A 57,671-nucleotide genomic window follows, 5' to 3' on the forward strand; every position below is an offset into this window, starting at 1 on the left:
ACGGGTTCGGTGGTGAACCCCACGTCATGGACGTCCAATCCCAGAGGATGGCCTAGTCCGTGCATGAAATAGCGTTTGAACGCCGGCTGTTCGGGCGATTGTTTACGGATGTCGGAGGCGGTGATGAGGCCGAGGTCGAGGAGTTCCTTTTCCATGTGTTGTTCAGCGTTTTTTTGCCATTCCTTGATTTTTCGGCCGGGGCGCAGGTCATCGATCGCGGTGCGCAGCACTCGGAGGACAGCGCGATAGACCTTTTTCTGGCGCGGGGTGAAACGGCCGGAGACTGGGATGGTGCGGGTCATGTCGGCGTTGTAATTCGCGTAGCACGCGCCGACGTCGAGCAGGAGCAATTCGCCTTTCCGGCAGGGGGCGGAATTGTCGTTGTAGTGCAGCGCGCAGGCGTTGGCGCCCGTGGCGATGATGGGGTTGTAGGCGAAGCCTGCCCGGTTTCGAATGAACTCGTGGGCGAATTCCGCTTCCACCTCAAATTCCATGACGCCAGGGCGGGTGAACTTGAGCACGCGAAGAACGGCGGCACGGGTGACATCGCACGCTCTTTGCAAGAGAGCCATTTCGGCCGCGGATTTTTCGATGCGCAAGGCATGCATCAAACGGGCGAGCCGCAGGTATTGATGGAGGGGGTGGCGTCGTCGGCACTCGTCGATGAAGCGGGCATCGCGGGATTGGACTTCGACGACGGCGCGGCGGTGCTCGTTGCTGTTGAGATAGACGCCTTCGGCCTCGCACATCAGGCGATGGAGGAGGGAGGGAAAGGCGGAAAGCCACTGGATGTTGCGGATGCCGGTCGCCTTGCGGGCATCCTCCCGGGTGAGTTTACGGCCTTCCCAGAGTTGCACCTGCGGGGTCGGTTCGCGCAAGAAGAGGATTTCACGCTGCGTGGGATCGTCGGCGTCGGGGAAGAGCAGGAGGATGGATTCCTCTTGATCGACTCCGGACAGGTAGAACAGGTCGGAACTCTGTTTCAGGGGCAGGGTGCCGTCGGCGTTGGTGGGGAGGATGTCGTTGGAGTGCACCACCGCGAGGCTTCGGGGGGACATGAGGGCGGCCAGCCGCCGCCGGTTTTGGACGAAAAGCTGGGGGTCGATTGGATCGTAGCGCATGGAAGGAGTGATCGTTGTCGGTTTGGAGAGGGAATTCAATCCCGGTGCATCAGCAAAAAATAGGCTCGCTTGCATCCGGGGCCGGGATAGCTTCCGGCATCCCTATGAAACCCATTTCATTCCAGTCCCGGTTCCGGCCTGGATCTGGTTTTACCCTCATCGAACTCCTGGTGGTGATCGCGATCATCGCCATTTTGGCGGGCATGCTGCTGCCTGCCCTGTCGAAGGCGAAGACCAAAGCCCATTCGATCAAGTGTGCCGGCAATCTGAAACAGATCGGGCTGGCGAACTACATGTATTTCTCGGACACCGGAAAGCCCGTGAATTATGACAATTGGCCGGACCTCTGGATGCTGCGTCTTCGCAGTCATTACGCCGCCATCGACCAAGTGAGGTATTGTCCCACCGCTCCCGAGCGAACCGACGCCCAGTTGCGTCGGGACCGTGGGGCGAGCGGGACGGCGGTCAGGGCATGGCTGGTGGATGGGGGACGCACCAATTACCAGGGCAGCTATGCCATCAACGGTTATCTTTATACGGACAGCCCCTATGGGGAGAAGAAAGACATGTTCCGGAATGAGAGCGACATCCAGCAGCCGTCGAAGACCCCTTATTTCGCGGACTCGATTTGGGTGGATGCCTGGCCGACGATGAGCGGACCTCCGGCGCGGAATTTGTTCACGGGCGATGATTTTGCCGAAGGGGGGATTTCCCGCATGGCGATTCCTCGTCACGCGTTTCCAGCGAGCCAGGCTCCGAAGAACTTTGACCGCAAGAACAAGCTTCCCGGCTCGATTAATCTGTCCTTCGCAGACAATCACGTTGAGACGGTGCCTTTGGAGAATCTGTGGAATCTCTACTGGCACAAGAATTGGGAACCGCCCGCGAAACGCCCCGGACGTTGAAATCCGATTCCTTTGATTTCGAGGATTCCACGATGAAGCGCCGTCAATTTCTTGGCGCTGCCGTCGGTGGAGCGGCCGCGCTTGGTTCCGACCTTTCGGGGCTTGCGCAAGGCGCTGTTGCGCCTGTTGCGAGACGCATTCCCATTGGGTTTCTCGGAGCCGTGCATAGTCACGGTTTGCCAAAACTCCGGCTGGCTTCAAAATCGCCTGACTGGGAGGTGGTGGGCGTGGCGGAGCAGGATGCGGCGACGCGGATGGCGTGCGAGAAGCTCGGCGTCCCGCTCCTGAACCAGGCGGAAGTGATCGAACGTTCGGAAGTCATCACGGTGGAGTCCGCGGTGCCCGATCATGCCCGGCACGCTTTGCTGGCCTTGAAGGCGGGCAGGCATGTGCATGTCGAGAAGCCTCCGGCGGAGACCTTGGAGGAGATGCGCGAGATGATTCGGCTCGCCCAGCAGGCCAGGCGGGTATTCCAGCCCGGCTATATGTGGCGGAACAATCCGGCCTTTCAAAAGATTTTTGAAGCGGCGCGCGCGGGCTGGCTGGGTTCCATTTATTCCATTCGAGCCCACATGAGCAACGCGGCCTCGCCGGGTCAGCGGCGGGAATGGGGCCAGTTCAAGGGCGGTTCGATGTTTGAGCTCGGTGTGCACATGCTGGATCCCATCGCGCGCCTCCTGGGGAAGCCCGTCAAGGTCACACCCTTCCTGCGGACGGATCACCCGGTTCAGGACGCGTTTCGCGACAACAATGTCGCGGTGCTTGAGTTTGAGCGAGGGGTGGCGGTCCTGTTGAACAACTCCTTGCAATCATCAAGATTACCCGTCCGATCTTTCGAGGTGCTGGGCACTGGGGGTTCGGCTTCGATCCGGCCCATCGAGCCGCCGGTGCTGGAAATCGACTTGGCGCAGGCTGCAGGCCCGTATCAGGCGGGGCCGCAATCGGTGCCCCTTCCGCGTTACGAGCGTTACGTCGATGACTTGGCGGAACTGGCCCGCGCCGTGCGGGGCGAGCGGCCTTTGGGCGTGACCCTTGAGGAGGAATCGCTCGTCCAGGAGGTCATCCTCATGGCGTGCGGGATGGCGACCTAGCCGCGCTGGCAAGCCGTTTTCAGGTGGAGGTTGCCCGAAGTTTCTGAGCTTCATGTCCGCACTCAAGCATATCGAACTGAGGCTGCGCACCGTGGATCAGTTGTTCAACACGATGGATCCCTCGCCGTTTCATGAGCGGGATTTAGACGATGACGCGGCGGATTTCATCCTGAGCTGGGCACAGGAGTTTCCGCGGCATGAGCCGGTGGATTTGATTGTGCATTTGGAGGAAGCGCCGAAAGAAGCCGGAACGAGGTCCACCTTGGGGGATGCGGTGCATCATTATTTCGCGTATCGCGCGAATCTGAACGATCTGGAGTTCAAACGATTGTTGAAACACGGCCGCATGAGTTTGATGGTGGGTTTGTTCTTCCTGGTCTCGTGCTTCGCCGGGATTGAGTTCGCCTCCGCTTGGGCGGAGTCCACCGTCGGGAGTTTTTTCAAGGAGGGGTTGACCATCGCGGGTTGGGTGGCGATGTGGCGTCCGCTGGAGATCTATCTTTATGAGTGGTGGCCGCTGCGCCGGAAGGGAATCATATTGCGAAAGCTGAGCCGGATGCCCGTGGAAGTTCGCGTGCCGGAGACTGCTCGTCCGCATGGCGAACGGGGTGGGACCCGTCAAACAGGCTAGGAACGCACCGCAATGGGGGCCCCGATTCCGGAGATCTTCGCGGGGATGAGCAGTGCCATCGCACTCTGGCAATGGGGCACGGCGGCCCGATTCCCGCTGCACGTCCGCACCCGTCCGGGACAAAGTCCTGGCGTTACCGTTTTCAAGCCCTTGCGAGGGGCGGACGAGCGAACGGCGGAATGCCTGCGTTCCTGGTTCGAGCAGCGGTATGGTGGAGTCGTGCAATTGCTTTTCGGAGCGAGGTCGGAGTCAGATCCGGTTCGCGAGGTGGTGATGGGGTTGATGAGGGAGTTTCCGGAGGTTCACGCCGAGTGGGTCACGTGCGGCGAGGACTGGGGGACGAACGGGAAGATTTCGAGTCTGGCGCAAATGGAGGCTCGCGCGCTTCACCCTTTTTGGGTGGTGAGCGACGCGGACGTATGGGCTCCGCCGGATCTGCTGGAGCAACTCGCGGCGAGGCTGAATCTCGCCGCGCCGGTGGTGTGGACCTGCTTGTATCGGTTGCAACCGGGAAGCAGCGGTGCTTCGCGCTGGGAAGCGTTCGTGGCCAATACCGATTTCTGGAGCCAAGTTTTGCAGGCCAGGGATCTGCGGCCGCTTGATTTTGCCTTGGGGGCGGTCATGGCGATGCCCCGGCACGTGGCGGGACGGTGCGGAGGCTTCCGGGCGTTCTCGGATTATTTGGCGGACGACTACCAGCTTGGTCAGCGATTGGTGCGGTCGGGTGGTGCGGTCGAGTTGTGTCCGGTGGTTGTGGAATGCCGGGGGGGCCGGTTGGGGTGGGCCTCGGCCTGGCGGCATCAGTTGAGGTGGGCGCGAACGATTCGCGTGTGCAAACCGGTTCAATACTTCTTGTGTTTGCTCGCCAACACGACGCTTTGGCTTCTGGTGTGGATGGCGAGTCATTCCGGGGGAGGCGTGGTTGCGACCGGCCTGGCGCTGTTGATGTTGCGGGGCCTGGGTGCATTGGATTTGGAGGCGAGGCTGGGGCTGGGAAAAGTTCGTTGGTTCGACTGCTGGAAGGTTTGGGCGAAAGATCTGGCTCAGGCTGGGGTCTGGCTGGCTGCCCATTGCGGGAGGACCGTGGAATGGGGCGGGGAACGATTCGTGGTGGCGGCGGACGGCTCGATGCGGAGGGAACATTCGGGCAGTGGGGGCGGGGGCATCACCTTGACGCGGTCCCGTGCCTCGCGCTAGGTTCGCGACCATGAATCGATGGTTGTTCCTGGCGTTCTTCGCCGTTCTGCTGGCTTTTCCGATGACGTGTCCGGCACCTTTGACTTACCGGCCCGGGGAGGGATGGGTTTACGAGTCCGTCGGCGGCGGTGGCAAATGGGTGCGCACGCGGGCGAAGGATCAGTTGGAGGTGGCGCAAGCGGCCTACGACAAGGGGGATTATGGAACGTCGCTGAAAGCGGCGCGCCGCACGGTCAAGGTGTGGCCGCTTTCGGACTACGCCCCCAAAGCGCAATTCCTCCTCGGCCAGACCTATGAGAAGAAGCACCAGGACGAACTGGCGTTCAAGGCGTATCAGACGCTCTTGGAGAAGTATCCGAAGCTGGACAATTTTGAGGAGGTGGTGGCGCGGCAGTATGAAATCGCGAATCGATTCCTGGGCGGGCAGTGGTTCAAGCTTTGGGGGTACGTTCCGTTTTTTCCGAACATGGACAAGACCGCCGACATGTATGAAAAGGTGATTCGCAACGGGCCTTTCACCGAAACGGCACCGCAGGCGCAGATGAAGATCGGGTCCGCTCGCGAAAAGCAGGCGGATTTTCCTCTGGCTGTGAAAGCCTATGAACGCGCTGCCGATCGCTATCACGATCAGCAAACGGTGGCCTCGGACGCGCTCTACAAGTCTGGACTGGCGTATCACAAACAAACTTTGAAGGCGGAGTACGACCAGGGCACCGCCGAGAAGGCCATGTCCGCTTTCGGCGATTTTACGGCCCTTTATCCTGAGGATCCCCGAGTGCCGGACGCGCGCAAGAAGATCTCCAACTTGAAGTCGGAACAAGCGCGCGGCAGTTACGAGATCGCCCGATTCTACGAAAAGAAGAAACGCTGGGATGGGGCGCTGGTTTATTACAGCGACGTGGTGGAGATTGATCCCGATTCGAAATTCGCCGAGGAAGCGCGGAAGAAAATCGAGCAACTGCGGCTCAAGGTCCAGAACCGGCCGGTTCCCGATCCGGTTCAGCCCGATCCGGCGGCCGCGGTCCAACCTGCCCCGAAGGCCAATCCGTGAGCAGAGCTGTCATCTGGATTTGGAGCCTGGCCTTGCTCGGCGGGTTCGGTTGGGGATGCGCCGGGTATCGCGTCGGGCCCACCAACGGCGTTCCCGCCGGCTCGCGTTCGGTCCAGGTTCATCCTTTCCTGAACAAGACACGCGAACCGCGACTGACGGATGCGGTCACCGGGGCCCTGCGCAAGCAATTGCAGAAGGATGGGACTTATCGACTCGAGACCCGGGGGCCCGGGGACATTGTGGTGACCGGCTTCATCTCGAAATTCGATCGCTCAGGGGTGACGTTTCAGCCTCGCGACGTGCAGACCGTCCGCGATTTCAGCATGGCCATCGTGGCGGTGGTCTCAGCCCAGGATCGCGGGACGGGCAAGTTTCTCTTTGAGAATCAGGAAGTCGAGGGGCGCACCACATTGAGAGTGGGGGCGGACCTGTCGAGCGCAGAACGCCAAGCGGTGCCCCTGATGGCTGAAGAATTGGCCCGGCGTGTGACGTCCCTCATCGCCGAGGGGACTTGGTAGCGTTCTTCCGAAGGAGGGGCCGAGATTCCATGGCGGGATGGAGGAGCCTTATTTGGAGGCGGCCATTTGCTCCACCTGGGCGAGGGCATCAAAGGACTCCAAGGCGAGGCATTGCATGGCGGTTTCGTTGAGACCCAAAGCTTCAGGGACTTCTTCGTGGGCGCGCACGGCAAAGGAAGACCAACCGGGGGTCGAGCCCGCACCATGTGCGAGAACATTCGCCACGTGAATGACGGAGGACAGTTTGGGGTGTGGATGGATGACGGGCGCGTGGTGGTTCGCCACCGCTTCGATGACGATCTCAGGCAGCTTCCATAGCTGCAGCAAGTGAGCGCCTACCTCTGCGTGGTCCGTTTTCAGCACGGCACGCTCAGCTTCGAGCAGGGAGAGGCCCTGGCCTTCGATGATCTTCTGGATCGCCTCCTTGGTTTTGTTGTCCAGCGCCTGGTTCATCAGGATTTTGCCGATGTCGTGGATCAGCCCAGCCGTGTAGGCGACAGAGGGTTCGAAGTTGGAGCGGGGCATGGCTTCGATCACCTTCGAGGTCAGTGTGCCGGCCAGCAGGGAATGTTTCCAAAGATCCTGTCCGTCGATCGCGTAGCCTCCAAGTTTTCGGGTCAATGAGGGTCCGAAGCTCAAGGCCAGGACGAGGCGATAGATCACCTGGGAACCAAGGTAGAGGACGGCTTGATCCAAAGATCCGACCTGGCTGGAGAGTCCGTAGGCGGGGCTGTTGCAAGTGGCGAGCAGTTTGCAGCACAACACGGGATCCTTGCGCACGACGGCGAGGATTTCGTCGTTGTCCACCTCGCTGCGATTGAGAAAGTCGAGCAGTTTGACCACTGCAGGGGAAGGAGCGGTCAGCTTCTCGGCCCTCTCGATAAGACTCCTTGGGTTCATATTTTCGAGGGGGGTTTGCCTGGGACATCGAGGAGGAGTTCGCCGGTGGCGAGGTCGAGTCGCAAGGTACGGCTGTCTCGCCCGCCGATGATTCTGGCAGAGGGGATGACACCGTCTCGGGAAAGCTGGGCAAGGGCCTGGTCGGTATTTCGTTGTTCGATATTGAAGACCTTCTTTTCGTCGAGGAATTGAGCTCCTCCGGCCAGTTTGACCGTGAGCCGGCTCTTGACGCCGCCGAGGGAATAGACGGCTTGGAAGAGGGCGGGCAGCCCGGTGTCCACGAACATGTGGGGTTTGATCAGGGCGCGGGCGGGATTGATGGTGGAATCGGGCAGCATGGCGTGGAGCATGCCTCCGACCTTCCTCACCGGATCGTAGATGACGATACCAACGCAGGAACCGAGGGAGTAGGTGACCAACTGGGCGGAGACGTCGTTGCTCGCGATCATGTCGGCCATGCCCACCACGAGGGCTTTGCGCGCGGGCTTGGCGACCCATTTCATCGGAGCCGTGGATGGAGTGCCCGGCATTCTAATACTTTCTATCCGCGAGATGAAGTTCGAATTGAGTGTAGGGTGCATCGGTAGGAACTTGCTGATCCTTTACGAATTTTCGCGCGATTTTTCATCAAACGCAGCCCAGGAACACCGATAAGACCATCGAGCCCTCGCGTGGTTGGCACCTTTGAGCCTGGAAACGGCCATGGATCAGCATCGATGGATCACCTGTGGATCCACCTCAAATTTCGGCAGGCCTCTGAAGCTCAAGCCTTTGCGCATCTTCGACACGCTCAACAGCTCCGTTTAGGTTGAAACGGATCCGGCGGGAAGTCAGACCTTGGGAGGGCACGAGTTGGCGGTGCATCCAGAGTTTGTCGTTGACCGGGTTGTCTTGGTAACGCAGACAGCCCTGTCTGCTGTGGCGCAGGCTGCCCAGCCTGCGGGGCGACGAAGGGAACCAGGCGCGTGGAGAGCATCGAAGGGCCTCGTCCCTCACCCGCCGGGCCGACTGGCAGTCGGCGATACGGCAGGCTGGGCAGCCTGCGCCACACTACACACAACTTCGGGATGCACGGACGAGTTGGAGCCTCGCGCTTTACTTGGAAAGACCAAGGACGTTCTGCATCGAGTAGAGGCCGGGTTTTTGCCGCACGACCCAGAGGGCGGCTCGGAGCGCGCCGTGGGCAAAGGTGTCGCGGCTCGAGGCTTTGTGGGTGAGTTCGAGCCGTTCGCCGTTGGCGGCAAAGATGACGGTGTGATCTCCCACCACGTCACCGCCGCGGAGGGAGTGCATGCCGATTTCCTCCGATGTGCGTTCACCGACGATGCCGTGCCGGCCGTGGCGGGCGACGTTTTTGAGCTGGGATTGTCGGACGGAGGCGAGGATCTCGCCCAAGGTTTCGGCGGTGCCGCTCGGCGCGTCCTTTTTGAGCCGATGATGCATTTCGACGACTTCAAGATCGAAATCGGGTCCCAGGATTTCGGCGGCCTGGCGGGTCAGCCAGAAGAGCGTGTTCACACCCGTCGAGTAATTCGAGGCCCAAACCATGGGGATGACAGAGGCAAGATCCTGGATCGATTTTTTGGCGGTTTCGTCATGCCCGGTCGTGCCGATGACCAGGGCTTTGCCGAGCGAGGCGCATTTGAGCGCGACTCCCAGGGTGGCGGAATGGAACGTAAAATCGATCACCACATCCGCGGCGGGAAGGGCCTCATCGAGTGAATCTCCGAGGTCCACCTTTCCCGTGATTTCGGCATCCGGGATTCTGGCGGCGCCTGTGATGAGGGCCTGGCCCATGCGGCCTTTGGAACCGTGGATCAGAATGCGAGTCATACGCCGGGGCTCTTGACAATGCCTGCCGCTCGGAGTGTTTGCACGAGTGATTCGCGATGTTTGGGCGTCATGGGCACGAGAGGAAGTCGGTATTCTTCCGCCAGGAGGCCCATCTCGGCCAGCGCGGCTTTTACCGGGATGGGGTTGGTTTCGAGGAAGAGGTCTTTGAAGACCGGATAGAATTTATGATGAAGCTTGAGGGCGATGGCCGGCTTGCCCAGGGCAAAGGCGCGAACCATGTGGGCCACTTCCCTGGGAATGATGTTGGAGGCTACGCTGATCACGCCGTCGGCGCCCACCGCCATGAAGGGCAGCGTGAGGGAGTCATCCCCGCTGAGGATGACGAAGTCTTTGCCCAGTGAAGCTCGCAACTGACTCACGCGATCGCAACTGCCGCCCGCCTCTTTGATTCCAACGATGTTCACGCTGTCATGGGCCAGCCGGTTGACCGTGTCCACCGCGATTTCGATGCCGCAGCGTCCGGGAATGCTGTAGAGGAGGATCGGGAGCGTGGTGGCGCGCGCGATGGCGTGGAAATGTTGAAAGAGGCCCTCTTGCGTGGGCTTGTTGTAGTAGGGGGCGACCTGCAGAGAAGCGTCGGCGCCGACCGACTGGGCGGCGAGGGTCAGGTGGATGGCTTCTTCCGTGCAATTCGCTCCGGTACCCGCGATGACGCGGATTTTCTTGTGGGCGAACTTGACGGAGAGTTCGATGACCCGGATGTGTTCCTCGACGGAGAGGGTCGGAGATTCTCCGGTGGTGCCGACGGGGACGATGCCCTCCACGCCCTGGCGAATCTGAAACCGGATGAGTTTTTCCAGAGCCGCCTCATCGAGTCGTCCATCTCGGAATGGGGTCGCGAGGGCGGTGTAGGTTCCGTGGAAAGCGCGGGCGGCTGTCATGAGGTATGGGGGACGGTTTGGACTCGAACGGCGGGGTAACTTTGACGGGGTGGAAGGGGACTGGCGAGAGCAGAATTCCCGGAGCTCTGTCAGGTATAGATTTCGGGATGCAGCTCCCCGTGCCCCACCCGGGTGACGGGACCCGTCATGAGGATGTCGTAGTCAGGGCTGATTTCGATCAGGAGCTGGCCGCCGGGCATGTGCACGGTCACGTGTTCGTCCACGAGACCAAGCTTTTTCGCGACGGCGGCGGATGCGCTGCTGCTGCTGCCGGAGGCGAGAGTGTAGCCGGCGCCGCGTTCCCAAATCTCGATCCGGATGTTACGGCGGTCGAGGATTTGGAGGAACTGGACATTCGTTCGTTTGGGGAAAAGGGAGTGAGTTTCGAGCCCGGGACCGTACTGGCGGGCGAGCGATTCGTTCACTTCGGGCAGAGGGATGACACAATGGGGGTTGCCCACGGTGGCGGCGCAGAACGTGAACGTGCGTCCCTGGACCGGGATGGATTCTTGCAGGACCTCGCGCGATGGGCCGGCCACGGGGATGAGGTCGCTTTGGAAACTCACGCGGCCCATTTCGACCCGCACTTCGCGGCCTTGCTGGCTGACGGTGGATCGAACGCGTCCACCCAGGGTATCGAGCGTGAATTCCTCGCCTCCGACCCGGCCCGTGTCGAAGAGGTAACGCGAAAAAATGCGAATGCCGTTGCCGCTTTTCTCGGCTTCGCTTCCGTCTGGATTGAAAATGCGGAGGCCGAAGTCAGCCTGGGTGGAAGGGAGCGGTCCCAGCAGGATGCCGTCGGAACCGATGCCAAAATGGCGATGGCAGATGCGAACGATTTCGGCGGGCGTGAGTTCCGCGCTCCCTTGGGAGGGGTCGATGACCAGGTAGTCGTTCCCCAGCGCATGGTACTTGCTGAATATCATGGGCGTGAAAACCTAAGGATTGGCGGCCAAGTTGCAATCTTGAAACCGGGTTGACAGCCGTGTATCCCGATGTTGTTGGTAGGGCGAGCCTGTCCCAGGCCGCCGCCCACTGGATGCAAAACATCATGCTCCGGCGGCGCGCCGGGACGGACGCGCCCTACCTGCATCACCGGCAACATCGGGATGCACCGGGTTGACCGGGACCTCAATTCCACCACGAGGAATAGACTGGGCTCACGTCGATGAGTCCTCCCGCGAAGTAGGAGTTGGGAGCCATCGAAAAGCGTTTGAGTTCGGGATTCCATCGCAAGGAAAGGGGTTCGCGAGGTTGGTTGGGGTCGTAAGCGAGGATGGCTTCCAAGCGTCCATCTTTTTCGACCCTTTGGTAGGCGAGGACGGCGTGATTGATGGTGAGGGCGGGGAATTTCAGGATATGAAGAGCCACGAGTTCTTGCCGGGCGAGGCGGAGGGTTAGTTTTCGCGCCGTTCGCTCCTGCTGCCGTCCGGTAAAGGGGAAGACCATGCGCCAATGGCCGCGTTGCAGGTATTTTCGCCAGGCGCCTCCGCAGACGGATCGGACCTGTTCAGGGCAGGCGGCGCTGAAATCATGGAACCCGGCAAAACCGGGGACCTCGATGGTTTTGGAACTCGAAGCGCATGGGCGAGTCGCGCGCGGAGAGCGCGATCGAACGCGGCGCAGGATGTCCCCGGCTTCTTTCGGCGTGGGGGCGGGGGCGTCGGGGTTGAAGCGTGCGTGTCGATGAAAGAGCAGGGTCAGCCGGGCGAGGGCGTCCCGAGCGAGAACAAAGTCTTTCGCCGAGAGCCATCCGGGAGCGAACCAGGATCCGAGGAGGACAACCAGCCAAGCCGCTCGCGCTCGTTTGGAGATCCACATGGTTCGCTTCTTGCCGGCAAGACTAGGGGTGGGATAGCAAAGGCGCAATGCTCTACGAACGATGGTTGGAGACGGTTGACCGCCAGCGGTCAAAACTGGCGCTCATGGAATTCGGCACCGGACAGAGCTGGACGTTTGAAGCATTACAAACGGAGTGTGAGCAGTGCGTGAGGGAAGGTGTGCAGGAAGGGTCTTTGGCGTCCGCGACTGGAGGCGGGTTGGAATTCGTCCTGGGGGTGCTGAGGGGGTGGCGGCTGGGAATTCCGGTGTGTCCGTTGGAAAGGGGCCAAGCGGCGCCGCTGGGAATGCTCGCTCCGAAGGGAACGGCTCATGTGAAATCCACCTCCGCGACGACTTCCTCGGCACGTTGGGTATGCTTTACGGAGGCTCAACTGGCGGCGGATGTCGACGCTTTGGTGCCGGCGATGGGCTTGAGAGGTGACGCGCCGAACTTGGCGGTCATTTCAATGGCGCATTCCTATGGTTTCTCGAATTTGGTGATGCCGTTGCTTCTGCATGGCGTTCCACTGGTGACGGGCGTGGAGAGGCTGCCGGGCGCGCTCGCCCGGGCGTCGGCTTGTTTCGAAGCGGTGACGTTGCCGGCGGTGCCGGCGCTCTGGTCGGCGTGGCACACGGCGGGGGCGATTCCTGGAAACGCGCGAGTGGCCATCAGCGCCGGGGCGCCCTTGCCTCTTCCGCTCGATGAGGATGTCTTTCGCCAATACGGGCTGAAAATCCACAATTTCTACGGTTCCACCGAGTGCGGTGGCATTGCCTACGACGATTCCCAGCGACCGCGCGAGGATCCATGGGTGGTGGGACGGGCTTTGCCCGGACGGACGCTGTCGATGGGCGAGGCTGGGAACTTGGTGGTGGAAGGAGCGAGTGTGGGGCTGGGTTATTGGCCTGAAGCGCCATCCGCCATGGGGATGGGCCGATTTGAGACGAGCGATGCTGTGCGTTTGGAACAAGGCATCGTGCGCTGGCTGGGGAGGCTCAACGACACCATCAATGTGGCAGGCCGCAAGCTGCATCCGGAGGTCGTGGAACGGGTGCTGGCGGGATGTCCGGACGTGCGGGAGGTCGCCGTGTTTGGGGTGACGTCCCTGCATGCATCGCGTGGGGATGAGGTTGTGGCGTGCTGGGCAGGGGGTGAAGGAAGCGATGAACTTCGGATCAAGGATCATGCCACCCGCCAACTGGAGGACTGGCAGGTGCCACGCCACTGGGTCAGAGTCGGGCGATTGCCCGTGAACGAGCGGGGAAAGATATCCCGGAGCGAACTTCGAGCGCGTTGGCAGCGTGGGGAAAGTCTGGAGGATTGAGCGATGGCGCGTTTCGGAATTCGGCCAGGATTATTCCAATGCAAGCCGGCCCCAGTCCTCGGGTCGCCCCATCACTCCCGGGCGGGGCGCCCAGGCGATGCGGGATTCATTGATGTTTTCTCCGACGGCGGCGTCGCGCTTGTCGCCATCATAAATGATGATGTTGAATCCGAGCTCCTTCTGGCCTTTCTTCAATCCGATTTCGGAAAAAGGAATGACCGCGCGAACCCGATAGCCGTTGGGAGTGCGCGAGGAGGCGATGCGAGTTTCAGGCGCGGTTTCTTCCACCGGTCCCTGGCTGGCATCTGCGTCGCGGGCGGCGCGGACGCGTCCGGTGAGATCGAAGGGGAAGATGCCAAGCTTGTAGCAGCCCAGCGTGTGCTCGGAGCCGGGCCGGGGATCGAGGCAGACTTCCACGGAGTCTGTCCGCCAATGCCCGCGAATGTCATTCGGCGCGATGTTCGTCACCACCACGTCATCTGTCACTTCGACATCGATCCAGAGACGGCGTCCGTCATGGGCCAGGCGCACGCGGGAGCTGCTATCGGCCTCGCCATCGGTCTTGCCTTGCGCCAGTTGTTTCGAGGTGATGGCCAGACGGGCGGTCTGGAACGCGGGTTCGGGATCGAGATCGATGGATAAGGGCCGCCGATGCTTGGGCACACGGGCGGACGGGACAGGGTGAGCGATGGCCGAGACGTTGGTGCTCCATTCGGCGGAGGACCAGGAGGCGGTGAGGGTGGCGTCCGCGGTCGTTCCAGGTGGAGCGATGACTTGGAACGAGGCGGTCTGCTTTTGTCCGGCGGGCAGGGTTAGGTTGGACGAACGGGGACGGACTTGCCATCCCGAAGGAACCTTCATCTCGAGTGTTCCACGCAGGGGCTGTGGCCACGGGTGGGAGACTGAAATCTTGACTTCGGACGGTGTGCCTTCGATTACCGGAAGATCGGCTTGGTAACGTTGCGTCCAGTGCTCGAGGCGGTGGCGCCGAGTCCAAGCCTGGTATCGTTGAAAGGCCGGGCGGGGAACGAACTGGAAGTCGAAGGATGGCGCCGGAGGTTGAGCCAGGGCGTGTTTGGAATGCAGCAAAGAGTCGGCGGCGGGCAGGCCTTGAAGCAAATCATCGCGCAACTCCTCGGAGGGAACCCAGGTTTTGACCAGGGCGAAGCGTTGAGGCCTTTGCAGCCAGGGGGCATTGACCATGGCGCCAAACCCTTGGGAGCGATGCTGGGACAGCGCGTTTCCGGCGATCTGGGCGGGAGTGAGTTCGTTCGGTAATCGATGCGTGACCTCGAGGGTGACTCCAGGCTCGCCCGCGCCGGAATAGAAAAGCCGCCGAGGCTGCCACGGCCTGAGTCCCTCCTTTGAGAGTTGCAGCGAAAACCGCGAGGCATCGGCCGCGGCGTCGAAGGCTTCCGTCGCCAGAATGCCAGCCGCCTGATGATGTCCGTGCTGGCCGGGAGTCGGGGCCGGATTCATCGTGAGGATGATTTCCGGACGGAAGAGACGGATCAAACGAACCAGGCGTTCCAGGCTGATTTCAAGTCCCCATTTCTCCAGCGTGGCGGCGGCGCTTTCGGTGTAGGCCCAATCGAGCTGGTCGAGGAAGCGGACGTGGCGAACTCCAAGCCTTTGGAGGCACTGTTGCAATTCGGCTTCGCGCAAGGCGCCGAGAGCGGGCCCGGCGTGGGTCCCCACCATGTTTCCGCCGCCTTCGCCGCGCGTGCAATAAACGTGGGCGATGCGGGCGGATCTTCCCCAGGCATAGTGAGCCAGGGTGGCGGCCATGCCTGTTTCGTCATCGGGATGCGCGAACACGGCCAGGATATCGGTCTTCAGCATGTTCTCACCCTGCTCGCCGGCCGAGGCGTGAGGCAGACAAGCCAGGCCAAGAATCAGTCCAAGGATGGCGCGGGAAAGCATGCAAACTTCTGTCCTGAACCGAGGCCGTTGTCGAGTCGTGAGGGATGAGTCGAGGCGTTTGGAGGACCCTCCCAGACCGTGGGGCCGGAAAAGAAATGCGGACGGGCGCCGGGGCTCGTGGGAGTCCGGACTTGATCCGAAAATCGCTTGATCCCTTGTCGCTTTCCACGCAGTTTTTCGCCTCTCGAAAACAGTCGGCCCGAAAGGCCTTGCATCCCATGAAGCGATTCGCAATGTCCATGGCCCTCGCGGCTTCTCTTGAATCGATGACCGGCAGGAAGCGGCGGGCGGCCGGGCGTTGAACAGCATTTTGATGTGAAGATTCCGCCGCAAACGTTTTTCAACTTTTGCGCTGGGCATGTCTCCCTGCTCCGGGCCTTGGTGGAGCGGGAGGGCGAGATCAGCGAAGCGGAGGCGCGCCGCTTGATCCGGGCGCACGCCTCCGAAGCGGAGGAACTGCCGGAAACGACCTGGAGGAGGCTGCGGGAATTGCAAATCCTGGTGCCGGTCGAGGCGGGCAGTGATTTTCATTATCTGGCGGATCCGGTGCGCCGGCTTCTGAACTATCTTTTCGACGAGGCCCAGGCGGCGACACCGGAGATGATCCGGGGTTACATTCAATCGTTGGAGGCTTTGGGCAAGCAGTTGTCGCGCGCCATTGATCAGGACGACATGGCGATGGTGCAGATCGCGCTTGGGGAAATGCAGATTGCGCTGCGGCGGATCTTCGCGGATTTGGACGAAACCCACCGCTCGATTTTAGCGGAGGTGGGCCGGTTCAAGACCCAGCGGCATTCGATCTCCGTGCGGGACAAATTCAGGCGCATTGTCCATTGGATGGAACGATACGTCGATCCCATGGTGGAAATCGTTCGGGCTGATGGCCCGTTGCGGGCGACCTTCGAAGAGACAGAACGGCTCTTATTGAAGGCCCGCCAGCACGGATTGTTCAACGATCTGCCGGCCTTGGAGAGAAACATCCGGCAGTTGCGCCAAGTGTCCCGCCACGCCTTGAGAGTCTTTCAGCAGTGCCGGAGAGAATTGCAGCCTCTGTATGAGTCGTTGCGCCGATCTTCGTTCATGGCGGAGGGGGCGGCCCTGGCTCTTGAGCGACTGCAGCGGGAGGGCCTGGCCGGATGGGCTGACCGGCATGCGGTCCGCGTCACCTCGTTGCGCTGGCAGTACGTGCCCTCCGACCGCGCGTTGTCCCGGGCGGTGCGTAATGTGGCCTTGCATCCACCCGAGCCTCCGCCGGTCCTGGAGCTGAATGCCGGGCAGGCTGCTCCGCCCGGTTATCTCCGTTTGCTTTGGCTTGAGTCGCTCTCGGAAGCCGCCCGGGCGGAGTCGCCCATCGAGGACCTGTTGAGGTGGGTCATGAGCCGGCATCCCGAGCGGGATCTGGCCGACGCGCTGGCCGGTTTCACGAAACTGGTGTTTCATCCGGATTTCCAGGCTGAATTTCGAGGGGGAGAAGTCCAACATTACGTGGCGCCCGCGGGAACTCTCGCGGCTAGTCCGGTTCGATTGACACGCGTATGAACTCGTTGCCGCATTTGCAGGAAATCTTCGACCGATTGCGCCGGGGCGGCCACTTGTCGCCGGAGGACGAGCCCGCGTTTTCCGCGCTGTCCGCCGAGGTTGACGCCTACACCCGTTACTTCGAACCGCTGGGGTTGAAACTGGTGCGCCATCCCCGCGAATTTTTCTATTTCGAGCCCGAGGGTTCGGAAGGTTTGGCGGAAACTTTGCCGCGCATCGCCATCTTCAGCTACATTCTGGTCGATCACGCAGCCAACAGTGGTTTGCCGGTGGAGGAGTATCTGTTGAGCCAGCCCTTCCTCATTTCCAAGCTGCCCCATTTTTCTTTGGACCGTTATGTCTCGCTCCTGCGGCAGGTCGAGATTGAGGACGCGCAGGGGTTGAGGCTCGTCTTGAAGAGCATGGAGCGCATCGGTTGGGTGAAGTTCCTGGGAGAAGACGAGTTCAAGTTGCTGCGTCCCTTCCATCGCCTGCTGGATCAATGTCTGGCGCTCTCGGAGGAACTCGCGACGGCGACGGCCGCCGCGCCTTCCCGAGAAGGTTCACCCGAATCACCCACGCTCGAATAAGGCAGCTCATGGCGAATGGACCCAAAAAACTGATCGTGATCCGGGCGGGCGTGTGCGATTACGCCGAGGTTGAGCTGCGCGGGACTTTGCAGATCGTGGGACCGAACAATACCGGCAAAACGACCCTGATCAACACGCTGCAATTCCTCTATTTGGACGATCGGCGGCACATGGACTTCGGTACTTACACGCCGGAACAAACGCGAGATTATTACTTTCCCGGTCCCTTCAGTTACGTTTTGTTCGAGTGCCAGGGCACCCGGGGTGATTTGGTGCTGGGCTGGCGGGGGCAGAGCCGCGCGGCGGGCGGTGAGCCGGAGCGGTTCATGTATGAAGGCCCCTATGATTCGCTGGATTTTCTCACGGAACAGGGCGAAGTGCGCGAGGCGAAGGCGGTGAACGCCCGGCTGGCATTGAAGCAATACACCGTCTTGCGATCAGCCCAGGAACACCGCGAACTTTTGTTGCAGTCCACCAAAGGCGAGTCGAAGGGAGAAGGCCTCGTGGTCTTGAGGGACAACGACAAGTATCCCCAGTTTCGCGAGACGTTGAAGAATTTGCTCTGCCTGAGCGCCATCAGCCAGGATCAGATGAAAGGCCGCTTGCTGATGCTGGCGGGGCTTCCGACCGAGCGGTGCGCGCTGGATGTCAGGGAGCTTTTTGGGGACGATTACGAGCGCATCTTGAGGAACAAGCAGAAACTGACGCTCTTCAAGAAACACGAGCCCGAGGTGAAGCGGCTCCTGCAGGCTCAGGCGGCGCGCGATCTGGCTCGTGGAGAGATGGCCTTTGCCTGGGCCGATTTGCGCGAGAAGCGCGTGGCATTTGAAGCCGAACACCAGGCTCAGCGGGAGGCGCTGCGGTTGCGATTCGCGGAGTGTGAGGAGCGATTGCGGGTATGGCAGGCGGAAGCCCAGGATCGCATGGCCGAAGTGCGCCAATTCTCGGAAGCCCGTGGCGCGGCGCAAGCCAGACTGGGCCAGGTTGAGGAGCAGGGCCGCGAGTTTGGGGAGTTCGTCGAGGAATTGGCCCGGGCGTCGCTCAAAAACGCGGAATCCGATGTCCGCCGATTGGAGCATCAATTGGGAGAGGCCGAACGCGAGCAGCGCGACCAGGCCGAGAAGAAGGTTCGGTTCTATCAGGATCTCACGGAAGAACGCCGGCGCAGGCTGTCGCATGAGGGCCGGGCTCTGATGGGGGAATTGCGCCGGGATTTTTCTGAACCGGAGCTGCGCGTGCTGGCGGGTTTGTTCAACCTCGACCTCTTTTCGTTGCCGGTGGGGGATGACGGAGTCCGGATCCTGGACCGGGAATTATGGAAGAACACGCTGCGCAAACTCGCGGCGCGTGTGGAGGGCGGGTGGTACCGTGACGGGATGGTGACGCTGCCGATTCCGGAATCCGCGCACGCGCTGGCCTTGATCGCCGATCCTGCGAGCATGCGCGAGCAGTTGAAGGAGGGAGAATCGATCCTGGCGCGCTGGCGGGGGATTTTGCACGCCATCGTGGAGCGGGAGTCGATGGAAGGTTCATTGCGCGCCCGGCGGAACGAGGCCGAATCCCTTCAAAAGCAACTGTTGCGGTTCGAGCAGTGGCAGCTCGCCCGCGGGGAACTGCCCCGATTTCGCGCCGAATTGGCGAAAGTGGATCAGGCCCTGGCGTCCGCCACCGGACGGTTGTCGCGATTGGAAGACGAGCTGCGCGAGGAACGGTCGCGAGTTCAGCGCATCGAGCGGACCAAGATCGAATCCGAAAGCCGGTTCAACGAGGCAATGGGGAAGTTCAACCAATGCGTGTTTCCGGAGACTTCCGCCAGGACGGTGGCTCCGACGGACCCGATTCCGGACCGGTTCGAGGAGGCGGCGGAGGTTTATTTGCGGCGGCAAGGCTCGCTGGGTTTGATGGAGCGGGAGGTCGAGTCGGGTTTGCGCCAGATTGAGGCCAAGCTGGGAAGCGACTTTTCGGGCGCGGAGGAATCTGAAACGCTGAAGACATTGCGCGAGGAGTTGGAGGCTTTGCCGGAAAGGGAGCAAGCGCTCGGGCGCGACTGGGAGCATCAACTGCACCAACTGCGGGCGACGTTCGATGAGGTGTTGCGATCCTTGGGGGATATCAAGAGCGCCGCCGACCGGCTGAATCGCTCGTTTGCCGCCGTGCAGGTTTCGAATTTGAAGTCCTTGCGGATGGAGGTGGTCGAGCATGCCGAGATCGTGGGAGCGATGCGAAGATTGTCGCAGGTGGATCAGCCCGGGCTGTTCGAGGAGAGCGCGGCCCTGGAGTCCGCGGTGAGCGGGTTCCGCCGCAAGTTCGAGAGCAATCCGCTCCTGCGCTACGACGATCTGTTCGCACTCTCGTTCACGGTGACCGGAGGCGATGGCAAGACGCATCGGTACAGCGACTTTCGCCAGGTGGAGTCCCACGGGACCACCATCACGATCAAAGTGCTGTTTAACCTGGTCGTGCTGCGCAGTTTGTTGCGGGAGGACAGCCATAAGAATCTCCATTGCGAAGTGCCCTTCTTTCTCGACGAGGTTCATTCTCTGGACGGCACGAATCGGCACGCGATTTTGACCATGGCGCGCAAGCTCGGCTTCATTGCCATCACCGCCGCTCCAGATTCCGTGAGCGAGGTGGATGCCCTCTACTTCCTGCAACCTCGCCAGGGTCGTTTCGTGCTGCGACACGCCCATCGCATCGGAGTGAAAACACGATGAATTCGCGGCTGGCCCAGGGACGTTCCAAAATCGAGTCCTTGCTGGCCGCCGGATTTCTTCCCGGCAGAGCCTGTTCTAGGGCTTTTTTTGAGTTGATCCGGCCGCTGGTGGACGCGGGGGTGCTGGTGGAAGAGAGGTCGGGGAGCGGCCGCCGGATGGTGGTTAAGGACGCGCCGCGTTTGCGCGCGTTTTTGGAGCAGCGTTTTCCCGAGCGTCCGGCCACGCCGGTGGCGGCGGGTCGAGTGGCCGCGTTGTCCGAGTTTCGGGATAGCAAGGCCAAGCCGGGTGCTACCCCGGAAATGGTGTTGCTCCGTGTGTGGTCCATGGACCTCTTTCTCTCCCGGTCGGATGGCGCTCAATTTGTGGAGTGGACGAGGCGCCGGCGTGTCGCGTCGATGGTGCTGGAGGAAGCGGGGGAGGTCGGATTGGGCGGGGTGCTGGCGGTGGTGGAAAACCCCGCGGTTTTTCTTGCCGCAGACGTCCTTGGTGAATCGATCATCGCGGACGGAGCCCTCTACGCGGGAGGCAAACTCTCCCGTCGTGTGCTCGGGTGGTTGCGAGGGCAGACGCACCCGCGCTTCTCGGTCTTGCACCTGCCTGATTACGATCCTGCCGGGTTGACGGAGCATCTGCGGCTGAAGAAGGCGTTGGGCGAACGGGCGCGTTTGTGGACGCCCGCGAACTTCGAGGCGTTGTTTGAACGCTTTGGCAACCGGCGATTGCTCATGAAGCGCGGGCAGCAATCGATGCTGGCGGAATTGCGGAAAAGCCAGGATACCGGGGTGAGAAAAGTGGTGTCGCTGATGGATCAATTCAACGCGGGGCTCGAGCAAGAAGCGTTGTTGTTGAGCTGGGTTTAACGCCGAAGACGGATCTTTGCAACCTGCCGGAACCAGGATGGATAGAACGGTCAAGCATGGATGACGGGAACCGGTTCAACCTGGAACCGGACCCGTCAACATGCGGGGACGGATGGAATCCATCGGAGGATGGTTCGAGATTCGGGGGCAGGAAGCCGGCGGTGTGATTTTTGTTAGTTTGCCCACGCAGAGCAGCCTGCCCAACCTGCGAGGGGTTGGGGATGAAGACGCGCATGTTTGGAAATCGACGCGTGTCGAGTCAACGACGTCACGCTCGATCTACGGGCAAGGGAACGGACTGAGGCGGCGGACGCGGTAGAATCGATGGGGGTTTTGGGCGGAAGGTCCCGAGTCCTGAAGGAACGTGGCGGCGCCAAATCGGTTTTGAATTTGGCCGGCCAGGATCCAATGGCCCATGTCACTGGACTGCTCGATATCGTAATCGCCGGGCGGACCCCAAAGATCGAAGCCAAAGTCGACCTTCGACGATACGGGTTGAGATAGAGTGACTTCCGCCGGGTAAAGTCGAACGGCCACCCCTTGTGACTGGTAAGAGTCCAGGTCCCGTTTCAGTCGATACGCGGCCGCTTGTTCACTGACAACCAGCCGGGTGACATTGAGCGGATCAACCCATAATTTCAGCAAATTCGGCAGCTCGGGTCCGATTTCGATTTCGGAATGTTCATTTTCCCAGACATCGGCGACCACGAGTGATGGAAGCCGTCGGCTGGCCCGGATTTTGGAGATCGCGTTGCCCAGCGAGGAGAAGTATTCCAGATATTCGAGCCCGCAGGGAATCGTGGCGTTGGTGAGCCCCGTTTCCATGAAGAAGACGGTCTTCAGCGAGGGCATGCGGGAAAGGGAGGACAGGTCTCTCGCGGGCGTTCGGATCAGGCTCAGGTTGGCAAGTTGCCTTGCAACTCCCTCGGGGAGGTCGAATCTGCCCAAGGCGCAACTTTCGAGGGTTAGAGTGGACAATTTGGAGGCTTGCCTGAGGAATGACCAGTCTCCCCGTGAGTAATCCTGAAGAGTCAGTTGGGTCAATGTCGCGGGCAGCATGGGAATCGCTTGGGGAGCGTCCTGAAGGCTGATAAACAAATTGGTCAGTTGCACCAGAGGTGCGAGCACCTGGGTCAAATTGGAATTGTTTGAAGGCAGCGCAAGCGAGGTCAGCCCGGACAGTTTGCGGAATGCTTCGATGGATTCGAGTCGTGAGATGTTGATGTCCAGATATCGGAGCCGCGGCAATTCTCCCTCGATTTCAAACCGGACCAGCGGATTTCCGCCCGCATGGAGTTCGATCAAACGGGTCATGTAACGGGGAATGACGAGAGAGGAGATTCCGCACTCCCTGACCACGATGTTGGTTGCCGTCGCGAGCGCCAGCGAAAAATCGAAGTGCGGGAGATGAGCTCCCTCTAAGGAAAGGTATTCGAAACTGGGCAACGAGGCCGGCAGATCAAGGCGGTCGAGTCCGGTGAAATCCAACAACAGTTCCTTCAGTTTGGGGGCTTGCGCGGGCAGTTGAAGCCGGCGAAGTGGATTGCGCCGAAGGCTGATGGATTCCAGGAAGGGGGATGCAGCAGGCAACACCACTTCTGCTAGCTCGTTGTCCCACATCGAGACCCTGATGAGCCGGTTTGCCCGGTCATCGATCCGGAGCAAGGCAATTTGAGTGTCTGAAGAATGGATCCGTTCCAGTTTGGGCAGAGCAGTCCCCGAGAGATCGAGCGAATCCAAACGGCATTTATAAATGTCGAGTTCCTCAAGCGCCGGTAACTCCTTGGAAAGAGAGAGTTGCGCGAGCGAGTCCCCGGACACCTGGATCAATCTCAATTTCGGATAAGTTCCCGGAAGGACGAGTTCGGACAGCTTGGTTTCTACCAAAGTCAATGCTTCAAGGGATGCGGTTCCAGCGAGGAAGACCAGATTGGTGATCATACAATCCCAAGCGATGAGGGTGGTGAGCTTGGTGAGTGTGGCCGGAATGACGATGGAGTCCAGAGGGTTACTGACGAGTTGGATGGATTCGAGTTCGGTGAGTTGATCGAGTCCGTCGAGGCTCCGAATTCCGCGATCGGTCGCCTGGAGATGCCGGACGTGCCGGAGCACCGAGTGAGGCAGGGGGTCGGAATCTCCGAGGCCCAATGCGCCGCGGACCGCGGCCGCCAGTCCAGGATCAGGAAACTCGGCCTGTTCTGGGACTGTCGCGTGACCCGTCAGCATGATTCCCGCGAGGAGGGCCAAGTGAGCGAGAGCCACGCGGCCGGGCACGAGACGCAGCCATTCGAGCAGAGGATCGAGGTTCGCCAGCTTCCGTGATGATTGAAGCTTGTGAGGGGCGTCGCACGTCGCGTTGAATGGGGCATCGAGCTCCATTCGATGGAACTGAAAGCAGAATGGGGTGAACTGACAGGATTGTTCGAAAAAATGGTTGGGTCAGCCACAGGGTGGTGTGGCCTCTGACAACAATTCTAACTTTAACATGGAAACGGGAATTGATCAGCATCGATCTCTCGCAAGATTGTGCGCATCTCAACGCCGCTGAATCACCGTGACGGCAGCGCTGCGCCTGGACGCCTGAAGGGCGTTTCTCCGTGGCTTGGCCTCCTTGTGAGAGCCCAAGTTCGGATCCGCAGAAAACACTTTCTCGCGGGGTCGACGTTCTGATCAGTTGTCGGCTTGGGCTTCGCCGACGCGCAGGTCGTCGAAGCGAATGGGGGTATTTGCGAAGGGACTGCCCCACAGCGAGGCGCGCCCGGGAATCGGTTCTTCCTTCTCCTCCCAAGCGATGCTCCACGCTTTGGGTTCCTCGGAACCTTCGGTCCAAACTTTGCCTTGGACCTTCCACGTGGCGGGTGTTTCGGCCTGTTTGCGGATCTGCAGTTTGAAATGAGTCCATTTACCCGACTGCCAGTCGAATGGAGAGGACGCGCAGGCGTGGTCGCCCTTGAACAGTTCGATGGCTTTCTTGGCGGGACTGACCTGGAGCCGGTATCCTCCGGCCCCGTTCAAACCGAAGCCGAAGGTGGGAAAGCGACGCCCCTTGGACGTGCCCAAGCCGCGTCCGGAAACCTGCAATCCTTCCTTTTCCGTCATGCCGAAGAGCACTCCGAAGGTGTCCAGTGGGGCGCCCGGCAGCTCAAGAAAGCGGTTTCCGTTCTCTTCCTTGACGCCGAACGTTCCGTTGAGGACGAGGAAGTCGTCAGGAATTTGGTCCACGGCGGTGGAGGTGAAATCACGTTGATAAACTCCTTTGGAAAGGGCGAACGCGTGCCAGGCGGAGGCGAGAGCGAGCGCGGTGGCGAGAAGGGCGGGCGCGATGGGGGAGCGTCCGGAACGTGAGGGGAAGTTGAGATTCATAATGAATTCCAGGGAGAGGAGGCGGCGAATTTAGACTTGGCGGCGGAGAGGTTCCAGAAGTTCCCCGCGGGTTCCGCTTCGGGCCGCGCACCAGACCCAAAGCGCACCGTTGACGGCGATGAGGGCAAGCGTGGCGGTGATGGAAGCGAGGGGAAATTCCGAGGCTGGCTGGGTCAGAGCGGGATAGACGGCCACGGCGGATGCCAGCGTGCCGATGGCCATGCCCCAGAGGAAAAGAGTCAAGTGTTCGCGCAGCATGAGTTGGCGCACCGCCGAGGCTTTCCAACCCAGGGCCGAGAGGAGGGCGAGTTCAGCCCGGCGTTCCAGGATGGCGCGCAGCACGACGATGCCCACCCCGAAACTGCCAAGCAGAAGGCCCAGTCCACCCAGGACCTGGAAGGTGTTGAGATAAGTGTTTTGCACGGCGTTGTAGGCGGCCAATCGTTCGACCGCCGGCGTGACTTCCAGACCCAGATCACGCAGGACCTGCGAAAGGTGCGTGCGCACGGCACCTACCCGGTCAGACGGGGCATCGACGAGAAACATTCGATATCCAGTGGCGGAAGGGAAACGATCGAGAAAGTGTTTCTCGGAGATGACGAGCTGGCCTTGAAGGATCGATCCTGAGACCGCGCCGACGAGCAGCAGCCGGAAGGGCCGGCCTTTTTCATCGGTCATTTCGAGAGTGTCACCCAGGCTCTTGCCGAGCGCCCATTGAATGGAGGCGGCGTCGCCGATGGCGGGCACCAAGGCGGGGTCCGACGTGGAATCCAGCAGGCTTAGCCACGGGGCGTCGCGATGTTGAGCCTCGAGCAGCCGCGAAAACGTGAATGCTTTTCTCGATTGCAAAAGGGCGGGATCAACTCCGAGCAACCGCGGTTCTTGCGCGCGGTTCAGATTCAGGCAGCTCGCATCTTCCCCTTCCCGTACTCGGAACGGGACGAAATGGACATTCGTCAATGCTTTGCCGTCCAGGTTGTGGAATTCGCGGCCTTCTTGGGCGTTGAGATCATGAACCACGGGATGGCTGCTTTCGGCGAGGAGGGCAAAGCCACCCGTTCCGGAACCGCGGTCCTGGGCATCGCGTCCGGCATCGAGGCGATTCGCGCTGACGGCCACGATCATGAAACCGCCACAGGCGAGCAACCCGGCCACCGCGAGGCTTCGCTTGGGACGCCGCGCCAGGTTGCGCGCGGCCAACGCCGCGGAATGAAGGAGGTCATTTCCGGCATGATCGAGTCGGCCCAGGATGGAAGACATCGATCCCAACCCGGCCACGAGCAGCAGACCGCCTGCACCGAAAAAGAGCGCGGGCGCGGATCCCGGGCGGGCCAATCCCATTCCCGCCAGTGCAAGGCCGGAGAGTCCTGTGATCCAGGCTATCGAGGTCGCGGTCGATTGTTTCCCGGGTGCCGAACGGGAGGGAGGCAGCGCGGCCCATTCCACGTCTTGGGGGGAGAGCAATTCGCGAGCGGGGCGTCGAGCGGTGCCGTGGATGGCGAGCCAAAGCGTGGCTGCCGCCACGAACCAGCCGGCCAGGTGGCCGATCAACATCGTGGAGGGTGAAGCATGAAACTGAAGCGAAGTGGTCCCGACCGCGTCTTTCCAAAGATTGGCGAGCCCCCATAACATGAGACGGGCATAGGCGACGCCGCCGAGCAAGCCCGCCACCGACCCGATCCAGGCCAGGACCATGCCTTCGCCGAGGAGCATTTGTCGCACCCGTTGGGCAGGCCAGCCAAGCGCGAGCAGCAGTCCCATCTCGGAGACTCGTTGCTCGAGTCCGAATTGGAACAGCAGCGAGGTCAGAAGGAGCGCGGATAGCACGAGGAAAAAGCTGAAGCCGATGAAGAGCTGGCCGAAGTCTTGCCCTCCCGTCGCGGCCGCGAGCGCCGGGCCCCGCACCTCTTCAAAACGCAATCCGAGGGACAACGGTGACAACGTTTGAAGGAGTTGAGTTGCGAGCGTGTGGGTGGACACTCCTGTTTCGTGGAAGCGGATCGAAGTGAGGTTGCCGAATCGATTGGACCAGAGCCTTTGTCCAGTCTTGAGGGTGACGAAGGCCTTGGGGGTGCCGCGTTTCTGTTCCCAGTATTGATTGTCTTTCGTTCGAATTTTGTCGAAGTCGATGGGGAAGCCCGCATCCCATTCGCGGCAGTTGTTGGCGGTGGCGAGACCGGGAAAATCGGGCATCAGGAGGGGGTCATCATGCGGGCCCTGCGCGGGGAGGATGGCGCGGACGGTGAAGTGGGTGGTTTGTTCCTCCAGTTTGCGCATGGCTCCCACCACGTAATATTTTAGGGAAAGGCGGGAACCCGGCTTGAGTGCGAGATCATCGGCCAGCCACGGGGTAACCAGGATTTCATCCTCGCCCAAATCGGGTGGCATCCAAGGCGCGTCCGTGGCGGTGACCATCGAGTAGGGGGTCTGTTGATCCCCCGAGGCCAGGTCGTTGACGAAGTAAGTGAGGACGCGGTGTTGGGCGGCGGGGAGCCGCAGGGCCGCTTCGATAATCGGGGCGTCGAGGAAGACGCGGCTGGAGCGGAGTTCGGGAGGCCGGTTGGATTCGGCGGGCCGGAGGGAGAGGGCGGCGTCGTCGAGATTCCAGGTTTGAGCCAGCACTTGGTTGGCGAGTTGAACCGTGTTGGAGCTCGATCGCGCGGGAAGGGGGGATTCACTTTTCCCATTCGAGGTTGAGGAAGTCCGGACAGCGTCATCTGGAGCTGCGGCCAGGTAGAGATTGGCTTGGCCGGGGGTGTCCACGCGTGATTGCAGCCAAGCGCGGGAGACGAATGCGTTGAAGGGTGGGACCTGGCTGGCGCGCAGGCTGAATCGTCCGAATTGCGCGTCATCGAGCACCTGGACGACGCGGGCGCGCAGCGCGACCGTGGAATCTTCCTGCGGGGAAATGGGGGCGTCCCGGGAGAGTTGGGAGGGTTTGGCCACGCGGAGCACCACGAAGTCGCCGGACTTGGCACCGAGTTGCGCGGCGAGACGGAGATTGAGGAAGACCTCTTCGGGCTGAGGTGAGGCGGGGGGCGACGAGCCGGGGGCGAGGGACCAGAAATCGGGCGATACTCCGGCGACCTGGATTTGGTTGGCGCGGGCGGATCCGTCGGAATGGGCGGCGGCTCCTGGCAGCAGGAGCACGGCGGCGGCGGGTGTGCCAAGTTTGGCCTGGATTTCTCCGGCCAACGATTCACGCAACAGGCGGTCATCCGCGCCGAGGGCGATCTCAGTGCGGCCCAGCCGTGAAAGCGCCATTTGCAGCAAGCTGTGACGCACCGAATCACCGACGACGAGGGCGCCGGTCAACACGGCCGAACCGATGGCGGCGCCGAGCACGACCCCAAGGTGATTGCGGGCGAAATGGACGAGGCTGCGCAGGGCCAGCGTGCGCCGGTTCATATCAGGCGGGAGTGACGGGTTGAAGTTTTCCGTCGCGAAGTTCGAGAGTCCGGTCCATCCGCCGCGCCAGTTCTAGCGAGTGAGTGACGACGAGCAGAGTGACGCGGAGTTCGCGGTTCAACTCGACGAGCAGATCGGTGAGATTGACGGCGGAGGGACGGTCCAGTGCTCCGGTGGGTTCGTCGGCGAGGAGGAGCTTGGGTTCGAGAATCAGGGCGCGGACGACGGCGACGCGCTGGCGTTCGCCCCCGGACAATTGGGCGGGGCGATGATGGATGCGGGATTGGAGTCCGACGCGGGTCAACAACCGTTCGGCGCGCCCGGCCAGCCGGGATTGATCTTCACGGGAGCGGGGAGAAGCCAGGGTGGGAATGAGCACGTTTTCGAGCGCGCTGCATTGAGGCAGGAGGTGATGCGATTGAAAGACGAAGCCGATTTGGCGGTTGCGAAACTCGGCGAGAGCGTCCCCGGCGAATCCGGACAAGCTTTGCCCTTCGAAAAGGATCTGGCCGGAAGTGGGAGTGTCCAAGGAGCCGAGGAGATGCAGGAGCGTGCTTTTGCCGGAGCCGGAAGGGCCGATGATGGCGGTGGAGGTTCCGGCCTCGAGGGTGAAATCGAGATCGCGCAGGATGGTAACGGGAGAGGCGCCTTCCGCGGCCGGGAAGCTTTTCGAGACGCCTTGCAGTTGGAGCAATGAGGGCATGGTTAGAGATCGCCGTGATGAATCCAACGCCGGGCTTTCATTTCATAGCGCGGCAAGGAGCCCCTGGATTTCGCGGCGACCGGAATTCGGAGTGAAAGGGCGCTTTCGAATTGCGTCTCCAGACGGCGGGCGAGTTCCGCGGAGGCTTCGGGGGCGGCGTCGAATTCGACGTCCACCGCCAGTTCTTGGAGTTCCCGGTGGCGGGAGACATGGACTAGGAATTCGAGCACGGGTCCGGAGGATCGAACGAGCGATTCGATGGCGGTGGGGTAAATATTCACACCGCGGACGACGAGCATGTCGTCGGTTCGGGAGAGGATGCCCCCTTCCAGGGCCAGTTCGATGGAGCCGCAATCGCAGCGTTCGCGTGGACGAGGTTTGACGATGTCTCCGGTGCGATAGCGAAAGAGGGGCGAACCGGCGCGTTCGAGTGTGGTGAGCACCAGTTCGCCCGGTTGTGATTCGGAAACGGGCTGGCCGCTGTGGGGATCGATGATCTCGGCGAGGAAAGCGGACTCCATGACGTGCAGCCGGCCGGCGTGTTGGGGGCATTGGTAGGTGACGGGGCCGGTCTCGGTCATGCCGTGGTGATCGTAGACGACGCTGCCGGGCCAGGATTGTTCGATGCGCTGCCGCGTGGCGGGAATGCTGCCTCCGGGTTCGCCGGCTACGATCCATTTCGAAACCCTGGCCTTCGACGTTTGGACGCCTTCCTCCCGAGCGGTCTCGGTCAGGCGCAGCGCGTAGGATGGGGTGCAACAAATCGTGGTGATCCCAAGGTCGAAGATCAAACGGAGCCGGGCGGTGGTGGAGAGACCGCCGGCGGGAACACAGCAGCAGCCCAGCCGGTGGGCTGAATCGAAGGCGAGCCAAAATCCAAGAAAGGGGCCGAATGAGAAGGCAAAGAGGACACGGTCGGCGGCGGTTGTGCCGGCGGCTTCGAAAATGCGGGTCCAATGCCGGGTCATCGCTTCCCAGCTTTCGAAAGTGTCGAGCCAGCGGAGCGGTTGGCCGCTGGTGCCGCTGGTTTGATGGCAGCGCGTGTAAGCCGGGAGAGGAAAATTAAGCGCGGTACCGAAGGGGGGTGTGGCCTGCTGGTCGTCGCTCAGTTCGGATTTGGTGGTGAAAGGGACAGCACGGGTGAATTCGGCGAGCGACGAAACTTCGCGCAGTCCGCCAAGGGATGCCCACTTTCCCTGGTAGAAGAGATTCCTCCGCCGCGTCAAGTCGAGCAAGCCGCGGAGCTTGTCCCATTGCGTGGACGCCAGCATGTCGGGTTGAACGCACGTGGGATCGAGCATGGACGGCGGGCGTTCGAGTTAACCTGCGGAGGGAGTTTTGGGTGAGGCGGGAGCTGACGCGCTGGGGGCTGGTTTGGCGGCGGGTGGATTTGGTTTGTAGAAGGTGACGAGGCAGCCTCCGACGGCGGCGAGGACGATTCCGAGGTAGAACTGGGGTTTGATGCTGTTCAGACCGCCGGCGGGAGGGTGGAGAGCGATGGAGACGAGGGCATTTACGATCGGTGCTCCGGCGAAAATGATGGACATCACGGTGGCGGGAACGCCTTTGGCGCCGAAGGCCAGGAGGACACCGAAAGCACCGACGGCGCCAACGATGCCGGCGATGAGCGACCACCACATGCCTTTGGGGGGATAACTCCAGGAGGCACCCTTGGCTATAAGGAGCGCAAGTGGGGCGAGGACCGCGGTGAGGAAGTAAGCGATGCCGACGAAAAGGAAAGCTTTGTAGCGACCGTTGACGGGATCGCTCATGCCGATTTGGCCGGTGTGGAGGAACACGCCATAAACGCCCCAGGAGGCGACGGTGAGAAGAGAGTAGAACAGCCAGGCGAGGCCGGGTTGGGAGGCTTGTTGCGCGAGCATCATGGGCCGAGTTTAGGTTTGGATACGAAGTCCGGCAATGGAATAACCAGTCCCGATGGGTGGAGCGGTGCCTCCGCAAGCGGACGGTCATTGGGCCTGCTGTTGACGTGCGATGGCCGAGTTGTTCCAAGGGCTGGACGGCTCTCACGGAGGCACCGAGACACGGAGAGAAAGGATCCGAAGCCGAGATCGATGTCCCCAGCAAACTTCCCCCCTGCTCCAATCTCCTCGGTCCAACCACGTCGTCACGCTGTCCACGATGAGGCGCCGTGAACGGCGGGTCCGGGGATTGCGGTTTCACGCCGGGGGAGTGGTTTTGTGCGGCTCCATGCGCTTGGCGAAGCGACGCGATCGACCGGCAGCAACGTGGATTCATCGGAGTTGAAATTTGGCACTCAAAAATTCTGGCTTTTGAAGCGCGTTCGAGGCATAAGAGGCATGGAGGTTGTCCCCAGTCTAGCGAAGGCATAAAGCCCGTCCCTGTGGGCATCCTATTGTACCTGATTATGACCAAAGACAAACCTGTACACGAGGTCCGGATTGGCACCATCAAAGCGGCCATCTGGAAGAACGAAACGACCGTCGGCCACCGGTTCAACGCCACCTTTTCGAGGATCTACAAAGAAAAGGACGCCGACGAATGGAAGTCCACCGATTCCTTTGGACGCGAAGATCTGCTGGTTTTGGCCAAAGTCGCGGATCAGTGCCACACATGGATATTCGGCCAGGCGCAGGAGGGTGGGGAGGAACGTCGGACGGCGGCGCCCCGCCGCGATTTTCGCGAAAGCCGGGATCCACGTTGAAGGCATAGGCTGGGCTCGACGGCGTGGAGGGCTGAGATTTATGCTCCGCGCCGATGTTCTTGTCTGTTCAACCCATGGTGATCGCGGGGCGGGAATTCCGGTCCCGGTTGATCCTGGGGACCGGTAAGTTTTCGTCTCCCCAGGCGATGCGCGACGCGTTGGACGCGAGCGGGGCGGAAATGGTCACAGTCGCCCTGCGCCGCGCCGACTTGTCGGGCACGGGCGATCCGTTTGCCGATATTCTGGAGCACATCGATCCCAAGCGGTATTTGCTCTTGCCGAACACGAGCGGGGCGATGGATGCGCGGGAGGCGGTGCGGTTGGCCAAGTTGGCGGCGGCGGCGGGGCTGCCCCGCTGGATCAAACTGGAGATTCATCCTGACCCGCGGTACCTGCTTCCGGACCCGATCGAGACGTTGAAGGCGACTGAGATTCTCGTGGGCGAGGGGTTCACCGTGCTGCCTTATATCAACGCTGATCCGGTGCTGGCGAAGCGGTTGCAAGAGGCTGGAGCGGCCACGGTGATGCCGTTGGGGTCGCCCATCGGTTCGAATCGGGGGCTGCTCACGCGGGACCAGATTCGCATCATCATCGAACAGTCGACGGTGCCGGTGGTTGTGGACGCGGGGTTGGGCGCGCCGAGCCATGCGGCCGAGGCGATGGAGCTTGGAGCCGACGCGGTCCTGGTGAACACGGCGATCGCGGTGGCCGGGGATCCGTCCGCCATGGCCCGCGCCTTCGCCGCGGCGGTGCAGGCGGGGCGGGTGGCCTATGAATCCGGACTGGGTCCGGCGAGCGGTGTTGCCTCGGCGACGAGTCCCCTCACGGGGTTTCTGGAGGCGGGGCTGGCGTGAAGAGCCTTCCAACAGCCCGCGTGGCCCAGTTGCTGCGCGCTTTTCGGAGGCGACGCGTGCTCGTGTTCGGGGATGTGATGCTCGATCAGTTCGTCCATGGACGTGTGCGGAGGATTTCCCCGGAAGCCCCGGTGCCGGTGGTGGAGTTTGAGCGGGAAAGTTTCATGCCGGGTGGGGCGGCCAATGTGGCTCGAAATTTGACGTCCCTGGGGGCGCGGGCGGAGATGGTTGGAGTGATCGGGCGCGATGCCGCGGGTGTGCAGCTTCGGGGCTTGCTCGAGCAGCACCGTGTCGATTGTTCGGCGCTTTTTCCTTCGCAATCGCGGATGACCATCAAGAAGACGCGCATTATCGCGCATCAGCAGCAAGTCGCGCGGGTGGATCGGGAGCGCATTCTGCCCCTGACACGGCACGAGCACGGGAGATTGTGGGACGCGGTGTCCGAGCGTTTGCCCGGCGTCGATGCGGTGATCGTCGGAGACTACGGGAAGGGGCTTGTGACCCAGGCTTTCTTGGATCAGTTGACCATGGCTTGCCGGGAACGAGGGGTGTGGTTGAGCCTTGATCCCAAGCCGATCCACGCGCTGGAGCTGGGAGGTTTATCCTTGCTGACTCCGAATCGGAAGGAAGCGTTCGAGTTGGCGGGACGTGTGGACGATCAGCGCCAGGCGAATCCTTTGGTGGACGCGCCCTTGCTGGAGGTTGCGGACTGTTTGTTGCAGAAGCTTAAGCCGGCCTTGCTTCTGGTGACGCTGGGTGACCAAGGCATGCTTTTGTGCCAGCGCGGTGAGCCGGCGGTTTATATTCCCACGGCGGCGCGCGAGGTCTTCGATGTTTCGGGGGCGGGCGACACGGTGATTGGGGCGTTTACGCTGGCGGTGGCGGCCGGGGCTTCGCCGCTGGAGGCGGCGATCTTATCGAATCACGCGGCGGGAGTGGTGGTGGGCAAGTTCGGGACGGCCACGGTTTCTCCCGGGGAGCTGGCCGCCCGGTTTCGAAGGAGTTCATGAAGAGGGCAGCCGTTCTCATTTTGGTGGGTAGGGCGCGTCACTCCGTGCGCGCCGCCTTTGGAAACACCTGGTTTCGGCGCGCAGCGGAGTGACGCGCCCTACCTTGATCAGTCAAAATGAGAACTGCTGTGAAGAGGGCTGTTTTCCTTGACCGCGACGGCACCTTGATCGTCGAACGGAATTATTTGAGCCGCCCGGATCAGGTGGTGTTGTTTCCTGACACGGGCCCTTCGCTCCGGCGCCTGGCAGAGGCCGGATTTCGTTTGTTCATCGTGACGAACCAATCCGGTATTGGACGCGGCTATTACACCTTGGAGGACATGCACGCGGTGCATCGCCGGCTTGGCGAGATGTTGCAGGAGCACGGAGTTCAGTTTGACCGGATCTATTTTGCACCGGAAGCCCCGGAGGAGCCGAGTCGCGGCCGGAAGCCATCTCCGCAGTTCTTGTTCGACGCGCGTGATGAGTTTGGCCTCGACCTGGCTCGATCCTATATGGTGGGGGACAAGTTGCTGGATGTTGAATGCGGGCGGAACGCGGGAACCCGGTTGAGTCTGCTGGTGAAAACCGGCTATGGAGCCGATGTGATTCGAGCGGGCGAGCCTTTACCTCGCGAGTCGCGCGTGGTGGAGAACTTGACCGAGGCAGCCGACTTGATCCTGGCCGATGCCGGCTAGTATTTTCGAAGCAGGGCGGCGGCAATGCCCGCCAGGACGACGAGGAGGAGCACGAAGAACACGATGAACCGGCGGCGTGCGACGCGTTTTTCGTAACGCATGGCACGCAGGCCATGGACGCTGCCCGCGGCCAGATAATTGACCAGTTGCGGGTTGGAAGGCGTGGAGGTCTTGAACAAGCTGGCGAGGCGGCTCCAGAGGGCGGGGAGGTCGTATTTGCGCACGCCCAGTTCATTGAAATGGGCGGGAGTGGTTCCCGCCTCTTTGCCTCCATGGAGTCGTTTCGGATCCAAGGGCTCGAAGATTGGATCATGTCTGAGCGGCTTGGCGGGACCTGCTGGGGCAGAGGGAGGAGTGTATGAGGTTGCGGGAGCGGGGCGAGTGTCCGGCGCCTTTCGAGCCGGCGTGGCGGGAGTTGCCGCTTTGGACGGGCCTGGAACCGTCCGTTGCTGCTCGATCGCGATTTGTTTCTTGATGGCGGCGAGCCGTGCTTCCACGGATCGCTGTCGCGAGTCGATCGGATTCGACTTGGAGTTGAAGATCCCCATGAGGCCCGAAAATCAGGAACGCTTGAGCAAGAGGGCCACCAGGGCCAGCAACACCAGCGTGGCGAGCACCGCGAGAGGCAAGGTGAAGGCCAAACCCAAACGGCAAGCGTCCCCCAAACTCAATCGATTCCAAGTTTCAACGGGAGTTCCTGGGGAAACGTTCCGGTTCGGATCCAGACCCGTGGCGTCGGGGGAGGCGGGGTTGAGCACGTCGAACTTGATGCGGGCGCCGTTCCATTCCATTCGGGCATTTTCGATGTCGGTGAGCGCTTTAGTCAGTTCCACCTGATAATTCTCCTCGCTCCATGATTGTTCATGAATCGTCTGGACCTTGGCCAGGGCGGCGCGCAGATCCGCAATGGACTTGGACATTTGCTCCGCGCTGCGTTGGGCCGAGAGCGTCTGTTCCTCAAGGATGCCGATGCCGCGGGTGAGATGCCGGATCATTTCCTCGCGGCCGGTTTCGAGTTCGACGCGGCGGCGGCGGGCTTCTTCGAGGGCGGCTCGTTCGCGTTCGAGCGCTTCCTGGGCACGCTTCAATTGGGCGAGTCGTTCCTGGGTTTCGCCGACTTTGCTCTCGAGTTCCTCGCGGGTTGGCGGACGGTGGACGCCAGCGGGAACAGCGCGCTGAGCGCTTTGAAAATCGCGGTCCACAAAGTCCGTGTCGTCGTATTCTGGAGGCATGGGCGAATGTAAGCCCGGTTTCCGCGTTCTGTAAACGCTTACCTGCGCTGGCTGGATGGGCTTGGGGAAAATCGCGCCATGACGAGTCCTCGACACCGCTGGGGAGAGTCGCCTCTCGAAACTGACGGCAAAGCAGCGCAGGCTATCGAGTCGACTGCGGAGCGCGGCTGGGTCGGAGACCCGCCGCAGTGCGCGGATCGGTCGGAACACTCCAGATTATTCAACGTGCGGCCGCTGGTCGAAGGACGACACAGCCGCACTCCGGGTCAAAAGGAGAACGACTGCGAAAGAAATCCTGCTTCCTGACAACCTCAGCTCAACGGAATGTCTTTCGTCCCTCCGGGCTGGGCCGTCCGTCAATTCCACCGAAAACAGCGAAGCACCCCTCCACTTTCGGCAGGCTTTTGACGCTCAAGCTTTGGCGCATCTCGACGCTGCCGAATGGCCGATTCCAAGTTTAAGAACGGATGAGGATCACAGGCGCTGTGCCGTGGCACTCAGCCTGACGGCGCAGTGTTTGTAGCTGGGTTGACGCGAGTGGGGGTCGACGGTTTGCAAGGTAAGGCGATTGGTTTCCGGGAAATGCATGGGCATGAAGAGAGTTCCTGGGGAGACCGTGGCCATGACTTGTGCTTTGACTTCCACCGATCCTCGACGGGAAGCGACTTGGACCCTGGCTCCGGGGGTGATGTTCAGCGCTCTCGCGTCCGCGGGGGAGATCTCCACATAGCATTCGCGTGGAGACAATTCCCGCAAGAGAGGGGATCTCCCCGTCCGCGTCAGCGTGTGCCATTGGGCGCTGGACCCTCGCCCGGTGAGCAGGACCCATGGATACTCGGAACAGGGCGGTTCGGCGGGTTCGCGAGGGGGTTCGAAGAGAAATCGCGCCTTCCCATCGGGCGTAAAAAAGACGCCGTCTTGGAACAGGCGCCTTTCGGGTTCCCGCGGGGTGCTTGAACCAGGCACTTTTTCGGGATCGGGATACGGCCACTGAATGCCGCCGGCCGCGTCGAGGTGGTCGTAACTGGCGATCCCCGAAAAATCGCAAGGCCTTCCTCGGCTTAGTCGTTTGAGAATCTGAAACGTTTGCTCAGGAGAAGACCACTCTTTGAACCGTTCCGAACAACCCCAGTACTCGGCCACGAGCTTGAAGATGTGGAAATCCGCCAGTGCTTGGCCTGGAGCCCGCCGGAGTTTGCGAGTGATGCCGATCCGCCGCTCGCTGTTGATTTGCGTTCCTTCCTTTTCCCCCCAACCCGCCGCGGGCAGGAGGAGGTGGGCTTGCCGGGCGGTGTCGGTGTCCCGGTAGAGATCCTGCACCGCGAGAAACTCGAGCCGTGCCAAGGTGGACCGGAGCCGGCTTTGGTCGATCCACGAGTGCGACGGATTGGTCCCGATGATCCAGAGGGCCTTGATGCGCCCCTCATCGATGCGGTCCAGAATCTGATCATAGGCAAGCGAGGCTGAGGTCGGAATTCGCTCCGGCGGAATGTTGAGCAGCGAAGCGACTTCGCGGCGATGCGCGGAATCCGCGAAATCGCGCCCGCCCAGGAGGGAAGTCGCGTTGGCGAAGAGGCGTGATCCCATCGCGTTGCATTGTCCCGTGATGCTGTTAGCACCCGTGCCCGGCTTGCCAAGATTGCCCGTCATCAAGGCCAAATTGATGATCGCTTGCGCGGTGCGGGTGGATTCGTGACTTTGATTGACACCCATGGTCCACCAAAAGCTGCATCGGCGTCCCGGTCGCAGTGAATTCCAGAAGGACTCCAATTGTATCGAGTTCAATCCGGTCTCCGCGGCGACCCGTTCGAGGGTGAAGGGAGCGACGAAGGTTTTGAACGCTTCGAATCCCGAAGTGTGCCGGCCGATGAATTCGAGGTCGAGACCGTCCCGCCGGACGAGTTCCCGGGCCGTTCCGTAGAGGAGGACGAGATCAGACTTGGGTTTGATGGGAAGGTGCAGTGTGGCATTCATCGCCGTCTCCGTCCGGCGCGGATCGATGACCACGATTTCGGGTGAGCGGCGATTCTTGAGGACACGCTGCCAAAGGATGGGATGGGCGACGCAGAGGTTGGAGCCGATCAGAACGAGGGTGTCCGATTCTTCGAAGTCGGTGTAGGAGAAGGGCGGCGCATCGAATCCGAAGCTCTGTTTGTAAGCCACGTGAGACGTCGCCATGCATTGACGAGTGTTGGAGTCTCCATGCATCCCGCCCATGCCAAACTTGAAGAGGGCACCCAGCAGCGCCATTTCTTCCGTGGTGATCTGGCCGGTGGACAAAAAGGCGACGCTTTCAGGTCCGTGGTCGTTGAGGAGGCGCTTGAACTTGTTGCAGAAAACGCGGAGAGCCTCGTCCCATCCGCAGGCGACGAAGGAATCCGACGATGTTCCCCGGATCATCGGACACAGGAGTCGCTCGGAGGTGGTGAGGGGCGCGAGGGCTTCCCACCCCTTGGGGCAGGCCGTGCCCGCGTTCACGATGGCATCGGGTGAGGGCGAAAGGTTGACGGCTTGTCCCTCTCTCAGGTGCGCCACAAGTTCACAACCGGTGGAACAAAATCCGCACACAGTGCGAACCAGAGTGTCCGGTGACTTGCCCGCCGGTATTTGCGATGGCAAGCCGGGGTGCGAAACGCGGTCGAGAGAGGAAGTCAGGGGTCCGGTCCATGCTCGACGCCATGTGTTGGACGGGGTTTCGGTCGAATTCATGGCGCGATCGAGCCCGGCATTTTGTCTGGCGCCGAGGCGGCGAAGAACAGACGCCGTTCGAGGAGTTCACCCGCCAGCGCCAAAATGAACCCCAGCGCTGGAATCAAGCTTGGAACAGGAGTGTGAGACGCGCCCTGCAACACTGGAAGGATCAGTCCGCCGAGGCTGCCGAGAATCCAACGCGCGATGAATGCGTTCCGCAACGGGCCTTGAATCAGTTGGGCGGCTCGATAGGAGGTTGGATTCGATATCGAATGGGCACTCCGCGCTGAGATCAGGGGGGCCAGTTCAACGGTCGCTTTGGCGGTAAAAGCGAGGAGGGCGGCTGAGGTCAACGCCTGACCGGCAGGAAAGACCAGCAGCAGCAGCGCCCCGAGGAGGAATGCGGTGAGCACGAACTTGGCAAAGGTGGGGACCATCCGCCAGGACCTCCGTCCGGTTGCCGCATAAACCATGGTTTGGGCGAATAGGCTCAGAACTCCGGAAAGGCACAATGCGACACTCCACGCCAAGGGAGAGTTCCAGCGAGGGGTCGCGACCTGCATGGCCAATCCCCCTGCGGCGAGGCACGCAAAGAGACCGAGAGCCATGGCTTCGCGGCTTAACCAGGACGTTCGCCAGCCCAAACCGATGCGCCAGGCTTTGAGCGGTTGGCCGAGGTGAAAGACACTGGCGGCCATGCCCAGGCAGAAGAGGCAGGTGCCGAGGAGGAAAGGATCTCGGCGCGAGGCGGCATCAAGCAGCCAAGACAGACACAGCGTGCCGATCCCGGCTTGAGTCAGAACCAGCATGAAGACCAACGGCCAGTGAGATTTCGCCACGCGGGTTTCATGATGGTCGGCCGCGTGCAACGGGAGTCCGGTTCTTCGTGTCAGGTACCTTGTCGTGGGCAGTGTGATTCGCGGATCGGGCGTGTCGGGCAACCAGGGATTGGGCTGCGAAGCCACGTCCAATGCGATCCGAACCTGCCGGACATCTTGATGCACGATGCGGATGGCTTCGTTGGGGCAGCCTTGGACGCAGGCCGGCGCTTCACCCTCCTCAAGGCGGCCGTGGCACATGTCGCATTTCCTAACGATGCCCAAAGCTTTGGAAAATTGGGGCACCTCGTAGGGGCATGTGAGCGTGCAATAACTGCATCCGATGCACTGGTCGTCCAGATGATGAACGATTCCCGTGTGGGGATCCTTATCGTAAGCCAGAACGGGGCATCCCGACAGGCAGCCCGGTTCCAGGCAATGGTGGCAGGCGGTGGTTACCGTCTGCTGCACGAAGCGGTGGTTCGCCGAGGGCCAGAGATGGTCCTCGCCAGCTTCCACGCTCGTCAATAATCCGACCGAACGCCACGTTTCACCGAACTCCAGTCCGTTGAGTGAATGGCATGCGGTGACGCATCCCTTGCAGCCGGAGCAACGGTCGAGATCGACTTCGAAGGCGAGTTGCTCATGGTCTCCGGGCGGACGGATGGGAATGAGATCCCGATACGTTCGCTGGGGTGATCGAGGAGCCCATTCTTCGTGCCAGAGCGAGAATCGCTGCGCGGCTCCCACGGAGCTTTGCTCCGCGAGCAAGGCGTCGATCAAGGTTGCAGGCTCGTTTTTCATGCGGGGCGGCAGTCCGTCTAGCCCAGGAGTTCTTGCAGGGTTCGAACATCATGCCGTGTGGTGAAGCCGCGAAACGATTCGCCTGGATGGCGATGAGCGAGGAACCCTTGGAGGATCTTTTCCATGGTGAAGGGCAGCATGGCCACACTGACGCCTTGAAAGAGCTGGCGTCCGACCGTGGTTTGGGATCCGAACCCGCCGCCGACAAAGATGTGATAACCTTCGACGGATTCGCCGTTGACCTTCACTTTTGCGCCGAGCAGTCCGAGGTCACCGATGTAGTGTTGTGCGCAGGAATTCGGGCACCCGGTGAGGTGGACGTTGACGGGCACGTCGAGTTGGACTCGCCGGTCCAGGTAATCCATGAGTTCCAGCGCGTGTCCCTTGGTGTTGGCGCCGGCGAATTTGCAGTAGCTGTTGCCGGTGCAAGCCACGAAGCCGCTCCTAAGATTCGATTGGCGGGTGTCGAATCCAATCTTCTTCAGTGCTCGCGCCACGGTCTCGATGAAGGCCTCGCGGATGTTGGGCAGGATGAGGCTTTGCCATACCGTGAGCCGGATCTCGCCTGACCCGTAGAGTTCGGCGAGTTCCGCCACACGCCGCATTTGCTTGGAGGTGAGCTGCCCCACCGGAACGGAGGCGCCGATCCAGAAGAGCCCCGCCTGTTTTTGGGGATGAATGCCGACATGAGGGTGAGGGCGCGGGACTCGTCGATTTTCTTCCTGATCTTCAAAGCCATGAACTCGGGGCAATTTGATTCCGAGTTGTGACTCCGTGGCTTCGAGGAATTGATGGAGACTCCAATGTTCCAGCAGATGTTTCAGTCGCGCCTTCTTGCGATCGGAGCGGTTTCCGTTTTGCAGATAGACGCGCAGCATCGCGCAAGCAGTGGCGACGAGCCGGTCGGGAGGGATGAGCACCCCCAAATCGCTGGCGAAGGCCTTGTGGCCGGTCGCCCCGCCCACCGCGGCGCGAAAATAGACCCCGGGGGGAACCTCCGCCGGCCCCGCGGGCACGCGCACCGCGCGAAACCCGATGTCGTTGGTCTCTTCCAAGGTGGGGATCGATCCGCCCCCGTGCAAAGCGATGTTGAATTTGCGGGGAAGGTCGTAGAACTCGCGCTGATGGAGAATGCAGGCGGCCAGCTCTTCGACGAGGGGCAGGGTCTCAATGAGTTCCTCGACATCGACGCCGCTCGTGGCATCGCAAGTGAGATTGCGGACATTGTCCGCGCCGGCGCCTCGAGTATGCAGCCCGATGGCTTGCACCCGGCGGAGAAACTCGGGCGCATCCTTGGGCTGGATCAACCTCATTTGCAGGTTCGATCGCGTGGTGATTTGGATGTAGCCGCTGGTCAATGTGTCCGCAATCGTGGCCAGTTCGCGAAGCTGGAAGGAGCGGAGCGCACCCCCGGGGATTCGAAGCCGGGCCATGAACCCCTCCTTGGTGGGAGACAGGTAGAACAAGCCGTGCCACTTGAATCGATAGGTGTTCTCTTTGTCCGGCGCTTGATGGGCGGCGGCGTGCTGGAGGAGGAGTGGATAGCTGTCCAGCGGGTGCAACTCGCGCTTGAGGCGTTCCTCGGGGATCAAGTCAGGTTCGGACGGAAGCGCCGACGGCATGTCGGGGATGGGGGCAAGATCGGAAAACCGGTATCCACGGTTCTTCAATCCGGCGAAAAACCCGTCGAGATAAGCTCCCTGTCCCTCGCTGAGCGTTTCGCCCGCGGCGGTGTGGAATGGGATGGTCGAGTCGGGCATGGGTCAATAAACGTCCTTCTCGTAGCGATGTTCCTGGCGCAATCGGTTCACGTAGTCGGCGGCCGCGGAGGGCGAGCGGCCTCCGGCCGTTTCCACCACTCGATGCAGGGCGCGGTCCACATCCTTGGCCATGCGTTTGGCGTCTCCACAAACGTAGAAGTGCGCGCCCGCATCGAGCCAGGACATCAGTTCTGAAGCCTGTTCGAGCATGAGATCCTGGACATAAATCTTGTGTTCCTGGTCGCGTGAGAACGCGAGGTCGAGACGGGTGAGAAAACCGCCCTCCCGCCAGGCCGTGAGTTCCGCCTCGTAGAGAAAGTCGTGGGCTCGGCGTTGATCGCCGAAAAAGAGCCAGTTTTTTCCCGTGGCACCATGGGCGCGGCGTTCTTCCAGAAAAGCGCGAAAAGGCGCGATCCCCGTCCCCGGGCCCACCATGATCACAGGGCGGCTGCCATCGCCCGGGAGGCGGAAATGCCTCGATGTTTGCACGAATGCCGGGACCGGTGTTTGGTGGGGAACCACCCGGTCCGCGAGCCAACAGGAAGCGACTCCCTTTCTGAGACGTCCGTGAGATTCGTAGCGGACCGTGGCGATGGTGAGGTGAACTTCGCCGGGGTGGGCCTTGGGCGAGGAGGAAATCGAGTACAAGCGGGGCTGCAACTTGCGAAGCAGATCCGGGAGCTCGTGAAGTTCCAGTCGCGAACCCGGACACGCTTTGAGCACGTCCACCAAGTCGCGTCCGGCCAGCCACGATTCCAGGTCCGCTTTGCGACTGGGATCGCGCATGGCCTTCAGGTCGCCTGAGGCGGTTCGTTCCAGCGCGGTTTGCACGAAGGCCTGCGTCGGTTGGGTGATGACGAGTTCGGACAAGAGGGCTTGATGGAGGGAAATCGTCTTTCCTTCACCCAGCGTGACGGGCTCTTCTCCCCGATAACCGAGCGCCGCCAGGAGCTCTTCCACCAGGACCGGACAATTGGAGGGAAAGACGCCGAGCGCGTCTCCGGCCTCGTAATGCAACGAGTCCGTATCGAATTTCAAGATGACATGGCGGGTGTCCTTGGCGGATTCGGCGTGATTGAGCCGAGCAGCCGAGACCAGGGAGCACGGCACGGGCGATGCTCGTGTTCCCCGGACCGGGACGGTGTTGCGGCCCGGCGGAGGGGCCAGCCTGTCGATCGAATCGGCGCTCGCGCCCGGGGATTCCGCGATGGATGTCGGGAGGGTGTCCCGGTTTGGCGGGGACGATGGGGCGGGACTCAGGGCAAGGGACTGCAAGGCCGGCCACAGCGAATCCGCCCAGGCTTGCGCCGCAGACTCGTAGTCCACATCGCAATCGACTCGTGCGGTGAGGCGGCGGCCCCCCAAGGCTTCGAGACGTTCGTCGAATTTGCGTCCCGCCCCGCAGAAATCCGTGTAATTGCGATCGCCCAGAGCCAGCACGGCGAACGGCCAGTCTTGAAGGATCCTGCCGGCCTCCGAACTCAGCCACTCCCATCCTTGCGCCGCGTTGTCCGGAGGATCCCCGTCTCCCCAGGTGCTGGTGATGATGAGGAGCGGTGCCGGCGGAATGGCGGAGGACAGTTCGTTGAGGGGGCGAACGGCAGGCATGAAACCGCGCGTGCCGGCGTCCTTCGCCAGCCGGCGGGCCAGTTGTTCCGCCGTGCCGCTTTGGGAACCGAAGAAGACATGGACCGGCGGTTTGAGCGTGAAGACATTCGAGGAGAGATGAGCGGACGGCGATTCCGAGGCTTCATTGAAAATGCCCGCAAGGAACCCATTAATCCAGGCACGCTGTCGGGGCGTGAACGGGGCACTTTCGGGGAGCGCAGGAATGGGCAGCCGTCCGCTCATCTGAGATCAGAAGTTGATGGCCAGTTGGAGGTAAACATAGTTGGCATCCTGGGATCCTCCGGCCCCTTGCAAGCTGCTGTCGATGTAGCTTCCCGTAAAAAAGTGGCCGTAGCCGGCTTCCAGTTGCGCGAACCGGGTGAGGGCGAAGCCAAGAATCACATCGATTTCGGAGCCGACGTAGTTGCTGTAGGAAGGATTGACGCCATAACCGGCGGCGTTGGCGGCTCCACCCCCTCGCGGAAGCCCCGCGACGTTGTAGAAATTGTCCTGAGTGTCCGCCAGCCAGAAAGCGTGGGCCTCCACCGCGAGACTCAGCCGCGCGTGGGGCTTGATCTGATAGATGGCGCGAACGTTATGGATGTTTTGCAGGGACACAAAATCCATGTAGCCGTAAAACTTGTGGTTGGTGGGGAAGAGGTTCTCGAAAGTGCCGTGCTCGTCGTCCGCGGGGTTGCCGTCCCCGGAAGCGTGGGAATACTCGAGGCCGAGGCGCGGACTCCCGGTGCTCTCGGTAAAGGTGTAGCCCCCTTGCAGGGTGAACGCGTAGGCCAAGTGTTCCTGGCTGCGGGTAAGGATTCCCGCTCGTGTGTCGTTGAAATGACCGAATTGGCCGTTCGCTTCCAGCGTGTAGTCGAAGGGGCCGAACTGACCGGGCGCCGATTTCAATCGAGTCCCCACGGTGTAAATATCTCTCGCACTGGGTTGGGGGGCTTGGGGTGAGGGCACGGCCAGAGCCGCTTGAGCATTGGCATTGCGCGCGAGGAAATAGAAGTCGAGCGAGTGGTTTGGAATTTTCGGAGAAGTGGCGTAGAGGCCGGAGAACCAGTCGTAGTCGTTGGCGACGTTGAAGCGACCGTCCTCCGGGATGACGACGCGGCTGCCAAACAGGTCGGCGCCAAACCATTCGTTCTGCCAGCGCAGTTTGGCGGCGTCGAACACCCGCCCGATATTATTCCAAGCGAACGCGCCGACCAGCCGTTCGTCCGCGTAGCTCAATTCCTGCCGTCCGACCTTGAAGGACAGGGGAAACTCCTTGTGGTTGCCCAAGGTGAAATAGGCCTGATGCAGGTCGATCGAGTCGGATTCGGGGCCGCGGCCTTTTCTCGGCACCGGTCCTGCGGAGGCGAACCGGTCATCCTCCTGCGCCAGGCTGCTGCGGCCTTCGGCCAGCACCGACCACCACTTGTCGCTATATCCGGTGCGAAAGCGAACTCTCTCCAAAAAGTAGGTGTTGTCGGTGTCCGCACCCTGGCTCCGGAAATCGAGTGAACCCGGGGATCCCGCGATGCCTATGTTGTCTTTCAATTCGTAACGAAAGCGAGCGGACCCCCCGATATCCCAGGCGGCCATGTAAGGATCGTCTTTCCGAAGCCACTCGTTGATGAAGCCCGGGAACGGACGGAGCGGAGGGGGTGGCGAGTATTGGGCGAGAACGGTCGGGGCTCCAAGGAGGGCGGCGAGGCCGAGCGCATTCGCACACTTGGGCACGCGGGTGATGCCTGCAAAAGTGCCAGGACGCGGGGCGCGTGGAGGGGAGAGAGGAGAGATCATATTTGGGTGTGAAGGTGGATCTGCGGGTTAGAGATGAATGGCGGGAGCTCTCTGGAGGCGCGGACTGGGCGATAATCCGGGTTGAGAGGGAGCGGTGGCCGGGGGTGGGGGTGTCTTTTCTCGAGGACGCCGATGGGCTCGCTCGTTGAGGAAGGACAGAACGCGTTCTCGCAACAGATCATACTCGGGGTGATTCATGATCTCTTGGCGGGTGCGAGGCCGCGGGAAGCGCACGTCGATGATTTCACCCACCCCGGCCTCAGGGCCATCCGTCATGCAGACGATGCGATCGGAGAGATAAATGGCTTCATCCACGTCGTGGGTGACCATCAAGGCGGTCTTTTGATTTCGCTTCCAAAGATCGAGCAGGATTTGTTGCAGCTCGTACCGCGTCAGGGTGTCCAGCATTCCGAAGGGCTCGTCCAGCAACAGCATTTTGGGAGACAGCGCGAAGGCTCGCGCGATGCCCACGCGTTGGCGCATGCCTTGGCTCAATTCCGCGGGACGCTTGTCCATGGCGTCGGCCAATCCCACCAGGGACAGGTAGTATTCCGAGATCTGCGAGCGTTCTTGCCTGCGGGCGGTGTAGAAGGCCTGATCCACGCCCAACGCGACGTTCTCGCGCGCGGTCAGCCATGGCAGGAGGCTGGGAGATTGAAAAACCACGCCGCGGTCGGGACCTGGACCCGCCAGTTCCTTGCCGGCCAGGATCATGCCACCTTCCGTGGGATCGCTCAGTCCGGCCACCATGGCCAGGACGGTGGATTTTCCGCAACCGGAGTGCCCGATGAGACAAACGAACTCGCCCCGCTGAACCCGGAGGTCGAACTCCTTGACGACGGTGACCATGCCGCCGGGCGACGGGAAAGCCTTGGAGAGTTTGTGGATTTCGAGATAAGGGCTCATGGGGCGGATGTGGTGTCCAGTTCGACCGCTTCACGGTGGATTTCTCCGCGGCGCACCGGGCGTCGCCGGCCCCCGATGAGCGGGGGTGGAACGGTGAGATCCTCGGGCTCGATATCGGGTAGTATCAGGGCTCGGGAGATGACGGTCTTAGTCTGCGACCGGCTGGACTGCAAGGTGTCGAACACGCGTTGACGGAGCCGCTTGAAGGCGGGCGACGAGTGGAGCGCCTTGCGGTCGCGCGGCCTCTCGAATTCGACGGGGATGGATTCTCCCAACGTCGCGTCGGGACCTGCAGTCAGCGGGACGATGCGGTCCGCGAGGTAAATGGCTTCATCGGGATCGTTGGTGACGAGGACCACCGTCTTTTTTCCCTGTTCCCAAATCCGGGAGATTTCGTCCTGCAGCGTTCCCCGCGTGAGGGCATCGAGGGCGCTGAGCGGTTCATCGAGAATGAGGATCTGGGGATCCATGGCCAGCGCGCGGGCGACGCTGACGCGTTGTCGCATGCCGCCCGAAAGCTGGTTTGGACGTTTGTCGCGAGCGGCGGTGAGGTTGACCATTTCGATATGGCGGTGAATGTGCTGGTCCTTTTTCGCGGGGCTCCAATTGGGGAAGACTTCGTCGACTGCCAGGGCGATATTTTCGAAAACGGTGAGCCACGGGAGAAGGGAGTAATTCTGAAATACAATCCCGCGATCAGGGCCCGGCTGCGTGATTTCAAGATCGTTCAATGTCAGACTGCCCGCGTCGGGGCGGATCAATCCGGCGATGAGCGAGACCAGGGTGGTTTTGCCCGAACCGGAGTAGCCGACGATGGCGACGAATTCTCCCTTCTCGATGGAGAGGTTGGCCTCCTTCAAGACCCGCGTCCGATGCCTTTTCGAACCATACCCTTTGCTGACGTTGTTCAGTTCGAGAAAACCCATAGCGTTAGACGGGGGTGGAACGGATGCGTCCTTCCAGCAGGCTCATGAGGCGGTCCAGCACGAACCCCACCAGGCCGATGACCACGATGCAAAGGATCATCTGGGAGTAGCTCGGCGCGTTGTAGGCCTGCCAGAGGAAACCGCCCACACCGGGGCGGCCGGTGAGCATTTCCGCCGCGACGATGACGAGCCAGGCGATGCCCAGGCTCAATCTGAATCCGGTGAACATGTAAGGCAGCGTGGCGGGAACGAGCACTTTGCGAAGGAGTTTGGTGCGCGACAGTTTTAGGACTTTCGCGACATTGAGGTAGTCTTGAGGGATCGAGCGAACGCCGATCGCGGTGTTCAGCACCGTCGGCCACATGGCGCACACTGCGATCGTGAAGAGCGCCCCGAGTTCGGAGGCGTTCTTGCCGGCACTGATGAAGAGCACCATCCCCAAGGGAAGCCACGCCAAGGGCGAGACCGGGCGCAGGATCTGAATCAACGGATCCACCGCTTTGGTGAAGGTCTTGGACAGGCCGAGCAGAAAGCCCAGCGGCGTTCCCACGAGGAGCGCGATGGAGTAGCCTTTGGCGACCAGGACCAGCGAATACCACGTGAAGCGAAGGATGCCCTGATCCATCTCGCCTCGTTTTTCAAAGGGCTTCAGCACGTAGTCCTTGCTCTCCGCCCAGGTGGTGGCGGGCGAGGGCAGTTCTTTGGCAACGGTCTGACTGATGACGTGCCAGACGAGGAGGGCCGCCACGAAGCCCAGGCAAGGCAGAACGAGCCAGTCCAGTTTGAAGCGAGTTTCCATGGATCAACCCTTCAGGCTCTTGACGGCGAAAGCGGCGGCGTACTTTTCGGGTTCGCCGGGATCGAAGCGGCCGCCGTCAAAAAACGTTTCGACGTCGTTGTTCTTTCCGCTGTGAGCATGGCCGATCTCCTTCATCGCTTCCTCGTAAAGGTCGGTTCGCATGACCTTCTGGGTGATGCCTTGATAGTCAGGCGCTCCCGTGGTCATACCCCATCGCCGGAACTGGGAGAGCCACCACACGCTGTATTTCGGCTGCGGATAATTGCAGTTCCGCTGACTGAAAATCATGTAGTGCGGATCCTTGGTTTTGCGGCCGTCCCCGTAATCGTACTCTCCGAGCAGACGGCCGAGGATGATTTCCTTGGGGCAGTTGATGTAGGAAGGCTTGCTCACGATGTCGGCCTGCTCGGGGCGGTTGTTGAGGTCGTCCAGCCACACGCTGGCCTCGTGCAGGCCCTTGAGGACCGCTTTGACGGTCTTCGGATTCTTTTCGGCGAATTCGGCGGTGAACGCGCAGACTTTTTCCGGGTGATCCTTCCAAATCTCCTGGGTGGTGATGGCGGTGTATCCAATTTTGTCATGGACCGCGCGCGCGTTCCACGGCTCCCCGACGCAGAAGCCATCCATTTTGCCCACCTTCATGTTGGCGACCATTTGCGGCGGTGGAATGGTGATGAGGGCCGCGTCTTTGTCAGGATGAATGCCGCCCGCGCCGAGGAAGTAACGCATCCACATGGCGTGGGTTCCGGGAGGGAACGTCATGGCGAAGGTGAGGGGTTCGCCGAGGTTTTTCGCCTTGTCCACGAAAGGTTTGATGGCCGTGGGATCGGCCGCCACTTTGCCCTTCCACTCCTGCTTGACGGTAATGGCCTGGCCGTTCCGATTGAGGATCCAAGGCACGATCATGGGTTTCTTCGCCGAGCCCGAGAGCCCCATGGTGGACGCGATGGGCATGCCGATGAGCATGTGAGTGGCTTGGTTGTCGCCGCTTGCGAGGGCATCGCGGATGGCCGCCCAACTCGCGCCTTTGGCAACGGTCGATTGAATGCCGTACTTCTTGAACCACCCCTTCTCGTGGGCCAGCACAATGGGCGAGCAGTCCGTGAGCGCAATGATGCCGAAACGAACCGAGGGCGCTTCGGGACTGTCATCCGCGAACACGGATCCGATCCAGCCCTTGGGCAGGCCACCGAGGAGGGACGCCACGGCGGTTCCTCTTGCCGCCGCACCGAGGAACTGCCGCCGCGTCGAGGTGGCGGGGTTGGAAGTCTTGAGAAGAGAATCACGGTCGGATGCGTCGTTCATGCCACCGAGGCCCAAGCGACCGTCATGCCAACCCCTTGAATGTTGGCACGACAATTTCTTGGGGATGCGCATGAACTTCGTTCATAGCACGCGGCAACCCCTGGACATCCGCCAATTGCGAGCCTTTGTGGCGCTCGCCAAATCAGGCAGTTTTACACGCGCCGGCGCGGAGCTTTGCGTTTCTCAATCCGCCGTCAGCCACAGCATCAAGGGATTGGAATCGGACACGGATTGTCGTCTTTTTGACAGGCTGGGCAAAAAGGTGCATCTCACTCCGGCGGGGGAGCATCTGCTGCATCATGCCGAGCGCATCCTTCGGGAGATGGCCATGGCGCGGCGCTCTTTGGAGTCACGGGCTTCCTGGGGCAAAGGGAGCCTGCGAGTCGCGGCCGACGGATTCATGCTGCGACAAGTGATGCCCGCAGTCATTGGAGAGTTCTTGCGGGAATTCCCTCAAGGCCGGGTTTCACTGGAGGCCTCTGATCCCGCCAAATGGCCTGAACTTTTTCGAGAGCAACGCCTCGACCTCGCCTTTGGCCCCTTGCTGGACCGTTCCGAAACTTTGTCATTCACGCCTCTCTTCACCGAGGAGTTGGGATTGTTCGTGGGCGCGAAGCATCCCTGGGCGGCTCTGGCGCAGGTTCCCCTGGAGGAGTTCGAGGAGCAGACATTGCTCGTGGATTGCCGAACCTCCGCGGGAAGCCTCGCCTTGCAGAACTACCTCAATCGCGAGCGGGTCCATCCCGCGAGTTGGGTGGAGTTGGGTTCCGTCGAAGCCGTGATGACGATGGCGAGTCTGGATTTGGGGGTGGGGGTGATGCCATGCGGGCAGGGGCGGACCGAGGGGGAGGCTCGCAGGCTTGGACATGTCCCGTGGGGAAGGCGCAAACCGAAGCAAACGTGGGGTGTTTTGCGCGGCTCGGAGCGAATTTCAGGCTTGGCCGAAACCGCCTTTTTGAGGTTCCTGAAGATCGAGTGCAAGAAACGCGGCGGAATACGCGGCGAACTCGTGACAGCAGCCACTGACGCGGAAGCGCGCCTCGCCACGAAACTGAATTCGCTTGAAGCTGGACCTCAGACCTCCACCGTCTCGGACTGACTCATGGATTTCAAGGTGAGGAACCCCAGGCAGCGAGCTGCCGCGCGAGTCTCTTCGCGGCGGGCTGGGAAAGGCGGAGGAAAGGCATGTCGGCTTGAAGTTTTTGGAGGGTTGGCACGGCGCCCCATGCCGTGAGGGAAAAGACCTCCGTGGCGCGTCGATGATTCATGCCCAGGTCACGATTTTGACGGATCACCCGCTCTCTCAACGTGCGGTTCCAGTCCTCGCGAGAACCCGGTTTCGACATGGAGTGGCGTCCGACCCACGGCAGCCACTCTGAAATCTGCGATTGGTGGCACCAAGTGAGGCTGGCCACGAGGTCGAACACCGGCTCGGTTTCAATCGCCAGGTCGTAGGCGTTGGCCCCCGCCATATAGGCGTCGTAGGTCGTCAGAATGACCGGGACTGTTCGCGGGCTGGCCATTCTTTCCCGGGAGGGAAACTCGGGAGTGAACGCCTGAGGCACGTTGATGAAATAGGCAACCTTGCGAACGGCTTCCGCAACGACCCAGTGGTCCGCATGCACGCCTGCCCGGGGATCGGCTGGCAAAGGAGGCGCAAAGAGATAATCAGGCTCGAAGTCACGAATGGCCTTCCAAAGCGACGCCAGCAATGGCCGATCGGCAACCAGGCAGCCTTCGCGCGGCGTCCGGCCATTCGGGAGGACCAGCTTCTCGCAGGCGTAATCTCCGAGGACGGCGGAGCGAAGTTGTTCGCGCCAGCGAATCCTGGCGGTTTGAGCACGGGAGTGAAGGTGATGCCCCGCCGCTCCGTCGGTGCAGACCACCAGTTTTCCCTGAAACTCCGATCCCAACGCCTTTTTCCAAAGTGAAAACGTGCCCCCGGCCACGAATTCAAAATCATCGAAGTGGGCATGGATGCACAACGCTTTCATGGCAGTTTGGAACGTGGGGAGGTTTCGGAAGGATCTCGCGAACAGGGTGGATCACGGCGCGACGGCCTTGGACACCGCGTTGGTGCTGAACATCACTCGCACGAAACATTCCGGGATGTGGGAGTCCCAGATCCCGTGGCGAGTCCAGACCCAACCTCCGGAGTCCTTGGCGGGCGGAGCTTCTTTGTAGGTATTGAAGCGCGAAAAATCCATGGCCCACACGTCCCCCTCCTTCGGGGGCAAGGATCGTTGCTCCGCTTTGGCGAGCCACTCCAACCCCCGCCAGGGGAAAGCGAGTTCCACGGTCCATCCCCGGTCGCGATCCTGATCTTGATTGAGGGTGCCATCGACATGAACCGCCGTGCGCATGCCCGGGAAGGACCAATCGAAATGGCCCAGCCTTCCGCCACGGGGGTGGGTGGTCAAACCGACACCGTTGAAGGGCCTCAGTTTCTCGCGGCTGAACTCGGGTGACGCGGCGAATCCCCCTTTCTCGTAGGCCTCGCTCCAGATGAAAAAAACTTCATACGTGGTGTTAAACGCATTGAGCTCGAACTCGTAGTAGGCGTCGCGTCCGGCGATGAAAAACTCGATATCGTTGTCGTAGTAGATCGGGTCGTTGCGGTTGGTGTACTTGGCGCGCACCAGGGGTTCCTCGACGCGGTAGGCCAAATAAAGGTTTTCCTGGTCCCAAACGACCTGGACGCGGGTGTCGTGCTGCGTGGGTTCGCCGGTGATGATGTCGATAAAGCGGGGCGATTGCAGCGCGTGAGCCCAGACAGGCTCGTCCAGTTTGCCGTCGATTCGGATTGGGGCCTCTACGCGCTGTGCCGTGTAACGCTTGATTTGATCCTCGGGACACGGGAACGGCCACGCGACAGGAGCGGCTTGGAGTCGCCACGAACATTGCAGGAACAGCAGAGCCAGCAGAAAAGACATGCGCATGTCCCAGTGTGGAAATACGAACGGCCAGGGAAAAGGACAAAACGCGTCTCGTGTTTTGATGCGGCGCCTCCGGAAGTTGTCGGGGCGCGCCGTTCACGGCGCTTCCGCTCGCGCCCACCGTCCGCGGCAATCTCCTGCCGCTCCATGGCCCGCCATGGGTGGATGCCTTGGCCCCCGGCAGCCCCCTTGCCCCTGTGAAGACACGCCTCAAAGCCCATGGTCGGCAGGTTGCGAAGGCACGGTGATGGATTATCCGTTCGCATTTCAAAAGTGGGTTCACATCTCACCCTTCAACAATTGGACCGCGTCGACCATGAAACCTGTTCCCCGGACTCGAGCCACGCCACGCTTGGCAAGCGCTGTGGTTGCGTCAAAATCCCCTCCATGGCTCGAACCTCAAAAGGTCCTCCCGGATTCAACCGCATCCAATGGACGGCATGGTTCGTTCTCGCATGCCTTCCCATCAACGCCGCTGAATTCCGAATCGGGGCCGCATCCCTTTCGATCAATCCTCCCCCGGGGATTGGCTTGGCTGGTTATTACCACGAGAGGGGGGCCGAAGGCGTGTTGGATGACCTGATGGCCAAAGCCGTTGTGTTGGACGACGGCAAGACGCTTGCCTCGATCGTGGTGTGTGACTTGATCACCATGCCGAAGTGGATCGTCGCCGAAGCCCGGAAACGCATTGAGTCGCGGACCGGCATCCCCGGCCATCATGTGATGATCGCGGCCACCCACACGCACACAGCCCCCGTGCTTTTCCGGGACTGGAGCCGGGATGAAACCGATGGTGGAAGCAAAGGAGTCGCCAAGGACTACAGCCAGACGCTCCCTCTTCGCATTGCCGACGCCGTGGCCAAGGCCCATGCCAATCTTCAACCCGTCCGGGCGTTCGCCGGCAAGGAAACCGAACCCGCGCTCGGAAAGAACCGGCGTTTTTGGATGCGCGACGGCTCGGTGGGATGGAATCCGGGAAAATTGAATCCGGAGATTGTCCGTCCAGCAGGCCCCATCGATCCCGAGGTTGGAGTGTTTTACGCTGAAACGATCGGGGCGAAAGCCACGCCCATCCTGACTTTCGTCAATTATGCCATGCACCCGGACACGACCGGTGGCGTTCGCATTTCGGCAGACTTCCCCGGTGTCCTGTCGAGTGCGCTCGCGTTATACAAAGGTCCTGGCATGCTCACGCTCTTTGCCAATGGCACCTGTGGCAACATCAATCACATCGATGTGCGATGGGGAGGGGCCCAAAGCGGTCCGAATGAAGCGGTCAGGCTGGGATTGATCCTCGCTGCCGCGGCTCTCAAGGCGTACCCACGGTTGCAGCCTGTCTCCACCAACGGGCCTCTGCGCGTCCGTTCTGAAATCGTCCAACTGCCGCTGCCACCGTACACCTCCGAAGAATTGACCGCCGCGCGCTTGGACGTTCGCACGGCCAAGGACAGCACTCGTGAGGGATTCATGAAGCTCGTGCGCGCCCATCGCGTGCTCGATGTTGCCGCCAGGGAAGGCAAACCTCAGGAAGTTGAAATGCAAGTCATTGCCTGGGGCCGCGAGGTCGCTTGGGTCGCATGGCCGGGCGAGATCTTCGTTGAACTTGGCCTGAGCGTGAAGGTGGGATCGCCTTTCGCCCATACTTACAACGTTGAATTGGCCAACGGCGCCATCGGTTACATCCCGAACAAGTCCGCCTATCCCGAGGGTCATTATGAAGTCGAGAGCGCTCGCGTTGCCGAAGGCGCCGGTGAAATGCTGGTGACCCGCGCTTTGCGAATGTTGAAGGAGGTTTTTCCCTCGCCATGAGCGACGCGCGGCCTTCGACGATTCGAGGACTCCTCGCCGCCGCGGCCCTCGGGGCTGCCGGTTGGGTTTCTCAGGCGAGTTCGAGTCAAACGATTTTGATTTTCGACCAATCCCCTTTCGGTTTGGGCCATTCCAGTTTGAGGGCTTGGATCGCGTCCACGACGGTTTGAGCAATCACAAAGTCCCGGTACCAGTTGCGGTCCGCGGGCACGATATGCCAGCGTGCCTCCGGATGGCTCGTGGCGTTGATCATGTCCTCATAAGCTTTGATATAGTCATCCCACCGCTGCCGGGTCTTCAGGTCGGCATGGGAAAACTTCCAATATTTGCGTGGATTCGCGAGGCGCTCGCGGAAACGCTCCGCCTGTTCCTCTTTGCTGATGTGCAGGTAAAACTTGAGCACGACCACGTTGTTCTCCACCAACATCTTTTCAAACTCGACGATTTGCCGGTAACGGCGTGACCAAACCTTCCTGGGTACGATTTCGAGGACGCGTTCCGCGAGCACGGCCTCGTATTGGGAGCGGTTGAACACTCCGATGTTCCCATAGCGCGGCACCAGCTTATGCACGCGCCACAGATAATCGTGTGCCCGTTCCTCATCGCTCGGCACCTTGAAATTCGCCGTTTCGACTCCGGCGGGATTGACGAACTCCAACACGCGCCGCACCGAGCCGTCCTTGCCGCTGGCATCCATGCCTTGAAAGATGAGCAGAACGGCGTGGGTCGAGTTGGCGTAAAGGAGTTCCTGCAACGCTCCGATGCGCTGTCCCAGCGCGGTTGTTTTCTCCTTCGTTTCAGCTTTGTCCCGATCGCCGGCAAATGCGGGATCGAAGTCTCTGAGGCGAATCTTGCGGGTAATGGCCACGGGTTGTTTTTTCATGAGCAGTCCTTTCCATCGATCAAATGGCCAGCCCGCCTGGTGACCAGTCCACCATGACCTTTCGCCAGCCCCATCGTTTGTGGAACAGGCGGGCTAACCCGGATAATTCATACTGAGCTTGAATCCGCGACAGTGTGCCGCGTGAGGGCACGCGGCCTACAATCGCGCCTGCCTCTGTGATTGTAGGCCCGGTGTCCTCACCGGGCGTCCCGTGCATGAAATAGGCGGGCTAAGGCTTGGTCTTGGCGGTGTCCAAGTCCCAAGCCGGGCGATGCCGTTGAATTTCACTGCGAAAATCACCCAGGCTCGACCAATACAACCGCTGTCCCAAGTCCACTTCGGCCACCGCCACTTCCCCCCACTGTTTGGCCTGGGCGAGCACGCGTCCTTCCCTATCATAGATGGCCGAGATCATCCAATTCGACGCGGTATCCGAGTAAGTGCTGCTCACCAAGAAGACGTGGTTTTCGCACGCGCGAGCCGCCGCCAGCATGGGGTTGCAACCCGCCACCGGGAAGGCGATCAACTCCGCTCCGCGCAAGCTGAGCTGTCGAGCCGGTTCGGGAAAGAATCCGTCATAACAAATCATCATCCCGATCCGGCCCAGCTTGGTTTCAAAAACCGGATATTCCGATCCGGGCGCGATGCCCGCCTCGATTTCCGTTCGCGGCAGCGTGACTTTTCGATACTTCCCGATGAGTTCGCCCCCGGGCCCCAGCAGGACGGCCACATTGTAAATCAAATGGGCGTCGCGCTCGACCAAACCCACGACCAAATGGATCCGGTGCCGGCGAGCCAACTCCGCGAAATAGTCGGTCGAAGGCCCGGGCACCGGCTCGGCCGCCTCCAGATAACTCAATCCGTTCCCGGTCGCGGTCAAAGTTTCGGGCAACACCGCCAAATCAGCCTTCTGGGCTGCCGCCTTCGCCACCAGTGATTCAAATTGCCGGCAGCTATCCAGCGCCGTTCGCCCGCCCTTGGGAACATAATGAACCGTGGCGACTCGAACTTTCCGGGTTGGAATAGAATCGATTGATTCCAGTCGGACGTCACGCCACTCGACCTTCGCGCCGGACGCCCATCGCAAATGCAGTTCCACGTGCGCCCATCTCGCCGCCTTGGGCGCCGCATACTCTCCCGCAACTGTCACCCATCCCGCTTGGTCCGCTTGCCCGTCTTGCGGATATTCAGGCTCCGCTTGCGGCGCCACGCCTGGCGCATAACTGTGCGCGCCCGGTGCGTCGTGGCGCACCGGATGTCCGCGCTCGTCCCGCCAATGAATGCGGACCAGGACGGAACGGTGAGGGTGGGGCACTCCCTCCGTCTTCCGCAGCGCTTGAAATCGGTACGCCTTACCTCCTTGGACCGGAAACCGTTTCGCCCAATGTCCGTCCAGACCTTCCCGTCCATCGGTCTCAATCCGCAAGGCGCCTTCCTCTCCCTTGGAAAACTTCGGACGCACTTCTTCCCGCACAGACTTTCCGACCCAATCCTCTGCAACACCTTTGGGAAAGCCAGGCGGTTCCTGGCGCTGATTCGCGGATTGACCCTTCGGAAGGCCAAACCGCCACAACTCCGCCCTCGATCCGAAATAGACCGCACCTCGTTCAAGGGCAAATCCGCAATCGATGCGGGTCGGACTCTCGTGGAATTCCAGATGCTCTGGCCGCTCCAGATCCAGCAGATAAACGCCACGTGATACCAGGCCGACCAGCCGCCGATCCCACAGACCCAGGCTGATCTCGACCTGCGCGCCGGGAAGTTTCCACCTTCGTTCGACCTCCCGCGACTGGCCGGACAACCGTATCAACTCATGTTGGGTCGTAACATAAACGCTTCCCCGGTCCGCCACCATGGCAGGATAGCGCGAAACTCCCGGGACCAGCGCTTGCTCGAAAACTTTTTTCCTCGTTCGCGGGTCGAACGCAAACACGGAAGCCTCCTTTGCCAAAGCTTTCGTGCCTCCTCCGCCAAAATTCCCACTCCCTCCAAAAATCAATCCCGATCCAGGTTCCCAGGCGAGGGAGACCACGCTCTGATTGGTGACGATGTGGCGATAGTTCTCCAAGGTTCGGTTGACGGAGGGATCCCAGACGCCGAGAGCTCCACCCCATTCGCCATAGGGCGGTTCGCTTCCGATATAAATTCGCCCCTCCGGACCCCTCACCATGGCGCGCGGACGCAGATGTCCGTCCCCGATGCCGCCAAACGTTCGTGGATTCGCCTCCGGTCCGGGTCCGAAATTCCAGCCGGGCCGGGCCGGATCGTACAAGTTCATCACCGCACCGCCGTAATAGCAGAGGTACAGTTTCGACTCCTGCGTCAGCATGGAATAGACCTCACCCCCCGGCATCGACCCCAAGTGCTCGCTCGCCTTGGTCGAGGGATCGAATCGAAAAACTTCCAGCGGCATGGCCGTGCTGCCGTAGACCATCCCGTCCGGCCCGTTCCCCACGACGAAGATCCGGTCTCCGGCCCCCGCGTATCGAAACCGGTGCTCCTTCTTCAAACCGGTTTTCGGGTCCTCCACCACAAACCGTCCTCGCTCGAAGTGGGAAATGATCCGGCCATCCCGGAGCGTTAAGGGTTTCGGACCGGGGTACTTTTCGACCCGGGCCGCCTTTCCATTCTCCAGACGCATGACGTTCGTCCCAAACTCGGCATACACGTGGCCGTCGGACCGTTTGGAAACCCCCACCGTCTTCCATCCCTCGGTCCCTCGCGAACCAGCCGGCAGGATGCTTTGCGCTTGCCGGGTTGCCGGATCGTAGGCGACGAGATCGCCTTGGCCGGTTCCGATGCCGACATAAACGAACCCGTCGTTTCCGACCGCCAGGCTTCGCGCGTACATCTCTTCAGGATGCATCCGTCCCAGATCCTCCATGACACCGGTCTCCGGGTTGAAGCGGACCAATTTCGCCGATGGATACGTGCATCCATAAACCCAGCCGTCCCCGGCCTGATCGAATTGCCACAAGTAACTTTCGGAGGGCGAAGGCTTGCCCAGCACCTTCAAACCTTGTTCGGGATGGCGTGGATCGAAGCGCAGAACGAGGGCGCCATCCCACGTGCCGAGATACACCTTGCCATCCGCCGCCGCCAACAGCGCCCAAGCGCCCGGACCGTCCGGCGCGTCGAACTGCTTCGCTTCGCCGGTCTCCGGGTTCACTTGCACCAGAAACAGCTTGCCGCTGAGTTGATTGAAATTGAAGTAGAGGGCTTCTCCTCCGCGTCCATCCGATCCCACGACGCAGCCCATCAATCCACCTGCCCGGACCGGGATCCCCAACTTTTCGAAGCCTTGAGCTCCGGTGGAGGCGAAGCAGACCTTGACCCAGAGCGCCGCCGCCAGTCCGAGCCGGAGTGCGCTCAGAATGCTCCAGGGATTGAATGACTTCATGGCGGGGTTTCCACCTTTACGATCGTCTTTCCCGGATATCGTCCACGATTTTCCCGATCACTTCCATTTTCGGCTTTGCCCCTTGGGGTCCGCCGTGATGGAGCCGGACACTGACCGCGCCGGCCTCCACGTCGCGTCCGCCGATCACCAGCATGGTGTGAACGCGCGCCTCCTCGGCGTTGGCGATTTTTGCTTTCACGGGCGTGGCGCTGAAGTCGGCTTCCACGCGCACCATGTGAGCCCGCAGCTCGTTCACGATGGGCTGCGCGTAGGCGAGCAGCGCCGGATCGTCGTTCAAGGTAATCACCCGCACCTGCTCGGGAGCCAGCCAGAGGGGAAAGTTCCCGGCGTAATGCTCGATCAAGAATCCGATGAACCGCTCGTGGGTGCCCAGCGGGG

The 57,671-nt window shown here is 61.3% G+C and carries 45 protein-coding genes and 3 pseudogenes (1 of these 48 running past the window's edge); 17 read left to right on the forward strand and 31 right to left on the reverse strand.

Features of this window, described 5'->3' with window-relative positions; all coding sequences use genetic code 11:
- The coding region (locus FJ404_05685; GenBank protein ID MBM3822366.1) for a M24 family metallopeptidase at nt 1–1,121 on the reverse strand (1,121 nt) is incomplete at its 3' end.
- A gap of 104 nt (nt 1,122–1,225) precedes the next feature.
- On the opposite strand from FJ404_05685, the pseudogene FJ404_05690 reads away from it, so the two are divergent.
- From FJ404_05690 to FJ404_05715, 6 genes and pseudogenes are all read left to right on the forward strand, one after another.
- Nucleotides 1,226–1,420 (forward strand): annotated as a pseudogene (locus FJ404_05690) (type II secretion system protein).
- 602 nt (nt 1,421–2,022) lie between these two features.
- Nucleotides 2,023–3,117, forward strand: coding sequence for a Gfo/Idh/MocA family oxidoreductase (locus FJ404_05695; protein MBM3822367.1), 1,095 nt, complete (start codon nt 2,023–2,025; stop codon nt 3,115–3,117).
- Between the two features lie 52 nt (nt 3,118–3,169).
- Nucleotides 3,170–3,748 carry a hypothetical protein gene (locus FJ404_05700; protein ID MBM3822368.1) on the forward strand — a complete coding sequence of 193 codons (579 nt, stop codon included), beginning with the start codon at nt 3,170–3,172 and terminating at the stop codon, nt 3,746–3,748.
- 12 nt (nt 3,749–3,760) lie between these two features.
- Nucleotides 3,761–4,945, forward strand: coding sequence for a glycosyltransferase (locus FJ404_05705; protein MBM3822369.1), 1,185 nt, complete (start codon nt 3,761–3,763; stop codon nt 4,943–4,945).
- Between the two features lie 10 nt (nt 4,946–4,955).
- Entirely contained in the window at nt 4,956–5,996 is a 1,041-nt protein-coding gene (gene bamD, locus FJ404_05710; GenBank protein MBM3822370.1) for an outer membrane protein assembly factor BamD, read from the forward strand.
- On the forward strand, nt 5,870–6,514 hold the full coding sequence (locus tag FJ404_05715) for a hypothetical protein (GenBank protein MBM3822371.1): 645 nt from the start codon (nt 5,870–5,872) through the stop codon (nt 6,512–6,514). The genes bamD and FJ404_05715 overlap by 127 nt, the downstream gene beginning before the upstream one ends.
- Before the next feature lie 48 nt (nt 6,515–6,562).
- Here FJ404_05715 and FJ404_05720 read toward each other — a convergent pair whose 3' ends face one another.
- The 7 genes from FJ404_05720 to FJ404_05750 all read right to left on the reverse strand — a co-directional run bounded on the left by FJ404_05720 (nt 6,563) and on the right by FJ404_05750 (nt 11,970).
- Nucleotides 6,563–7,414: an HDOD domain-containing protein gene (locus FJ404_05720; GenBank protein ID MBM3822372.1), complete on the reverse strand. Its 852-nt coding sequence runs from the start codon at nt 7,412–7,414 to the stop codon at nt 6,563–6,565.
- Complete coding sequence (locus FJ404_05725; protein MBM3822373.1) at nt 7,411–7,878, reverse strand: chemotaxis protein CheD; 468 nt, start codon at nt 7,876–7,878, stop codon at nt 7,411–7,413. The genes FJ404_05720 and FJ404_05725 overlap by 4 nt, the downstream gene beginning before the upstream one ends.
- Before the next feature lie 631 nt (nt 7,879–8,509).
- Nucleotides 8,510–9,247, reverse strand: coding sequence for a 4-hydroxy-tetrahydrodipicolinate reductase (locus FJ404_05730; GenBank protein ID MBM3822374.1), 738 nt, complete (start codon nt 9,245–9,247; stop codon nt 8,510–8,512).
- The gene (locus FJ404_05735; GenBank protein ID MBM3822375.1) at nt 9,244–10,149 is read right to left on the reverse strand and encodes a 4-hydroxy-tetrahydrodipicolinate synthase; all 906 of its coding nucleotides are present in this window, start codon (nt 10,147–10,149) and stop codon (nt 9,244–9,246) included. Before FJ404_05735 ends, FJ404_05730 begins: the two co-directional genes overlap by 4 nt.
- A gap of 89 nt (nt 10,150–10,238) precedes the next feature.
- The gene (locus FJ404_05740) at nt 10,239–11,075 is read right to left on the reverse strand and encodes a diaminopimelate epimerase (protein MBM3822376.1); all 837 of its coding nucleotides are present in this window, start codon (nt 11,073–11,075) and stop codon (nt 10,239–10,241) included.
- Entirely contained in the window at nt 11,072–11,254 is a 183-nt protein-coding gene (locus FJ404_05745) for a hypothetical protein (protein ID MBM3822377.1), read from the reverse strand. Before FJ404_05745 ends, FJ404_05740 begins: the two co-directional genes overlap by 4 nt.
- A gap of 26 nt (nt 11,255–11,280) precedes the next feature.
- On the reverse strand, nt 11,281–11,970 hold the full coding sequence (locus tag FJ404_05750; protein MBM3822378.1) for a hypothetical protein: 690 nt from the start codon (nt 11,968–11,970) through the stop codon (nt 11,281–11,283).
- A 47-nt stretch (nt 11,971–12,017) separates the two neighbouring features.
- Between FJ404_05750 and FJ404_05755 the strand changes: the two genes are divergently transcribed.
- Entirely contained in the window at nt 12,018–13,295 is a 1,278-nt protein-coding gene (locus FJ404_05755; protein MBM3822379.1) for a long-chain fatty acid--CoA ligase, read from the forward strand.
- A gap of 30 nt (nt 13,296–13,325) precedes the next feature.
- Here the strand turns inward: FJ404_05755 and FJ404_05760 are convergent, their stop codons facing one another.
- Entirely contained in the window at nt 13,326–15,578 is a 2,253-nt protein-coding gene (locus tag FJ404_05760) for a hypothetical protein (GenBank protein MBM3822380.1), read from the reverse strand.
- On the opposite strand from FJ404_05760, the gene FJ404_05765 reads away from it, so the two are divergent.
- From FJ404_05765 to FJ404_05780, 4 genes are read left to right on the forward strand one after another with little or no spacing between them, the layout of a single operon-like run.
- Nucleotides 15,534–16,757 carry a hypothetical protein gene (locus tag FJ404_05765; protein ID MBM3822381.1) on the forward strand — a complete coding sequence of 408 codons (1,224 nt, stop codon included), beginning with the start codon at nt 15,534–15,536 and terminating at the stop codon, nt 16,755–16,757. The two genes, FJ404_05760 and FJ404_05765, sit on opposite strands and share 45 nt — an antisense overlap.
- Nucleotides 16,754–17,326 (forward strand): hypothetical protein, encoded by a 573-nt coding sequence (locus tag FJ404_05770; protein MBM3822382.1) that lies wholly within the window; start codon nt 16,754–16,756, stop codon nt 17,324–17,326. The genes FJ404_05765 and FJ404_05770 overlap by 4 nt, the downstream gene beginning before the upstream one ends.
- An 8-nt stretch (nt 17,327–17,334) precedes the next feature.
- Complete coding sequence (locus FJ404_05775; GenBank protein ID MBM3822383.1) at nt 17,335–20,040, forward strand: hypothetical protein; 2,706 nt, start codon at nt 17,335–17,337, stop codon at nt 20,038–20,040.
- On the forward strand, nt 20,037–20,900 hold the full coding sequence (locus tag FJ404_05780) for a hypothetical protein (GenBank protein ID MBM3822384.1): 864 nt from the start codon (nt 20,037–20,039) through the stop codon (nt 20,898–20,900). The genes FJ404_05775 and FJ404_05780 overlap by 4 nt, the downstream gene beginning before the upstream one ends.
- A gap of 279 nt (nt 20,901–21,179) precedes the next feature.
- On the opposite strand, the gene FJ404_05785 is transcribed toward FJ404_05780, so the two are convergent.
- From FJ404_05785 to FJ404_05810, 6 genes are all read right to left on the reverse strand, one after another.
- Nucleotides 21,180–23,279, reverse strand: a complete 2,100-nt coding sequence (locus FJ404_05785; protein ID MBM3822385.1) for a leucine-rich repeat domain-containing protein — start codon at nt 23,277–23,279, stop codon at nt 21,180–21,182.
- 291 nt (nt 23,280–23,570) lie between these two features.
- Nucleotides 23,571–24,263, reverse strand: a complete 693-nt coding sequence (locus FJ404_05790; protein MBM3822386.1) for a hypothetical protein — start codon at nt 24,261–24,263, stop codon at nt 23,571–23,573.
- A gap of 30 nt (nt 24,264–24,293) precedes the next feature.
- The gene (locus FJ404_05795; GenBank protein MBM3822387.1) at nt 24,294–27,671 is read right to left on the reverse strand and encodes an ABC transporter permease; all 3,378 of its coding nucleotides are present in this window, start codon (nt 27,669–27,671) and stop codon (nt 24,294–24,296) included.
- Nucleotide 27,672: 1 nt separating this feature from the next.
- Nucleotides 27,673–28,374 (reverse strand): ABC transporter ATP-binding protein, encoded by a 702-nt coding sequence (locus tag FJ404_05800; protein ID MBM3822388.1) that lies wholly within the window; start codon nt 28,372–28,374, stop codon nt 27,673–27,675.
- A gap of 2 nt (nt 28,375–28,376) precedes the next feature.
- Complete coding sequence (locus tag FJ404_05805; protein ID MBM3822389.1) at nt 28,377–29,645, reverse strand: phenylacetate--CoA ligase; 1,269 nt, start codon at nt 29,643–29,645, stop codon at nt 28,377–28,379.
- A 48-nt stretch (nt 29,646–29,693) separates the two neighbouring features.
- Entirely contained in the window at nt 29,694–30,257 is a 564-nt protein-coding gene (locus FJ404_05810; protein MBM3822390.1) for a hypothetical protein, read from the reverse strand.
- A gap of 506 nt (nt 30,258–30,763) precedes the next feature.
- Between FJ404_05810 and FJ404_05815 the strand changes: the two are divergent.
- The 4 genes and pseudogenes from FJ404_05815 (at nt 30,764) to FJ404_05830 (ending at nt 33,601) form a co-directional block, all read left to right on the forward strand.
- Nucleotides 30,764–30,976 (forward strand): annotated as a pseudogene (locus tag FJ404_05815) (hypothetical protein).
- 137 nt (nt 30,977–31,113) lie between these two features.
- Nucleotides 31,114–31,914 carry a thiazole synthase gene (locus tag FJ404_05820; protein ID MBM3822391.1) on the forward strand — a complete coding sequence of 267 codons (801 nt, stop codon included), beginning with the start codon at nt 31,114–31,116 and terminating at the stop codon, nt 31,912–31,914.
- A 77-nt stretch (nt 31,915–31,991) separates the two neighbouring features.
- The gene (locus tag FJ404_05825; GenBank protein ID MBM3822392.1) at nt 31,992–32,924 is read left to right on the forward strand and encodes a carbohydrate kinase; all 933 of its coding nucleotides are present in this window, start codon (nt 31,992–31,994) and stop codon (nt 32,922–32,924) included.
- Nucleotides 32,925–33,040: 116 nt separating this feature from the next.
- Nucleotides 33,041–33,601, forward strand: a complete 561-nt coding sequence (locus tag FJ404_05830) for an HAD family hydrolase (GenBank protein MBM3822393.1) — start codon at nt 33,041–33,043, stop codon at nt 33,599–33,601.
- On the opposite strand, the gene FJ404_05835 is transcribed toward FJ404_05830, so the two are convergent.
- From FJ404_05835 to FJ404_05885, 11 genes are all read right to left on the reverse strand, one after another.
- Entirely contained in the window at nt 33,598–34,149 is a 552-nt protein-coding gene (locus FJ404_05835) for a hypothetical protein (protein ID MBM3822394.1), read from the reverse strand. The genes FJ404_05830 and FJ404_05835 overlap by 4 nt on opposite strands.
- 12 nt (nt 34,150–34,161) lie before the next feature.
- Complete coding sequence (locus FJ404_05840; GenBank protein MBM3822395.1) at nt 34,162–34,833, reverse strand: hypothetical protein; 672 nt, start codon at nt 34,831–34,833, stop codon at nt 34,162–34,164.
- Between the two features lie 474 nt (nt 34,834–35,307).
- Nucleotides 35,308–37,542: a molybdopterin oxidoreductase family protein gene (locus tag FJ404_05845; protein MBM3822396.1), complete on the reverse strand. Its 2,235-nt coding sequence runs from the start codon at nt 37,540–37,542 to the stop codon at nt 35,308–35,310.
- Nucleotides 37,539–39,146, reverse strand: coding sequence for a molybdopterin oxidoreductase (locus FJ404_05850; GenBank protein ID MBM3822397.1), 1,608 nt, complete (start codon nt 39,144–39,146; stop codon nt 37,539–37,541). Before FJ404_05850 ends, FJ404_05845 begins: the two co-directional genes overlap by 4 nt.
- A 17-nt stretch (nt 39,147–39,163) precedes the next feature.
- Nucleotides 39,164–40,906, reverse strand: a complete 1,743-nt coding sequence (locus FJ404_05855) for a NirA family protein (protein MBM3822398.1) — start codon at nt 40,904–40,906, stop codon at nt 39,164–39,166.
- A gap of 3 nt (nt 40,907–40,909) precedes the next feature.
- Nucleotides 40,910–42,757 (reverse strand): sulfite reductase subunit alpha, encoded by a 1,848-nt coding sequence (locus FJ404_05860; protein ID MBM3822399.1) that lies wholly within the window; start codon nt 42,755–42,757, stop codon nt 40,910–40,912.
- 6 nt (nt 42,758–42,763) lie between these two features.
- Nucleotides 42,764–44,308 carry a hypothetical protein gene (locus FJ404_05865; protein ID MBM3822400.1) on the reverse strand — a complete coding sequence of 515 codons (1,545 nt, stop codon included), beginning with the start codon at nt 44,306–44,308 and terminating at the stop codon, nt 42,764–42,766.
- A gap of 27 nt (nt 44,309–44,335) precedes the next feature.
- Complete coding sequence (locus FJ404_05870) at nt 44,336–45,214, reverse strand: ABC transporter ATP-binding protein (GenBank protein MBM3822401.1); 879 nt, start codon at nt 45,212–45,214, stop codon at nt 44,336–44,338.
- Nucleotides 45,211–46,140 (reverse strand): ABC transporter ATP-binding protein, encoded by a 930-nt coding sequence (locus FJ404_05875; GenBank protein MBM3822402.1) that lies wholly within the window; start codon nt 46,138–46,140, stop codon nt 45,211–45,213. The genes FJ404_05870 and FJ404_05875 overlap by 4 nt, the downstream gene beginning before the upstream one ends.
- Before the next feature lie 4 nt (nt 46,141–46,144).
- The gene (ntrB, locus tag FJ404_05880; protein ID MBM3822403.1) at nt 46,145–46,939 is read right to left on the reverse strand and encodes a nitrate ABC transporter permease; all 795 of its coding nucleotides are present in this window, start codon (nt 46,937–46,939) and stop codon (nt 46,145–46,147) included.
- A 3-nt stretch (nt 46,940–46,942) separates the two neighbouring features.
- Nucleotides 46,943–48,244, reverse strand: coding sequence for an ABC transporter substrate-binding protein (locus FJ404_05885; protein ID MBM3822404.1), 1,302 nt, complete (start codon nt 48,242–48,244; stop codon nt 46,943–46,945).
- On the opposite strand from FJ404_05885, the gene FJ404_05890 reads away from it, so the two are divergent.
- The gene (locus tag FJ404_05890) at nt 48,243–49,343 is read left to right on the forward strand and encodes a LysR family transcriptional regulator (protein ID MBM3822405.1); all 1,101 of its coding nucleotides are present in this window, start codon (nt 48,243–48,245) and stop codon (nt 49,341–49,343) included. The genes FJ404_05885 and FJ404_05890 overlap by 2 nt on opposite strands.
- Before the next feature lie 10 nt (nt 49,344–49,353).
- Here the strand turns inward: FJ404_05890 and FJ404_05895 are convergent, their stop codons facing one another.
- Both FJ404_05895 and FJ404_05900 read right to left on the reverse strand, forming a co-directional pair.
- Nucleotides 49,354–50,238: a PIG-L family deacetylase gene (locus FJ404_05895; protein ID MBM3822406.1), complete on the reverse strand. Its 885-nt coding sequence runs from the start codon at nt 50,236–50,238 to the stop codon at nt 49,354–49,356.
- Between the two features lie 51 nt (nt 50,239–50,289).
- Nucleotides 50,290–51,177 (reverse strand): polyhydroxyalkanoate depolymerase, encoded by an 888-nt coding sequence (locus FJ404_05900; GenBank protein ID MBM3822407.1) that lies wholly within the window; start codon nt 51,175–51,177, stop codon nt 50,290–50,292.
- 390 nt (nt 51,178–51,567) lie between these two features.
- Between FJ404_05900 and FJ404_05905 the strand changes: the two genes are divergently transcribed.
- Nucleotides 51,568–52,989, forward strand: a complete 1,422-nt coding sequence (locus FJ404_05905) for a hypothetical protein (protein ID MBM3822408.1) — start codon at nt 51,568–51,570, stop codon at nt 52,987–52,989.
- 85 nt (nt 52,990–53,074) lie between these two features.
- Here FJ404_05905 and FJ404_05910 read toward each other — a convergent pair whose 3' ends face one another.
- The 3 genes and pseudogenes from FJ404_05910 to FJ404_05920 all read right to left on the reverse strand — a co-directional run.
- Nucleotides 53,075–53,872 carry a polyphosphate kinase 2 family protein gene (locus FJ404_05910; GenBank protein MBM3822409.1) on the reverse strand — a complete coding sequence of 266 codons (798 nt, stop codon included), beginning with the start codon at nt 53,870–53,872 and terminating at the stop codon, nt 53,075–53,077.
- A 229-nt stretch (nt 53,873–54,101) separates the two neighbouring features.
- Nucleotides 54,102–57,272 (reverse strand): hypothetical protein, encoded by a 3,171-nt coding sequence (locus FJ404_05915; GenBank protein MBM3822410.1) that lies wholly within the window; start codon nt 57,270–57,272, stop codon nt 54,102–54,104.
- A gap of 16 nt (nt 57,273–57,288) precedes the next feature.
- Nucleotides 57,289–57,671, reverse strand: a pseudogene (locus FJ404_05920) (threonine--tRNA ligase) (it continues 574 nt past the right edge of the window).

The sequence above is a fragment of the Verrucomicrobiota bacterium genome (assembly GCA_016871495.1).
In the GTDB taxonomy this organism is placed as follows: domain Bacteria; phylum Verrucomicrobiota; class Verrucomicrobiia; order Limisphaerales; family VHDF01; genus VHDF01.

What these genes read in the sequence shown, in the direction of transcription:
- FJ404_05700 (MBM3822368.1), top strand. Translation starts at nt 3,170, where the DNA reads ATGTCCGCACTCAAGCATATCGAACTGAGGCTGCGCACCGTGGATCAG.
- FJ404_05705 (MBM3822369.1), top strand. Translation starts at nt 3,761, where the DNA reads ATGGGGGCCCCGATTCCGGAGATCTTCGCGGGGATGAGCAGTGCCATC.
- bamD (MBM3822370.1), top strand. Translation starts at nt 4,956, where the DNA reads ATGAATCGATGGTTGTTCCTGGCGTTCTTCGCCGTTCTGCTGGCTTTT.
- FJ404_05720 (MBM3822372.1), bottom strand. Translation starts at nt 7,414, where the DNA reads ATGAACCCAAGGAGTCTTATCGAGAGGGCCGAGAAGCTGACCGCTCCT.
- FJ404_05730 (MBM3822374.1), bottom strand. Translation starts at nt 9,247, where the DNA reads ATGACTCGCATTCTGATCCACGGTTCCAAAGGCCGCATGGGCCAGGCC.
- FJ404_05735 (MBM3822375.1), bottom strand. Translation starts at nt 10,149, where the DNA reads ATGACAGCCGCCCGCGCTTTCCACGGAACCTACACCGCCCTCGCGACC.
- FJ404_05740 (MBM3822376.1), bottom strand. Translation starts at nt 11,075, where the DNA reads ATGATATTCAGCAAGTACCATGCGCTGGGGAACGACTACCTGGTCATC.
- FJ404_05745 (MBM3822377.1), bottom strand. Translation starts at nt 11,254, where the DNA reads ATGTTGCCGGTGATGCAGGTAGGGCGCGTCCGTCCCGGCGCGCCGCCG.
- FJ404_05750 (MBM3822378.1), bottom strand. Translation starts at nt 11,970, where the DNA reads ATGTGGATCTCCAAACGAGCGCGAGCGGCTTGGCTGGTTGTCCTCCTC.
- FJ404_05755 (MBM3822379.1), top strand. Translation starts at nt 12,018, where the DNA reads ATGCTCTACGAACGATGGTTGGAGACGGTTGACCGCCAGCGGTCAAAA.
- FJ404_05760 (MBM3822380.1), bottom strand. Translation starts at nt 15,578, where the DNA reads ATGCCCAGCGCAAAAGTTGAAAAACGTTTGCGGCGGAATCTTCACATC.
- FJ404_05770 (MBM3822382.1), top strand. Translation starts at nt 16,754, where the DNA reads ATGAACTCGTTGCCGCATTTGCAGGAAATCTTCGACCGATTGCGCCGG.
- FJ404_05775 (MBM3822383.1), top strand. Translation starts at nt 17,335, where the DNA reads ATGGCGAATGGACCCAAAAAACTGATCGTGATCCGGGCGGGCGTGTGC.
- FJ404_05780 (MBM3822384.1), top strand. Translation starts at nt 20,037, where the DNA reads ATGAATTCGCGGCTGGCCCAGGGACGTTCCAAAATCGAGTCCTTGCTG.
- FJ404_05785 (MBM3822385.1), bottom strand. Translation starts at nt 23,279, where the DNA reads ATGGAGCTCGATGCCCCATTCAACGCGACGTGCGACGCCCCTCACAAG.
- FJ404_05790 (MBM3822386.1), bottom strand. Translation starts at nt 24,263, where the DNA reads ATGAATCTCAACTTCCCCTCACGTTCCGGACGCTCCCCCATCGCGCCC.
- FJ404_05795 (MBM3822387.1), bottom strand. Translation starts at nt 27,671, where the DNA reads ATGAACCGGCGCACGCTGGCCCTGCGCAGCCTCGTCCATTTCGCCCGC.
- FJ404_05800 (MBM3822388.1), bottom strand. Translation starts at nt 28,374, where the DNA reads ATGCCCTCATTGCTCCAACTGCAAGGCGTCTCGAAAAGCTTCCCGGCC.
- FJ404_05805 (MBM3822389.1), bottom strand. Translation starts at nt 29,645, where the DNA reads ATGCTGGCGTCCACGCAATGGGACAAGCTCCGCGGCTTGCTCGACTTG.
- FJ404_05810 (MBM3822390.1), bottom strand. Translation starts at nt 30,257, where the DNA reads ATGCTCGCGCAACAAGCCTCCCAACCCGGCCTCGCCTGGCTGTTCTAC.
- FJ404_05820 (MBM3822391.1), top strand. Translation starts at nt 31,114, where the DNA reads ATGTTCTTGTCTGTTCAACCCATGGTGATCGCGGGGCGGGAATTCCGG.
- FJ404_05825 (MBM3822392.1), top strand. Translation starts at nt 31,992, where the DNA reads ATGCTCGATCAGTTCGTCCATGGACGTGTGCGGAGGATTTCCCCGGAA.
- FJ404_05830 (MBM3822393.1), top strand. Translation starts at nt 33,041, where the DNA reads ATGAGAACTGCTGTGAAGAGGGCTGTTTTCCTTGACCGCGACGGCACC.
- FJ404_05835 (MBM3822394.1), bottom strand. Translation starts at nt 34,149, where the DNA reads ATGGGGATCTTCAACTCCAAGTCGAATCCGATCGACTCGCGACAGCGA.
- FJ404_05840 (MBM3822395.1), bottom strand. Translation starts at nt 34,833, where the DNA reads ATGCCTCCAGAATACGACGACACGGACTTTGTGGACCGCGATTTTCAA.
- FJ404_05845 (MBM3822396.1), bottom strand. Translation starts at nt 37,542, where the DNA reads ATGAATTCGACCGAAACCCCGTCCAACACATGGCGTCGAGCATGGACC.
- FJ404_05850 (MBM3822397.1), bottom strand. Translation starts at nt 39,146, where the DNA reads ATGAAAAACGAGCCTGCAACCTTGATCGACGCCTTGCTCGCGGAGCAA.
- FJ404_05855 (MBM3822398.1), bottom strand. Translation starts at nt 40,906, where the DNA reads ATGCCCGACTCGACCATCCCATTCCACACCGCCGCGGGCGAAACGCTC.
- FJ404_05860 (MBM3822399.1), bottom strand. Translation starts at nt 42,757, where the DNA reads ATGAGCGGACGGCTGCCCATTCCTGCGCTCCCCGAAAGTGCCCCGTTC.
- FJ404_05865 (MBM3822400.1), bottom strand. Translation starts at nt 44,308, where the DNA reads ATGATCTCTCCTCTCTCCCCTCCACGCGCCCCGCGTCCTGGCACTTTT.
- FJ404_05870 (MBM3822401.1), bottom strand. Translation starts at nt 45,214, where the DNA reads ATGAGCCCTTATCTCGAAATCCACAAACTCTCCAAGGCTTTCCCGTCG.
- FJ404_05875 (MBM3822402.1), bottom strand. Translation starts at nt 46,140, where the DNA reads ATGGGTTTTCTCGAACTGAACAACGTCAGCAAAGGGTATGGTTCGAAA.
- ntrB (MBM3822403.1), bottom strand. Translation starts at nt 46,939, where the DNA reads ATGGAAACTCGCTTCAAACTGGACTGGCTCGTTCTGCCTTGCCTGGGC.
- FJ404_05890 (MBM3822405.1), top strand. Translation starts at nt 48,243, where the DNA reads ATGCCACCGAGGCCCAAGCGACCGTCATGCCAACCCCTTGAATGTTGG.
- FJ404_05885 (MBM3822404.1), bottom strand. Translation starts at nt 48,244, where the DNA reads ATGAACGACGCATCCGACCGTGATTCTCTTCTCAAGACTTCCAACCCC.
- FJ404_05895 (MBM3822406.1), bottom strand. Translation starts at nt 50,238, where the DNA reads ATGAAAGCGTTGTGCATCCATGCCCACTTCGATGATTTTGAATTCGTG.
- FJ404_05900 (MBM3822407.1), bottom strand. Translation starts at nt 51,177, where the DNA reads ATGTCTTTTCTGCTGGCTCTGCTGTTCCTGCAATGTTCGTGGCGACTC.
- FJ404_05905 (MBM3822408.1), top strand. Translation starts at nt 51,568, where the DNA reads ATGGCTCGAACCTCAAAAGGTCCTCCCGGATTCAACCGCATCCAATGG.
- FJ404_05910 (MBM3822409.1), bottom strand. Translation starts at nt 53,872, where the DNA reads ATGAAAAAACAACCCGTGGCCATTACCCGCAAGATTCGCCTCAGAGAC.
- FJ404_05915 (MBM3822410.1), bottom strand. Translation starts at nt 57,272, where the DNA reads ATGAAGTCATTCAATCCCTGGAGCATTCTGAGCGCACTCCGGCTCGGA.